Below are 55,457 nucleotides of genomic sequence, written 5' to 3'. Positions count from 1 at the left end.
CCTATGCCGATTTCCGCGGCAACCGGCAGTATCTCAGCACTGGGAATCTGCTGGGCAATGACCGCATCTCTCTGATCCTGATGGACTACCCCAATCAGAAGCGTCTCAAGATCTGGGGTCGGGCGATGATCATTGGTGCCGAGGACGATCCGGCCTTGATGCAGCGCCTGAGAGCGCCGGACTATCGCGCTGACCCGGAGCGGGCGGTTGTGATCAAGCTTGAAGCGATGGACTGGAACTGCCCGCAGCACATCCCCCAACGCCTGACCTTTGAAGAGTTTGAAGATTATCTGGCCCCGTTTCGCACTGAGCTGGCAGCGCTGAAAGCACGAAACGCAAGGCTCGAAGCGTCGCTCGGACAGCAAAACTGACCCGTGTCAATCCTGGCGTGTTCAGACGCGCCCCCCGTAACCCAATGAAAGGAAATACCCATGTCGCGCAATTTGAAATCCATCCTGAGCGCCAGCATTCTCGCGCTTTCAATCGCTGCACCAATTGCACCAGCTCCTGCAATCGCAGCAGGGACCGGAATTGAGGCCACGCGGGCCGTCTATTTCCGCACCGAACAAATCGACGAAGTCAGTATCGCTTATCGTGAGGCCGGAGATCCGAGCAGGCCCACCGTCCTGCTGCTTCATGGCTTTCCGACTTCCTCGCATATGTTCCGTAACCTTATCCCGGAACTTGCCAAGAACTACCACGTGATCGCGCCCGATTTCCCCGGATTTGGCGCGTCGGACATGCCGATGGCCGAAAACTTCGAGTATTCTTTCGCAAATATCTCTGGAATGATGACGGCGCTGCTCGACCGGAAAGGTATCGATCAATACGCGGTCTATCTGATGGATTACGGTGCCCCGGTTGGTTTCCGTATGTTTGCGGAACAACCCGAACGGGTCACTGGCTTTATCATTCAAAACGGGAATGCTTATGAAGAAGGGCTGCGCGAGTTCTGGGATCCCATCAAAGCCTATTGGGCCGAGCCATCGCAAGAGAATGGCGACCAGCTTCGTGGATTCCTCACTCTAGATGCCACCAAATGGCAGTTCACCCACGGAGTTCAAAAACCCGAGTTGATCAGCCCGGATAACTATTGGCACGTCCAATACCTGCTTGACCGCGATGGCAATCAAGAGGTGCAACTTGAACTCTTTCTGGATTACGGCACCAACGTTGCCGAGTACCCAAAATGGCAAGCGCTGTTTCGCGAACATCAACCCCCGACGCTGCTGATGTGGGGCAAAAATGATCACATCTTTCCGGTCGAAGGCGCCTATCCCTATCAACGCGATCTGAATGATCTCGAGTTTCATCTGCTCGATACGGGACACTTTGCACTCGAAGAGTATGGGCCCGAGATTGCAGCGCAGATGACCGCCTTTCTGAACGGCATCACCACCGCTAGCAACTGACGTGGAACTGGCCGCACCGCGCTCAAAGGTGCGACCTCACGCATGGAGTAAGTCAATGAATACGCAAACAAATACTGCCGTAGAGGTAACAGTGGAAATCGTACACGGCTTTGTCGACGGTGGCGCCGGAGGAAATCCCGCAGGCGTCGTCCTGGACGCTGATGAATTGAGCGAACAGGATATGCAAGCCGTTGCGGCAAGGGTTGGATTGTCCGAAACGGCCTTTGTCTCTCGGTCTGAGACTGAAGGCTTCAAACTTGATTTCTTCACACCAAACCGGCGCATTGCTCATTGCGGTCACGCAACAATCGCCGCCTTCTCGCGCCTTGATGCGCTAGGCCGGATTCCCAATCCCAACACCTCGAAGGAGACGGTTGATGGGCCGAGGCGCATACTCATGAAAGAAAGTGCCGCCTATATGGAACAACTGGCCCCAAAATACGCGATACCAGAGGAATGGGCGGAAAAGGGTGTAAGCATCGACGATGTACTGAACTCCCTTGGGATCAGCAGACATCAACTTGATCAGGAGATCCCACCGGTTTTGGTCAATACCGGCAACAGTTTCATTGTTATCGGCCTCGCTTATGCCGAAGGTCTTGCCAAGGTGAAACCAGATTTCGCCAAAATCACACAAATCAGCGAACAACTGGATCTGATCGGCTATTACGTCTTTACAACAGACCCATCAGCGACCAACCGAGACGCGACAACCCGCATGTTTGCGCCCAGATATGCGATTGAAGAAGAAGCCGCGACGGGGATGGCTGCGGGGCCTTTAGCGTGTGTATTGCACGACTTTGTCGGATCATCTCAACGATCATTTCAAATCGAACAAGGGGTGTTTATGAACCCGGCGAGTCCGAGCCTGATAAAAATCGATCTGGAAATCGATAATGGAACAATCTCTGGCCTCATGGCAGGTGGTTTCGGCAAAGTCATGTGCTCGCGTCGAATTGTTTTCTAGCGTGGCGCTCGCGGCGAATGGCGGGCTGCAACGCAGCAACGACGCCCATCGGGCGACGTCCGAATTGGGCCGTCCGCTGAATTTTGCAAAGTCCGCTGTCTGCGCATTGTAGTCATTGGGACATCACGCAGCACTCGATACTTTGGGCTCTCTCCCGCCGTTCTCTGCGGCTCGCACCGACTGGCGGTCAGAGCCCACTGCTGCCGTTCATCACGCTTTGATCCTTTGCTCGCGCAGCGGGTTGCGAACCGCGCCAAGCGGACATTCAGATCCAGATCTGTTAAAGGCGGCATCGCGGACTAAGCGGGCATTGCGCAAGGCGACTAGTGCCACGCATCAGTCAATTGTCGCTTGCAGCTAGTGATCTGAACGTTATGACCCTTTTCCGATAACGCGTTCGAGGAACTCGGCAATCCGACCTTCCACAGACATACTCACTGCATCGCTACCCAAACTGGCTGCGCCAGCGGGATAGAAATGGCCGAAGCCCGGCACCCATGCGAACTCGTGATCCACGCCAACTTTTTGGTAGTGATCGATGAGCATTGGAACGGAAGACAACGCGCCTGCCAAATCATACTGCCCCATAAACATTAGTATCGGTGGTCTGTTTGAAGAGGCCGTGACAGCCTTGTTCACGTCAAACCCGGCATCGGTTCCAGACAGGAGAAAAACGCCGGAGACGGAAACTCCCATACCATGCGCGACGTTCCAAGATGTTACTGCACCCGCGGAAAAGCCACCAAGCGCGATACGGTTCGGATCGATCTCGTATGTGTCCGCGAACTCGCGGATATGAAGCACCGCTTTGCGCAAGTCTTCGGCAGCCGAGATCACGCCATCAACCATTGTCTTCTCTTGTTCGGGGATGCTGAAATCAAGCGGCGGCAGGTCCATAGTCCCCCGAATATGGTTGGCTTGGGGCAACAGAGGCAACAGACTGTCGGGCGCGATCCAATCTGCTTGATACCCTTCCCCTGACGGCACAGGCCCTTCGGGTGTCAGCCGATAGTCGATTGCAAAGCACGTATAGCCCCTCGCGGCAAACCGACGGCAATAGTTGCCCATCGAGGTATCCTGAGCGCCACCCGATTGAAACGTAAGCCGCGGACTGCCGCGATGGAATGCGCCGCCAAAGGTGAGGACTACAGCGGGTCGCGGCGTGGTTGTGGCTTCGGTCGGATGATAGATGTCCATCCACAAGTCGCGCGAAACCTCCTCACCCTCTTTCGTCACGAACCCCTGTCCATAAACCACGCCTGCTTCAAGCGAATAGGTCACCGGAACGGCCTGCTGAGCTTCAAGAGGGGCAGCCATTAGTGTATTTGAAAGAACCAACGCTGTTACAGCACCAAAGTTTGTTTTTCTAGGCTTGTGCAATTTGGTGCCTCGCGGAAGTGTTGACGTGCTTATCGAATACGATCGTGCGATTGATTTGTAACCGATTTAGAGCGTAACCCTTTGGCTGTAGAAAGCTCAACACTCACGCGATGTGTGAAGTAATCGTCTGCCGCAAGCTGGCGAAGAGTAAGATTAGCAACTCTACTTTGAACTTGAAGCAGTTGTGCCGATCATTCCGTTCGACCGACCGCATTTCAGACAATGCCGACGACCGAAACCTATCCTTGGCTTGGCTCCAATCTAAACTCTGGAGGCCCATTCGGACACGACGGCCCACCCCAAAGCATTGGTCCCGCAACAGCTAACAGCAGAGATTTTTCCCGCTGCAGATGTCGTGCACGACTGAGATACGGGTGAAGCGCAACACGAGCATCCGGCAAGCATGCCTTTCTGGGCGATGCCCGATAAATCGGCAAGCGCATACAGCGGCTTTGTTGGTGGATTTATTGTATCCCGGTTTGGCGATAATGACGCGCGGTCGAGATCGAAGTCGTCTGACACTGGAAAAATGTCACCCTCAAGTACGGTCCCCCAGATACCGATGTCTTTAATCTTGTCGGCTTCCACCTCGAATGGGTCCTCTTCAAGGATGGTGAAGTTCGCCAACTTGCCGGGAGCGATAGAGCCAACCTCATCCTCCAATCGCAAGGATTGGGCCGCATCGATAGTCACAGCCCGCAAAGCGTCTTCGACCGACAGGCGGTGTTCTGGGCCTGCGACACGGCCTGAGAAGGTCGTTCGGTTTACGCCAGCCCATACTAGGAACAGCGGTTCACCGGGAGCCATTGGTACGTCGGAATGGAATGAGATCGGAATGCCGTTGGCCTTAATTGGCCCAAGGGGAACGATGTCATCCGCACGTTCCGGGCCCAGTCCAAGCTCGCTATATCGATCTGACAGCGCAGTTACGTAGTATGGATTGCCGCTGACGATGCAGCCCAGCTCAGCGATCCGCTTTGCTTGATCTTCTCTCGCATAACCGAAGTGAACCAATGTTGTACGGTGACCTGCCCGCGGCTTCCGGCGCATGTTTCGCTCAACAGCGTCCAAGATCAAGTCCACGGCAAGGTCGCCGGTCTGATGAACATGTATTTGGTAACCTGCATCCCAATATGCATCGAATACGGGATTGAACTCGTCCGGCTGCATGATCCACTCGCCGTGGAAATCGCCGCCCACATAAGGCTTCGATACCTGCATGGCCAAACTGTAAACAGCGCCATCGGCGAAGAGTTTCACCTGCTTCGGCATGAACGCCGTCTTACCTTCACCCCAGTCCAGCAGTTTTTCGGTCTCCTCAATCATCGAACCATTTTGAAAGTGCAAGGCAGCCAGGGATTTCCCGTCAGGTATGAAATAGGTCCTGAGTTGGGTATCGGATCCTGAAAAGACCGCGTTGGTTGCTTCTTGAAGAGGCCGGGACAGCACGCCACCCGGTTCCGCAGCAACTGTGACGCCTGCACGGTGCATATACTCGCGCGCCAGCCTCAAACCCGCGCCCAGGCGCTCTGGTGTAGCAAGCACCGGAGCGACTGCGGGAAGAACGGCGAACATGCCTGCCTCGAAGAAATACCCGTCCTCGAAACTCGATTGCTCAAGAGCGAGCCCCTCAAAGCCATTAACAAAATCCTCGGTGATACCCAGAAATTTCAATGCTGGAGTGTTAAGGACAAACTCGTGCGCAGATCGGTGGATTATGATGATTGGACGCGTGCTACTGATCTCGTCGAGTTGCGCACGCCTGATCTCGCCATGAAAGAAGTGATGGTACCCCCACGTCAGCAGCAAAGCGTCGGGATCATCCATAGCCGCTTCGGCCGCTTGCAAACGAGACTTATAATCTGCTTCATCGACGGCGGCCTTCGAAAGGCCAGTCGGAATGTTCCAATCCTCGATCGATATTATCTCGGAGGTCAGGGTCAATCCCGCGAGGAAAGGATGCACATGCTGGTCGATCAAACCCGTGATAATAACTTTTTCGGAGAACTGATCGTCCAGCCGAAACGGCTGCGAACCGATCCGGTCAACGAGTTTGTCGCGCGGGCCAGCGGCCAGAATACGGTCTCCGACCACGGCAACCGCGTTAATAGCCGGGTCGTTGTCTTCCATGGTGATGACACGCCGCGCTGTGTAGACAGTGATCTCAGGCAGTGTTTGGAGCTGGCCTCCAAGATCCTGCAATGTCGAGGCCGCATAAGAGGATGTGGCATTGGCAATCGCGATCATCGATGCGCAACCAAGACCGGTTATTGCTGTACGACGGGAGACATTCAGTTTGGTCATAGTTTTTCCATACTCAGCAAGGCGAATTATCCCGAGCCTAGCATCGAGGTGATCTAAGGCAGAAAGGAAAATCTCTGCCGGCTTTAAATTGCGCGCCAAGTTTCCCAATCAAAATGATGCTCTGAAATGGCAGCCACACTAGACCGCTTTGGGCTCAGAGCGGTCGTTCGCTGCGTTCCGTCTCAATGACCGCTCTGCGGACAAAGCGGCCGTTAGTTGCACCGATGCACAGGACCTTGGCAAGAGCACTTTAGAGCTGAAAGTCACGTTTCTCTATCGACTGTTGCGCCCGGTACTATTTCGTAGCTCGAAAAACTGACGGGCTTTGGCCAATATCTCAAGCGAACGCGCGTGAGAATTTGCAAACCCATCGCTAGAGAATTGAGCGTTCGAAGACAAACCGAATGACACGAGCCCTCAGCTGTAACAAGATGATGGTGGAGGTGTAAGTTATGGCGGATGTTTTCGACCGCATTGCAGATTGGCTGCAAAAGCTGGCCTTTTTTGATGCTGATCTTGGCGGACTAGTCGAGCAGTTAAGTCACAGGCTGATCGATGGTGGCGTGCCGGTCACGCGTGTTTCCTTGGGCCGCCTGATGATGCACCCTGTAATTGGATTGCTCGATGCAACGTGGGATGCGTCGAACCATCGTATTGAATGGACCGTTCTTCCACGCAGCTCAGTAACGGCTGATCTCTTCGACAAAGCACCCTTCGGAGAGAATTCGAAATTGGCCAATGAGATTGCGAAACAGCACTTTAATAAGGAAGTCTGGGACTTGGCGGACGGTCTTGCGAACGGCACAATCAAGTTTCCTTTCATGCGAGCAAATCTGACTGACCAAGCGACCCGTGACAAATTTCCGCTATTCCGAAAACTCGCTGAAGCAGGTGTCACCGACTATGTCGTATGCAGTGCACCATTCGGCAATCGCACTGTTGTCTTTGACGGAGAGATGGAGTGGGCTTTGGGCGCGTCTGTGTCTTTTGCTACAAAGCGTCGTACTGGCTTCACAGACCGTGAGGTAGATGGTCTGTCGCGGCTATCTTTACCTTTGCTTGGTGCAGCGCGTGTATTGTCGGAACAGTTCTTGGCAGCTGAGTTGATGGAGGTCTATCTAGGCAAGTTGTCCGGTCGATCCGTACTGAACGGTCAAATAGCCCGGGGAGATGTCAGCATAATTGACTGTGCTCTCTTGTTCAGCGATATGCGCGGCTCTACTGCTTTGAGCCAGCGCCTGTCATCGGAAAAATATGTCGCGACGGTTAACCAATTCTTCGATTGTGTCGGTGGGGCGGTACACGATCACGGCGGAGAGGTACTTAAATTCGTTGGCGATGGGTTGCTTGCGATCTTTCCTTTTGATGGTCAACGAAGACTACCCGAGGACATGTGCGAAGCTGCCCTGTCCGCAGCGCGTGAAGCGTTCCAAAGGAATGAAGAACTTGATCCATCAGACCGTGCTGAATTTGGGGTTGGTTTGCACACTGGGGCGGCTGTCTACGGGAATGTTGGCACTGAAAAGCGTTTGGATTTTACGGTAACTGGCCCATCAGTCGCGATAGCCAGCAGGTTAGAGGGCCTGACGCGAAAACTGGAGGCGCGGCTTTTAGCAACGGGCGATTTTGTGAACTTGGTATCTGAAGAGCCGAAAAAAATGGGGCGGCATTCTTTGCGGGGTTTTGAGGAAGACTTAGATGTCTTTTCTTACGAAATTTTCTCATAACGCTCAATTGCATTAGGCGATTGGCAATCATTCGTTTAGGCGCGGGTACTGAAATGAAACCGGTCAGCTTTGGGCTCAGAACAGTCATTTGCTGCACTTGGCGTGAGCGGCTGATTTTGAGCGCGAAGCAGACGTTGTTCTTTCTAAATGACGTAGCCGCTTTTGTTTTGTCCGCGCTACGCCGCCCGCTCCTTGAAGCTGACAGACTTAGCGATTACATACCAATCGTGGGCGGACAGCCCGCAATTCCCCCAAACATGATGACGCTCCTCTACCGAGCTTTGCCCGTAAGTCGCGGAAGACCGCCGGTGTATGGACCGCCCGAGACATGCTTGCGACCGGTGCCAATGGTCTGGGTCTAGCGCCGATCCACTGATGAGCCTAAGGCAGGGCGAAACCAACAGCATCCAGAGCGTCACGAAAATCGTGATCACCAACCCCGCCTTGGGGTGGTCGCCGGTGGCAACAGCCAACGGGATGCGCATCAACATAATGAATAGGAGACATCACATGGAGCAAGATATCCAACTTGAAGCTGCCGCAGCAAGGCACATCGTCCTGATCGCTATGGCCTACTGTGAAGCCCAAACAGCAACGAGCGGCGAGGAAAGCCCGATTGTGCATGACCGGCAGTGGCAGGCCTGCTGTGGTGTCGCTGCGCGCTTCCTGAGCGATCCTGAAGCTATGACACCGCAACTCTGCCACCATGAATGGCGGCTCAGCCAAATGCGGCACAGTCATCCGCAGATCTGGCCTGCTGCCGCATCTCGCACTTGGGATGAACTCGACCCGATGGACCAGTATGTCGAGCGGGCTGGTTTGGCAGCAATGCGTCAGGCGCTGGACGAAACACGGAGGTCCTCGCGGGGTCGCACCGCAGCGCTGCAATGAACGTCGGGCGTTAAAAAGCAGCATTATGCTTGATGTGAACAACAGAAAATATACAGACGGACGAGACACAAAACATCCCAACCTCCCAACCAAACGCCCGACAGGGAAGTTGGGAGGTTTTATTGCATGTCCACCCAAAACGAAATGGCCGGCCTAGTTCGTTTGGCCTCGTTACAAGCTGTCCCACTTTAAATCAGGCCGTCTTGAGGATAGCAATTTCGAACCGAGCGCCTTTGCTATTGGGTCCTGGAACTAGACGGGGCCCTACATGACGCAAGCGTCGAGCGAAGCTGTTGCGCGCAGGAATTCGGCTGTCCGATACACCTTCTGCGGCACACCACTGACGGAAATTCGAATACAGATCAGCAACAGTGACGACGTTGTTTGCCTTGATGGATAGTCTCTCTGCCGCCCACGCACGAACCCGGTCCGCATCCCTCATCCGCGCTTCCTTGGCTATGCGCGATGTCATGGGATCCGCCATGCGCCGCGTGGTCAAAAGTTCCGCAGCCGCAACCACGACAAGATGTAGTAGAAGATACGCTCTCTCTCTAGTTCGGTGTAGGGGCCAAGTTCATTTCTACGCGCCTTTGCTTTCTTTAGTACTTCCGTGAAGTGCTCATGCACCTTTGTGCGCAGTTCGCCGTGGTTCATGCCCGATATTTCTATGTGCTTTGTTATTGTGTCGCCGCACACTGCAAGACGCCGTGCCAGAGTGCCAGCCTCTTTAGGGCATCTCGTACGCAAAGACACCCGAATGGTCCTACGTGTGGTGCTTGGTCTGGTATGGGGTTTTGGTCTTGTGTCGGGCAATGGCCAACGAAAGTAGTAGATGTCATGTCTGGACATTGAGAGATACGCATGCAGCTTCATTTTGTGTCACACCTGTGTGTCACACCGCTCTAATGCTTGCTATCCAGTTGTATTGTTAGGTTTTGGTGGAGCCTAGGGGAGTCGAACCCCTGACCTCTTGCATGCCATGCAAGCGCTCTCCCAACTGAGCTAAGGCCCCATAAAGGTACCGTCGTAACGGTGGACGGACGTTTATGAGACGCCGTCGATGAGTGCAAGTCCTAAAATCGGAATCCGCAAAAAATTCAGACCGACCTCGCAGGCCGGGTCGAGGCGGCGGGGCCGCCTCGGGATCCATCAGTTTTCGTCTTCTGACGACATGTCCTTTATATCGTCTAGTGAAACGTTGTCGCCGTCGTCATCGTCGTCCAGCAGATCGTCATCCAATTCGACATCGACATTATCGTCATCATCCAAAACGATGTCTTCGTCCGACGACGCTTCGCGCGCCTTGACCGATGCGGCATCTTCAGCATCCGCGGCGATCATCCGGCTTTTTCCGGTATCCAGCTCCACGACCTCGCCCGTATAGGGGCTGACGATCGGGTCCTTGTTCAGGTCGTAAAACCGTTTGCCGGTTGTCGGGCAGACACGCTTTACGCCCCATTCTTCCTTGGGCATATCAAATCCCCTTGATATCAGGTGAATCTCATCAATGATTCAGGTCACCTGCCACATGCGGCAGGCACTGTCAAAGCCTTTGCGCAAAGGAGGCCCACCCATGGGGCGACACGCATTGCCCGGAACACCTCCGGTGCCGCTGACACTGCGCAGATCGGCGCGCGCACGGCGGATCAGTTTGCGAATTTCCCAATTGGATGGACGGGTTACGCTGACCTACCCGACAGGGGTGGCTGAAGCCGAAGCGCTGAATTTCGCACAGCAGAAAGAGGGCTGGATCCGCGGGCACCTGCAGGATCGACCCAGCATTGAAGCAGTTGGCGTAGGGCAGTTCATTCCGATCGAGGGTACGGCGCGGCGAATCGTTCCTGCATCGGGGCGGAGGGTCTTGCTGAGTGGCGATGCGATCGGGGTTCCGCCCGGTGCCGAAGCACGGCGACTAGCGCGGTTTCTAAAAGAGCTTGCCCGCGATCGTCTGACCGGTGCGTGCGATGATTACGCGGCGATGCTGGGGCGGTCGTACAGTAGCCTTACTTTGCGCGATACGCGTTCGCGCTGGGGGTCGTGCAGTTCTGCGGGCGGGTTGATGTTCTCGTGGCGGTTGATCCTCGCCCCGACAGAGGTTCTCCATTATGTGGCCGCGCATGAAGTGGCGCATCTTGCCGAAATGAACCACTCACCTGCGTTCTGGGCGCAGGTCGAGCGTATTTTTGGCCCTTACAAAGAACCACGCCGCTGGCTGCGAGACAACGGGGCTGAACTGCACAGATATCGCTTCGACTCCGTCGCTTGACCTCAGCGCGATTTGTGATCACATAAACTCATGTTAACCTCACGCCCCGCCGAGTCTCATACGGCAACCCATGATCGCGTTTATCGCGCCCTCAGATCCCGCATCATGCATGGAGAGATTGCCCCGGGGCAGGCGTTGACGCTGCGCGGGATTGGCAAGGAATTCGGTGTGTCGATGACTCCCGCGCGCGAGGCGGTGCGACGTCTGGCGGCAGAAGGTGCTTTGTTCCTGTCCACCTCCGGTCGGGTATCAACGCCGGAACTCACGCGCGATCGGATCGAAGAGCTGGCGGCGCTGCGCGCGCTGCTTGAGGTTGAACTGGCCAGCCGGGCCCTGCCGCGCGCGCATATGGCGCTGATTGACCGGTTGCAAAGCATCAACATGGCAGTAGCCGAGATGGTCACGAAACGCGATGCAGTGGGATATATCCGTGCAAATCTGGAATTTCACCGCACGCTGTATCTACGCGCGCAGGCCCCCGCGATGCTTGCCATGGCCGAAACCGTCTGGCTGCAACTGGGTCCAACGATGCGTGCGCTATATGGTCGGTTGCGGAGGACCGAGCCACCGCACTACCATCGCCTGATCATCGCTGCGCTCAAGGCCGGGGATGAGCCCGGTTTGCGACTTGCTGTACGTTCGGATGTGACACAGGGGTTGCGGCTGCTTGTGACCTGAGCGGCTTGTTGCCTATCTCTCTGTTCAGGTGATTTCGAATGTCGCTTTGCTGGCCTGAGCGACAGGGCTGCGCTATCCTGAGCGCAAATCACAACAAGAGCAGATTTAATCATGATTAATCGACGAATGTTCTCCTTCGGGCTTGGGTCAACCCTGTTGGCGGCCTGTTCCACAGGCACCGCACCCAACACTGCTCCGGCTTCGCGGATGCGTGCTGTTCCGAACGCCGGATGGGATGCCTGGGTGGCCAGTTTCAAAAACCGGGCAGCGTCTCAGGGCATTTCGCAGACGACCCTTAACCGCGCGTTTCAAGGCGCAGGATATCTGCCCGAAGTGATCGAACGCGATCGCAATCAGGTCGAATTCAAACGCTCGCTTGAGGATTATCTGGCCATTGCCGCGTCGGACGAGCGGATCAGCACCGGCAAACAAATGCTTGTGCGGCATGCAGGAACCCTGTCGCAGATCGAAGCCCAATACGGTGTCGACAAAGAGGTCGTCGTGGCTGTTTGGGGCCTAGAAAGCCGCTATGGCGCACGGCGGGGCGATGTGCCGGTGATCTCGGCAACGTCGACTCTGGCCTATGACGGGCGGCGCGGAGCGTTTTTTGAGAAGCAACTGGTGGCGGCGCTGAAGATCATTCAAGAGGGCGATACGACCCCGGCTAACATGACCGGCAGCTGGGCCGGAGCGATGGGCCACACACAGTTCATTCCGACGTCCTACCTTGCTTATGCAGTCGATTTCACTGGCGACGGGCGGCGCGATATCTGGTCCGATGACCCAGCAGATTCACTTGCGTCAACGGCGGCTTATCTGGCACGCGCCGGTTGGGTGCGAGGGCAGCCTTGGGGCGGTGAAGTCGGCACGGTTTCGGGCACGCCGGCGGCAGTGCTGCAACCGCAGACGCCTGGCCCACGTATTGCTGTGTTCCGCAATTTTCAGGTGATCAAGCGCTACAACAATTCGGACAGCTACGCGATCGGCGTAGGTCATCTTTCTGATCGCATTACTGGCGGCGCGCCGTTCCAAGCGTCATTCGGGCCGGATGCGACCGGTTTGACACTGGAGGATCGTAAAGAACTGCAGCGCCGCCTGACATCCGCGGGCTATGACACACAAGGCGCAGATGGTGTTGTCGGCAAGAATACTGAGGCGGCAATTAGCGCCTACCAGCGCGCCAACGGGTTGTCCGTGACTGGCCAGCCTTCAGTGGCTCTGTTGCAGCGGTTGGGTGGTTGACGGGTTAAGCCGCCAGCCCTTTCGAACCGATATCCAGGAACTTCTGACGGCGGTCCTTGATCAGGGCTGCCGCGTCTTTCCCATCAAGCTCTTCCAGCATCGAGGCAATTGCAGACCGCACGGCTTCGACCGCCGCCGGGCGGTTGCGATGTGCACCGCCCTTGGGCTCGGTGATGATGTGGTCACAAACGCCCAGCTTGTGCAGATCCTGAGCGGTAAGGCGCAACGCTTCGGCGGCCTCGCGCATTTTTTCGGCATCTTTCCAAAGAATCGACGCGCAGCCTTCGGGCGAAATCACCGAGTAGACCGAATGCTCCAGCATCGCTACGCGGTTCGCAGTCGCAAAGGCGACCGCGCCACCCGAACCACCTTCGCCGATGATTACGGACACCAAAGGAACGCCAATCTTCAGGCACATCTCGGTTGAGCGCGCGATGGCCTCGGATTGGCCACGTTCTTCCGCCCCCTTGCCGGGATAGGCACCCGCAGTGTCGATCAGAGTGATCACCGGCAAGCCAAAGCGGCCCGCCATCTCCATCAGGCGCACAGCTTTACGATACCCTTCGGGCCGAGCCATGCCGAAATTGCGCTCAATCCGCGATTTGGTATCGCTGCCTTTTTCGTGGCCAATCACCATGACGGGTTGATCGTTGAACCGCGCCAGACCGCCAATTACCGCCAGATCGTCGGCAAAGTTCCGGTCACCGGCCAGTGGGGTGAATTCGGTAAACAGCGCATCCACGTAATCGTTGCAGTGTGGACGTTCAGGATGACGCGCCACCTGACATTTCCGCCATGGGGTCAGATCGGCATACAGCTCGTCCAGAAGCTTGGCGGCCTTGGCATCCAGCGCGGCGGCCTCTTCGGTCACATCCATTTCTTCATTGGCACGGGCCAGCGCGCGCAGCTCTTCAGCTTTGCCTTCGATCTCGGCCAGCGGTTTTTCGAAATCCAGATACTGGGTCATGACGCCTCTCAACGCGGAAGTTCCCTGCTATATGACTAATGCTTGTCCGGGATGCAACTCAGCAAGATTTGTGGTTGTGGAATATGCGATCACCGATGGGCAAAGTGAAGGAAGGATACTGATGGCTGCCAGCTATGAAGATCGCGTGCTGCGTGTGTTGACCTACATTCATGACAACCCCGCCAGAGACTTGTCTCTGGACGCCCTGGCCGAGGTTGCGGCCATGTCGCGGTTTCACTGGCATCGCGTGTTTCGCGCCATTACTGACGAGACCTGCGCGCAGGCCACCCGTCGGATACGCCTGCACCGTGCCGCCTGCTGGCTGGTGCAAACAGACAGACCGGTTACGCGGATCGCGACCGACATTGGCTATCCGAACCAAAAATCCTTTGCGCGGGCCTTTTCCGAGGCCTACGGCAGCAGCCCCACCGCGTTTCGACGTGCGGGGCAAATACTGCCGGCCCATCCAATGTTCAAAACCGGAGGACATCCGATGCATCCCGTAACAACCCGAACCGAACCGTCCCGCCGAGTCATAGCGCTGCCACATAAAGGGGCGTATGCCGAGATTGGCCGCAGCTTTGAGGCCTTTGGTGCCCTGTGCGAATCCCGCAAACTGTGGCCGCAAGTCGGCCCGATGATCGGGCTGTATCTCGACAGTCCGGACGATGTGCCCGAGGATGAATTGCGCAGTTTTGCAGGTGCTGAATTCTGCGGTGATGATACGCCCGAGGGGATGGAAGACCTTGAAATTCCGGGTGGCAAAACAGCGGTGCTGACCTTCAAGGGCCCTTATTCCGGCCTTCACGGCGCGTATCAGACATTATTTGGCAATTGGTTGCCCGAGTCTGGCGAAGAACCTGCGGACCATCCGTGTTATGAGATCTATCTCAACGATCCACGAGAAACGGCCCCCGAGAATCTGTTGACCGAAATTTACCTGCCGCTCAGGTAACCTAATTCGGCCACAGCACCGGATAGAGCGAGGCCACAAGCAGGGCCGCCATCGTCCAGTTGAAAACCAGCAATCGGTGCGGGTTCGTCAGGATTCGCGCCATTTGCTGTCCAAGAACCGTCCAGGTGCTGACCGAGGGCAGGTTAATGGCGCCGAACACCAGCGCGACCAGCAGAATGGCGTTCAGCGATTGTTCAGGCGCATAGGCGGCTGTCGCGGTTAACGCCATCGCCCAGGCTTTTGGGTTCACCCATTGGAAGGCTGCAGCTTGCAGGAACGTCATCGGGGTGCCCGCAGTATCGGCACCTTTAGCGGGCGCTGCATGGGCGATTTTCCATGCCAGATACAGCAGATACAGAACCGAAAGAACTTTCAACACGGTATGACTAATCGGATACCGGTCAAAGACCTGAACCAGCCCCGCCCCCACCAGAAGCACCATAAAGGTGAAGCCCAAACCGATACCCAGCATATGCGGGATCGTGCGGCGAAAGCCGAAATTCGCACCTGATGCCATCAGCATAAGGTTGTTGGGGCCTGGAGTGATTGACGAGACAAAAGCAAACGCGATCAGGGCCATCAGGATATCGTAGGTCATGGCTGCATTTTCTCGCTGAACCCGGCAAATGAAATTGCGTATTCGTGCGTTCTTAGGCTAATGTCGCAATAAATGGCGAAGATTGATCAGATCAACCAACAAATATTGCACGAACTTTCGCGCGATGGCCGCGTCAGCAATCTCGATCTCGCGGATCGCGTGGGCCTGTCCCCATCCGCTTGCTTGCGCCGGGTGCAGGAGCTTGAGCGGGCAGGGATCATTTCCGGCTACCGAGCAGTGCTGAACCCGGCGGCGCTGGGGGTGGGTTTCGTTGCCTATATCGGCGTTGGTCTGGGCGAGCACACAAAAGCGGCGCAGGAAGGTTTCGAAAGGGCCTTGCAACAAGCGCCCGAAGTGGTGGAATGTCACAACATCACCGGCACGATCGAATACCTGTTACGGGTCGAATGTGCCGATCTGCCTTCCTACAAAACCTTCCACACCGAGGTGCTGGGTACACTGCCGCATGTGACCTCGATCACCTCATATGTTGTGATGGGATCGCCTAAGGATATGCGTGCGTGACCATTAAAAAGTGATTTTTAACCATCTTGCGAGGTCAAAGTTCAGCGCCTAGTGTCATCTCAACAGGATCGTCGGCAGGGATTAACCCCGAAGCAGGCGCAAATTCAGGGAGTAGACCATGACATTTTTCCGCACCGGAGCGCTGGTGGCTGCCTTGGCAATGTTTGCCGGCGCTGCGACAGCAGCACCTTTGAAGTTACAGCCAGCTAGCCCTCAGCCCAGCCCAAAAGCCGGTTTGAACGTAAAATACAGTTGGGAAGGTAACCCGCCCCGCAAAATCCAGAACCTCTCGAAGGTCAATCATCTGCTGAAAAAGGCAAAGCCGGGTCAGCCCCTCAGAGGTTTGGACTACAGAGACACGAACGAAGGTGATCCTGTCCTGACCTACAATCAGGCGTTCAATGTTGCCGCGGAAATCAGCGGATATATCCGGTTTGATTCACCCGGAGTTTACGAGCTTGAGACCTGGTCGAACGATGGGATTGACGCCTGGGTCGGCGGTCAGCAGATCGGTTATGTCAACGGCCGTCAGGGCTGCGAAGCCAACCAACGCACCGAGGTCGAGGTGCCGCAGGCGGGTTGGTATCCAATCAAAATCAAGTATTTTCAGAAATACGGTACCTCGTGCCTGATGATGAAATCAGGAAAGAAGGGTGAACGTTTCACATGGACACCAAACAATGTATTTGGACGCTGATCAGATCGATTGGGCGCTCAGCTGAGCGCCCTTTTTTCTTAGTTACCCGCCGCGATTAATTCCGCCTGCGCCACAATAACCTCGGCTTGTTTGATCGAAGCAATATCGACCAAACGCCCTTTGTAGACCGTCGCGCCTTCGCCATTGGCTTTTGCCTGTTCCATGGCGGCCAGAATCTCGCGCGCTTCGGACACTGCTTCATCCGACGGTGTGAAGACCTGATTGGCCAATGCGATTTGCTTGGGGTGGATGGCCCATTTGCCGACCATCCCCAGCGTGGCAGACCGTTTGGCCTGTGCGATATAGCCCTCATCGTCTGAGAAATCGCCGAACGGACCATCCACCGGCAGCACGCCATGGGTGCGGCAGGCGGCGACAATTGCGGCCTGCGCCCAGTGCCACGGATCGGACCAGTGCTTCTCACCCTCGCGCAGCATATAGTAGTTTTCCTGCGTACCCCCGATGCCGGTTGTTTGCATGCCCATTGAGGCTGCAAAATCTGCGGCACCAAGGCTCATGGCCTGCAGGCGCGGGGATGAGGCTGCGATTTCTTCGACATGCGCCAGTCCGGCGGCAGATTCGATGATCACTTCGAATGAAATTGGCTTGGTTCGGCCCTTGGCGCGCTCGATCGCGGTGACCAGCGCGTCAACTGCATAGACATCCGCCGCGCAGCCTACCTTGGGGATCATGATCTGATCCAGACGGTCGCCTGCTTGTTCCAGCACATCAACCACGTCACGGTACCAATAGGGTGTATCCAGCCCATTGATCCGAACCGACATGTATTTATTGCCCCAATCAACTGTGTTCAGCGCCTCGATTACGTTAGCGCGAGCGGTATCCTTGTCGGAAGGAGCCACCGAATCTTCTAGATCCAGATTAATGACGTCTGCAGCTGATGCAGCCATCTTGGGAAATAGCTTGGTGTTCGAGCCCGGGCCAAACAGTTGGCAGCGATTGGGCCGGGCCGGAGCGGCAGGTTGGATGCGGAAGCTCATTTGGACCTCATGAGAGTAAGGAAATTGCGTTTAGGGTTGGTCATGGGATATTAAATTGCGCAATGCTGCGCAAGCGTGATTGTGCATATGCGGCAATGCGTATGCAGCATGATTGAAGATACTGGCAAAATGGGGTGCTTAAAGTTTGATCAGTTTAAAAACTTCGAACAATCTTGTGCAAGAAAGCCAAAATACGCAAAACCTTCCCGCTGTGGGCGGGCAGGCAAGAAGAATTTGAGAAACCCTCGTCAAAACGGTTCTCTAGCTTAAGCCAGAATCAAAGGAGTGCACCGCAATGATCGAGACACCGTACCTGTTGTTTTTGGGCGATGCGCCCGACTTGTTGGCGGCCAAAGTGGCCATTGGTATCCGGGACTGGCGTCCTGAGAATGCCGTGGGTCAAATAAGGCTGGATGGTTGCAAGACTGATTTGGGTCTTACCGAAATGACACTTGCCGAAGGTAAAGCTGCTGGTGCCAAGACTCTTGTCATTGGTGTTGCCAACCGGGGTGGGGTCATCAGTGAGGCCTGGAAAGAGGTTCTGATCGCAGCGTTGGAAATGGGTTATGATCTGGCGTCGGGCCTACACAACCTGCTGCGCGACGAAGGCGATCTGGTTGCTGCGGCGCAGACTCACGGCTGCACATTGCACGACGTCCGTGTACCGACCGTAGGATATCCTATCGCAAACGGCCGCAAGCGTACCGGTAAGCGGTGCCTGGCCGTTGGAACCGACTGCTCTGCCGGCAAGATGTACACTGCGATGTCCATGGACGCTGAAATGCGCAAACGCGGCATGAAATCCACCTTCCGGGCCACCGGTCAGACCGGAATTCTGGTCACGGGTCAGGGCGTCCCGCTGGATGCGGTTATCGCCGATTTCATGGCGGGATCCGTTGAGTATTTGACACCAGACAATGATCCGGATCACTGGGATCACATCGAAGGGCAGGGCTCGTTGTTCCATGTGTCCTATTCTGGCGTCACCATGGCGCTGATTCATGGCGGTCAGCCCGACGCGCTGATCTTGTGCCACGAGCCGACCCGGACCCATATGCGAGGATTGCCTGAGTATTCGCTGCCGACGCTGGAACAGTTGCGCGACACAGCACTGCCGCTGGCGCGCGTGGCAAACCCAGAGTGTCAGGTTGCAGGAGTGTCGATCAACACCCAGCATCTGAGCGAAGACGACGCACACGCATACATCGCCAAGGTTGAGACCGAGATGGGTATCCCAGCAACCGATCCTTACCGGTTTGGTGCCGGTAAACTGGTGGATGCGCTGGCCGCACTGTGATCTAAGCAGGTTGCCGATCGCCCCTTGCTGTCGGCAACAGACACCACTTTCGATGAAAGGTTGAACGCGTGCAGATTGACGTTTCCCGCGATGTATTTCGGCTGGCGCAGGTATTCACTATCTCGCGCGGCTCACGGACCGAGGCAAAGGTCCTGACGGTTCGGATCTCGGATGGTGTGCATCATGGTTGGGGCGAATGCGTGCCCTATGCGCGCTATGACGAAACGCTGGATTCAGTCGAGGCCGAGATTGCCGGCCTGCCCGACGTATTCTCTCGCTATTCCCTGATGGATCTGCTGCCTGCCGGCGCGGCTCGGAATGCATTGGATTGTGCGCTTTGGGACCTTGAGGCGAAACGCTCCGGCAAACGGGCGTGGGAGCTGGCGGAACTTGCCGCACCGGGGCCTGAAGTTACGGCCTATACTCTTTCCCTGGACACTCCCGAGGCAATGCAGGCACAGGCGGCAGAAAATGCGTTCCGACCCTTGTTGAAGATCAAACTTGGTACACCGGACGACATGCCCCGGCTTGAGGCTGTGCGGGCTGGTGCGCCGGACTCCAAAATCATTATCGACGCCAATGAAGGTTGGTCTGCTGAAGTGTACGCCGATCTTGCGCCGCATCTTGTGCGACTGGGCGTTGCTCTGGTTGAACAACCTCTGCCAGCCGGTGAGGATGATGCACTGATCGGCATGGATCGTCCGGTGCCGGTATGTGCCGACGAATCCTGTCACGATCGGGCCAGCTTGCCTGCGCTAAAAGGCAAATATGATGTGGTGAACATCAAACTCGACAAGACCGGCGGTCTGACCGAGGCGCTGGAGCTGCGCAAGGCCGCGCTGGCCGAGGGCTATGGCATCATGGTCGGATGCATGGTTGGAAGTTCGCTGGCCATGGCACCTGCAACGCTGGTGGCGCAGGGCGCGATGGTGACGGACCTTGACGGACCGCTTTTGTTGGCAGAAGACCGCGACACACCCCTGATTTTTGATGACGCCGGAGTGCATCCGCCCAAAGCGGCACTTTGGGGCTGAGGAGAAGAACATGACCCGCACCGTTTATGTGAATGGCGAATACCTGCCTGAAACCGAGGCAAGCGTCTCGATCTTTGATCGAGGTTTCCTGTTTGCAGACGCCGTCTACGAAGTGACCAGTGTGCTGGATGGTAAGCTGGTCGATTTCGAAGGCCACGCGGTGCGGCTGAAACGCTCGCTGGACGAGTTACAGATGGCTAAACCCTGCAGCAAAGAAGAACTTCTGGAAATCCATCGCAAACTGGTCGAGCTGAACGACATCGAAGAAGGTCTGATCTATCTACAGGTTTCGCGCGGCAGTGACGGCGACCGGGATTTTGTGTTTCCGTCAGCGGATACCAAGCCTACGCTTGTTCTGTTCACGCAGAATAAGCCAGGTCTGGCCGACAGCCCCGCGTCGAAGAAAGGGGCCAAGGTTATTTCGATCGACGACATCCGATGGGGCCGACGCGATATCAAAACCGTACAGTTGCTGTATCCGTCCATGGGCAAGATGATGGCGAAAGCGGCTGGCTGTGACGATGCCTGGTTGGTTGAAGACGGCTATGTCACCGAAGGCACCAGCAACAACGCCTATTTCGTCAAGAACGGCAAGATCGTCACCCGCCCGCTGTCCAACGACATTCTGCACGGCATCACCCGCAAGGCGGTTCTGCGCATGGCAGCCGAGGCGCAGATGGAGATTGAGGAGCGCCTGTTCACCATCGACGAGGCGAAAGAGGCGGATGAGGCCTTCACCACTTCGGCCAGCGCTTTTGTCATGCCGGTGGTTGAGATTGATGGCGTGGCACTGGGTGATGGTACGCCGGGCCCGATTGCCAAACGCCTTCGCGAGATCTATCTGGACGAAAGCCGAAAGGCTGCAATCTAAACCAAATGCCCGCCAGTATGGCGGGCATTTTTCGTTTTCGGGGCGTCAGCCTTTTTTTGTGACGTTCTCTTCAAACGCGACCTTGAAGGCGGCTTGTTTCTCGGCGTTCGCTTCGGTCTGGTAGTTGGCCTTCCACTCATCCATGGTCATGCCATAGAAAATCTCGCGCGCTTCGTTTTTGTCCATGTTGATGCCCTTGGCATTGGCTGCTTCCTGATACCAGCGCGACAGGCAATTGCGGCAGAACCCGGTCAGATTCATCATATCGATGTTCTGTACGTCGGTGCGATCCTGCATCAGATGCTGCTGCAAACGGCGAAACGCTGCGGCCTGAAGTTCGATTTCAGTTTGCTTGTCCATTGTCGGGCTCCGAATGATTGTCTTGCGATCTGGACCTGACCTAGCAATCCGTGAGCCATGTTACAACGAACAGGAGGGGCCCTAAGGTCCCTTGGAACGTCAGGTTTGGATGCTCTATGCCAGTTTGAGGGCCAGCCACGGCACAAGGCAAAAAATGATTGTCAGGATCTTGTAGTTCGCAAGATATCTGAAATAGGCCCTCTTTACGTCGGCCCGCTCCATTTGGAAGATTCTGCCATGCACGCCTGCAATCCAGTCCTGCATGATGAGGATCATAAGTGTGCTGAACAACAAAACAGCGATGTTAAGGGCGGTCATCCAGCCGAAGACAGTTGTCAGGAATTCCTGAGTCATGGTCGTCTCCTTTCCCTTAATATATGGGTGTCAGTACATTGGCTCACAATATTTCGAGGATCGGAAGCGGCATGAAGTGACCTTACGTCATAGTCCGCTATCGTTCAGTGCATCCTGCAGAATAACGGCCAATCGTTCGGCCCAGCTGCGTTGCCCGTCATGATCCGCAATCAGATCATTACGCAGCTCGATCAGTGCATTAGGACGGCCGAAACTGCTGCAATGCTTGTCGATCGCATCGCCGGGTAGCACACCTGTATAGGGTTCATTTACCCCAACGCACAGATCATCCTCGGCGTTCAACCGGTTGATCAGCGGGCGCGAGAACCGCTCATCCGGTGTGTGCAAGACGCCGATGTGCCACGGCCGAGGATCGCGGCCACGGAGCTGGCGCGTAAAGGAATGCATCGAGATGATGACCGCATGCGGCAGGGCTGCAAGCTCTGCCAGCGCATCGTGATAGGGCCGGTAGCACATGGTCAGACGACGCTCACGCTCGGTCGCATCTGCGTGTCGGTTACCGGGGATGATCGAGCCGTCATAGAGCTTCATCAACAGCGTCGGATCGTCCTCGCCCCGGTTGGGGTCAATCACGAGGCGCGAGAAGTTGGCTGCGATTACGGGGGCGTTCAGAACCTCACCCAGATGCTTTGAGACCTCGTAGGCGCCCACGTCATAAGCGATATGGCGTTCCATATCTTCGCGCGGCAGGCCCAGGTCTCCGCCGCTGATTTCGGGCGGCACCATGTTGGTTGCATGGTCGCAAGTAATCAGCCAACGCGACGGGCGATCCGCGCCGTGAACAAAAAACGGAGAGTATGTCATGAGCCTGTCATCTTGTTTGTCGCAGGTGTAGGACAGTTGCGTTGGAAAGGGAATTGCGCAATAAGCAGCCTGAGCAATGTTTGCGGTAACATTTACGCGTTTGAGGAGAGCCTGATCAATGCGACGCCTGAGAAATGTGAAAATCGTGGCGACGCTGGGACCGGCGTCCAATGACTATGACACCATCCGTGCGCTGCATGAGGCCGGGGCCGATGTATTCCGGCTGAACATGAGCCATGGCAGCCACGATGAGATTCGCGAGAGGCACCGTATAATCCGGCAGATCGAAAAGGATCTGGAAAGCCCGATCGCGATTCTGGCTGATCTGCAGGGGCCAAAGCTGCGCGTTGGCGTGTTTGCAAATGATGCGGAAGAACTGGAGGAGGGCGCCGCATTCCGTCTGGATCTTGATCCGGCAGCCGGGGATATCACCCGGGTCTGCCTGCCACATCCCGAAATTTTTGCCGCATTGGAGCCAGGTGCGCGCCTACTGGTCAATGACGGAAAGATTCGTCTGATCGTGCAGGATTGCGGTCAGGATTTTGCACATTGCACGGTCGAAGTCGGTGGCACGATTTCGAACCGCAAGGGTGTGAACGTGCCTGACGTGGTGCTGCCATTGGCAGCGCTGTCGGCCAAGGATCGCGACGATCTAGAATTTGTCTGCCAACTGGGTGTGGACTGGTTGGCGCTGAGCTTCGTTCAGCGTGCCAAGGATGTGTTCGAGGCGCGCGCACTGGCGGATGGCCGAGCATCGATCTTGTCCAAGATCGAAAAACCTGCTGCGGTCGAAGCTTTTGACGATATCCTTGACGCCTCAGACGGGATCATGGTTGCGCGGGGTGATCTGGGCGTCGAACTGCCTGTTTCGGCAGTCCCCCCGATCCAAAAACGTCTGGTGCGTAAATGCCGTACAGCCGCGAAGCCTGTGATTGTCGCAACCCAGATGCTGGAAAGCATGATCGAAAGCCCAATGCCCACACGGGCCGAGGTTTCGGACGTGGCCACCGCGATCTACGAGGGTACCGATGCAATCATGCTGAGTGCTGAATCGGCTGCTGGTTCTTATCCCATCGAGGCGGTTCAGACGATGAACAAGGTTGCCATCGAAGTTGAAGCTGACCCAACCTACACTCAGATTATTGCCGCGTCGCGTACCGCCAAGGGTACGACCATCGCTGATGGTATCGTGGCTGCGGCACGCGAGATTGCCGAAAAGACTGACATCAAAGCCATCTGCTGCTTCACTCAAAGCGGGACCACCGCCTTGCTCACCGCCCGTGAGCGTCCCGGTGTGCCTATCATCGCAATGACCCCCGCCACTGGCACCGCCCGCAGGCTTTGCCTGAGCTGGGGTTGTCATTGCGTCTTAACCCCTGAACAAGAGCGGTTCAAAGGTGCGGTCGTCAGCGCCGCTCGCGCCGCCCGTTCGGGTGGTTTCGCCGCTGAGACTGATCAGATTGTGGTCACCGCCGGCGTCCCTTTCAATGTTCCTGGCACCACCAACATCTTACGTATCGCCCCTTGTGATGAACGGCTGATCTACAACACTGATCCGGGCTAAGCCCGGATCACCACTACTAATTTCAGTTTGATACCAAGCGTATGCCTAATATTTGGGCATATAATAATATTTATTTACAGTGTCTTAGAAGTTTGAGGGTTGTATCCAGCAATAATCTCTCTGTTTTTGCGTGTTTTTTCGGGATACTTGCCCTTAGGGCGGTCTACTCAAGCAAGTTCCAGGTTCCGGCTGCCCTGCCGGGGGCGAGGGCCCCGGCCAAAGCAACAATAACGGAGGAACGGCATGACAACGAAAATTGTCATAGGACTGGACGGGACAGAAACCGGAGAACGCGCGATCGCCTTTGCCAAAGACTTGGCCGGGCGTATCGGTTCATGCGAGCTTCTGGCGGTTTACGTCATCGAATGGTCTCCTTTCACATTCCAGACACCAGAAGAGAACGCCCTGCGGCACAAACGGCGCGAAGAAGAGGTTGCGTTAGCTACGTCACGGATCATCGAGCCAGCGGTCGAAGCGTTGAAGGCTGCAGGATTCGAGGCGCGCGGCATCGTCCGTCACGGAGATGTGGCGGAAACGCTGAATGCAATCACGGTTGAAAACGGTGGCTCCCAGATCGTTGTGGGTCGGGCCTCGGCAGATGGGTTTAAAAAACGCCTGTTTGGCAGTTCGACCCAGAACCTTGTCATGCACGCCGATGTTCCGGTTACGGTCGTGAACTGAGGGGAGAGATTATGATGAATATTCAGAACAAACTGAGTCTGGCAGCACTTGCCGCTCTGGTTGCGAGCCCCGCTGCCGCACAGGAGGCGGTCGGGTTGGACGATAAAATCAACCAGGCCTTTGCTGATTTCACCGGGCCTTTCGTCAGCTTTATTTTTGCCCCGTTTCCGGGCACCGGGTTCCCTTGGATCGTGGGTTGGCTGGTGATCGCCGCGACCGTCTTCACGCTTTATTTTGCCTTTGTACAATTGCGTTTCTTCGGTCATGCGATCAGCCTTGTGAAAGGTGACTATTCTGATCCCAATGATGCGGGTGAAGTTAGCCACTTTCAGGCACTGGCAACGGCGCTGTCCGGTACCGTTGGCCTCGGTAATATTGCTGGTGTTGCGGTCGCCGTCGGTATCGGCGGGCCAGGTGCAACTTTCTGGATGATTGTCGCAGGCCTGTTGGGCATGGCGTCGAAATTCACCGAATGTACGCTGGGTGTAAAGTACCGCAACGAATATGATGACGGCACCGTTTCTGGTGGCCCAATGTATTATATGTCGAAAGGGTTCAACGAACTGGGCCTGCCGGGCGGCAAAATTCTGGCCGTTCTGTTCTCGATCTTCTGCATCCTTGGCGCGCTTGGTGGGGGCAATATGTTCCAGGCCAATCAGGCGCATCAGCAGATCGCAGGCATCGTCGGAGATTACCCGGGCTGGATCACTGGCCTGGTCTTTGCAGGCATCGTCTTTGCAGTGATCGTGGGCGGCCTAAAATCCATCGCGCGCGTGACTGAGAAAGTCGTTCCTTTCATGGGCGTGATGTATGTGGCCGCGGCTCTGGTGATCATCCTGATGAACGCGGATCAGATCGGTTGGGCCTTTGGCCAAATCTTCGCGGGAGCGTTCACCGGTCTTGGTGTCGCTGGCGGTATGGTCGGCGCATTGATCCAGGGCTTCCGGCGTGCGGCGTTCTCGAACGAAGCGGGCGTTGGTTCTGCGGCGATTGCCCACTCGGCGGTTCGCACCAAAGAACCGATCACCGAAGGGTTCGTGTCGCTGCTGGAGCCGTTCATTGATACGGTCGTAATCTGTACCATGACCGCGTTGGTGATCATCATCACCCAGCAGCTGATCGTCGATCCGGAGACCGGAAACTATATGCTGAACGAAGCCGGTAATGCCATCGCAACGGTTGACGGAAACTCGGGTGTCAGCCTGACTTCAGCCGCCTTTGGCAGCGCGTTCAGTTGGTTCCCTTACGTTTTGGCAATCGCAGTAGTTCTGTTTGCCTTCTCGACCATGATCAGCTGGTCCTACTACGGCCTCAAGGCCTGGACCTACCTGTTCGGTGAGGGTCACACCAAGGAACTGGTGTTCAAGGTCATCTTCTGCATCTTCGTAGTCATCGGTGCAGCGGCTAACCTTGGCCCCGTTATCGACTTCTCGGATGCGGCGATCTTTGCCATGGCGGTTGTGAACGTCTTCGCGCTCTACTTCCTGATGAAAGTGGTACGTCAGGAACTGGCATCTTATGCAGAGCGTTTGAAGAGCGGTGAAATCCGCAAATTCGAACATTAATCCAAACCTCCGGGGCGGCGCGCGTCGCCCCGGTGCCTAGCCAGTCTGCAAAAACGCAGATTCTGGCCCAAACCCCCTTGCCAGTATGACCGAACTTGCGTAAACGGCGCTTCTGATCGCGTGACCGGCCGAGATGGCATGCCGAGTCGCGTCTGAAACCGAACCCCGAAAGGAGACGGAAATGCCTAAGATGAAGACAAAGTCGAGCGCCAAAAAGCGCTTTAAGGTGACTGCGACCGGTAAGGTCCTTGCTGGCCAGGCCGGCAAACGGCACGGCATGATCAAGCGGACCAAGAAATTCATCCGCGACGCCCGTGGCAACACCACCCTGTCCGCCCCCGACGCCAAGATCGTCAAGGGCTACATGCCCTACGACCGCTAAGAGGAGATTAAGAGATGTCCCGCGTTAAAGGTGGAACCGTAACTCACGCCCGTCACAAGAAGGTCATCAAGGCTGCCAAAGGTTACTATGGCCGCCGCAAGAGCACCTTCAAGGTTGCCCGTCAGGCCGTAGACAAGGCCAACCAGTACGCAACCCGCGACCGCAAGAACCGCAAGCGCAACTTCCGCGCGCTGTGGATCCAGCGTATCAACGCCGCTGTCCGTTCGCATGACGAGGCACTGACATATTCCCGCTTCATTAACGGCCTGAACCTGGCCGGTATCGAAGTGGACCGCAAAGTTCTGGCCGACTTGGCTGTGCACGAACCGGAAGCGTTCGGCGCGATCGTCGCCAAAGCACAGGCCGCGCTGGCTGCCTGAACCTCTTTCGAGAGACAGTGAATGAAAGGCTGTCCCAGTTGGGACGGTCTTTTCTTGTTTTCAGAATGGGTGTCAAGTTCGTTAGCATGCGAGGTTTAGCTTTCCAGGGCGACGATATAGATACCCCAAATGGCTGATCGCTGACCCCGCCTACAATGGCAACGGCGGTAGGATGCGATACCTTCGTTAGGTTCCAATTAGGCGCTGTGACTACTTGACTGCTTCGCTCCCAAAATCAGATGAGATGCGAAAATGTGCAGTGAAGAAAGAACAACCTGGCCGTAATCGATTTGTATATGACCGGCTTCAATTGAGGCGATAAGGCACTTCTGATGATGGCATTCCATCCGTGATTTGTGCAGTCAGGGCTGATAGAAGGCGAACTTCAATGGAACAGCGCTGAGAAGTTCGCGGGTTTCTGAGTAGAAGCTGCTTCGCATCCCAAGGGTTCAGCCCCGACAGGCAAATCAAATCATCGAATGTTTCCGGCGCAACTGCGGGCGCGGTTGTCCACGATCAATTGGGACAACAAAGGTTTACAACACACTCACTATGCTGAATGACCGAGTACGCTGGCAGATCGTCTTCGGGGCGTTTCAATGGCTCGCATAGCGGATAAGAAGGCGTTGAAAGGGCTCTCTGCCAAACTTGGAACGTTCACAGCACCGAAGTATAACCAGACCTTGATTTAGAAATGGCGATGCTGCGTTGTAGCAGGTTGGAATGGCATAAATTGCTATCGAATCGTTCTCGGTCGATCAATATCGAGCAACGCGGACGCCAGCGTTAAAGCCGCTGACAGCGATACCTCAAAACCAGACTTATTGAAAATCAGCAGCACTTTAGCGCAGAATCTGTGACTAACTTGCTAGCAGTAACCGCAAGTGTAACCCCCCAGCCCGCATTGGACATACACTACGGCCAGTTAATTCCCCTGATTACGAGCTTCCAGCCGTTCAAGGTTTACAACCGTCGAAAGCATAAGACGATCATGGCTCCAATCCTGAGTTTGACGAACCGAGGCCGAACCAATTGCAAGCACAACAACAAGGGAAAGCGCCGACCCAACGAAAATAGCCGACAATTGGGTCGTCGTCACTGGTGCATCGGTCAGGGCGATCACACGCTGTCGCAGAACATGCTTTGCTTTCGGCCCGTTAACCAAGGCCACATGAAGAATGCGAGGGCTTTTTAGCTTAACCGATCGTGTGCAGTAGTCCAGTAAACAGGCGGTATAGTCGGTCGCGTCAATCCCTTTACGCGAGACGACAGACTGATCGCAGGCCAATTCGCGAAGCCGGTCAAACTGATGCTTCATAGCCAGATAGGCCGGGTTCCAGAACAGCAACGGGCGTAAAAGCTCGAAACCCAGTTCCCATTCCACGTCCAATGCGCGGATGTGCTGAAACTCGTGCGCCAGAGCAAAGCGCAGATCGCGTGGCGAGTTCAGTAGATGGCTGGGCAAAACAACGTGGCGGCGACGAAGGCCGCGTACTGCAAAGGGTACGGTCACGCGATCCGAAAGACGAATGTCCACTTTGGCCGATTGTCGCCATAGAAAGCTGGAGCTTACAGCGTTGCGAATTGCAAGCGCGTTGAGGGCAACCCGAATTGCCAGAACAGCCGCCACCAAAACCAGTGTAATCAACGCACAAGTCACAAAAACAGAGCCGCCTGACATGACATGATCAACCCAGCGTTCGCGCGTGTTCAGAAGGGTTTCGAACTGCGCAGCCGGCATTGCGATTTCGCCGCGCAAATAGGCTGCCACTGCGATATCCCCCAGCGCAACAACCCGTCCGGGCCATACCTGAGCAACAAAACCCGAAACACCCATCGCCAGAACCGGGCTGAGCATAACGCCGATGCAGAGTATCTTGAGCGAACGAAGCTGAGCAACAAAGCCGTACCGCATGGGCGTCAGCGCAAGGCCTCCGCGCACGGCCAGCCAGATCAGCGCCGACAATCCAAGCACTATGTTGAACTCGAGAAACGCATCGAGAACCGGTTTAACCGCTGTCATTTTGCAGTCTCCTCTCTACCAGTGCTCGAATCTCCTCTAGATCATCTTCTGTCAGCCCCTCATCATCGACCAGCCTTGCCACCAGAGTTGCGGGCGTGTCGTCAAACAGGGTCCGGGACAAATTCTGCAACGACCGCGACTGATACCTGTCCTTCTCCAGAAGGGGTCTGTAGATCAGCGACTTGCCGTTCTTCTCGCTTTCGACAAAGCCCTTTTCATCAAGAATACGCAAAATTGTGGCTCCGGAAGTGTAGGCCAGATTGCGATCAGGTGGCAGGCGATCAAGGACTTCACGGACCGAGCCCTGACCAAGCGCCCAGAGTTCGTTCATGAACTCAAGTTCCACGTCGGTCAGAAGATTTGTTGTCTTTTTCTTTCGCATCGATCTCGGTGTCGCCATTATTTAGTATGCCTGACAGACAAGCATCCTTTCGCTGTTTCTCAAAGCTTAAACTTTCCAGAAGACGAAGACGCCCCAACCGATGGACAGGAAAAGAGGCGTCCATACAGGTTGGCCTACCAGCCCAAGCCAGGCAAGGAAGATATAGGTCGAGCCGAGCAGTGTTATGAACAACCGATCGCCCAACGTGGTTGTCAGACCAAGTACACCGCGACGTTCAAGGCCGTCGCGGAATTTGAACCCTTCCAATAGTCCAATTAGTGCGATGGCCGCGAAGATACCCACGAACACCGCCAGCGTCGCCGGGGTCCAGGCCATCCAGAAATCAGGCCAAAGAGGGGCGGTCCACGAGAATCCCTTTTCCTCTTGCTGGCCAACATTGCCCCATCCGGCTTGCTGGGCGAATGCCATCGAAGGCAGGAAGGGGAGGGTGAGAAGAAGTCTACGCATATCGAACCTCACACACGGCCCATCGCGAAACCGCGCGCGATGTAGTTGCGGACAAACCAGATGACAATGGCACCAGGGATAATGGTCAGTGTTCCCGCGGCTGCCAGCAGACCCAACTCATACCCCGCGCTGGAGGCGGTGCGGGTCATCACGGCGGCGATGGGCTTGGCCTCGACCGCGGTGAGGGTCTTGGCCAGCAGCATCTCGACCCATGAAAACATGAAGCAGAAGAAGGCCGCGACGCCGACACCCGCTTTGATGTTGGGCAGGAAGATCGTCACGAAGAAGCGTGGGAAAGAATAGCCGTCGACATAGGCTGTCTCATCCAATTCTTTCGGGATGCCGCGCATGAAGCCTTCGAGAATCCAGACCGCCAGCGGCACGTTGAACAGCGTGTGCGCGAGCGCCACGGCCAGATAGGTGTCGAACAGGTGGATTGACGAATAGAGCTGGAAGAAGGGCAGCGCGAACACCGCCGCTGGCGCCATCCGGTTGGTCAGCAGCCAGAAGAATAACTGCTTGTCGCCCAGAAACCGATAGCGCGAGAACGCATAGGCCGCTGGCAGCGCTACACAGACCGACAGCACCGTGTTGATCGTCACGTAGATTATCGAGTTGATATAGCCCCAATACCACGTCGGATCGGTGAAGATGGTAATGTAGTTCTCCAGCGTGAAGGTCTGGGGGAACAGGGAAAAGCCCGACAGGATCTCGTTCGTGGTCTTGAAGGACATCGCCACCAGCCAATAGATCGGCAGCATCAGGAACGCGATATAGAGGATCGGGATAAGGGACCGCTTTTTCATTGCGCGTCATCCTTTGTCATCAGAGTGTAGAAGACCCAGCTGACCAGCAGCGTGATGGCGAAGTAGATCAGGCTCATCGCGGCCGCAGGGCCAAGGTCGAACTGTCCCAGCGCGATCTTCACAAGGTCGATCGACAGTAAAGTGGTTGAGTTGCCGGGGCCACCGCCGGTCAGAACGAAAGGCTCGGTATAGATGTTGAAACTGTCCATAAAGCGCAGCAGAACGGCGATGGTTAGGACAGTCTTCATCTTGGGCAGCTGGATATAGCGAAACACTGACCACGGGCTGGCACCGTCGATCTTAGCGGCCTGATAATAGGCATCCGGGATCGACACGAGGCCCGCATAACACAGCAGCACAACCAGCGACGTCCAGTGCCAGACATCCATGACGATCACGGTGATCCAGGCCGACAGTGGCTGTTGTGTCATGTCATAGTTGATGCCCAGGACGTCATTCAGGAAGTAGCCCAGCAGGCCGATCTTGGGCAGAGTAAAGATATTCCACATCGAGCCGACCACATTCCACGGGATCAGCATCGGCAGGGCCATCAGGACCAGACAGACCGGCACCCAGAACCCTTTGCGCGGCATGGAAAGCGCCACGATGATACCAAGCGGCACCTCGATCAGCAGGATCAGAAAGGTGAACAGGAACTGCCGTCCCAGAGCTGCCTGAAACCGGTCGGAACGCAGGATCTGTTCGAACCAGCCCAGTCCTTCCCAGAAGAACTGGTTGTTACCGAAGGTCTCCTGCACCGAATAGTTGACCACCGTCATCATCGGCACCAGCGCATTAAACGCGACCAGCGCCAGCACCGGCAGGACAAAGAACCACGCTTTTGGGTTTTCCGTTCTCATTGCGTCCGCTCCTCGGTTGCGATCCAGCCGTCGCGGTAGACGCGAGATTGTTCGGGTTTGAATTGCAGGTACACATGTGAGCCAGGGTTGGGCGCATTGTGTTCTGCTACGGCTTTCACCGGCGTATCACCGACCATGGCACTGACCACATAGTGTCGCCCGATATCTGCGACCTTGGTGACATGGGCAGGGATGCCGGTTTCGCCAAAGCTTATATATTCAGGCCGGATACCCAGATCGGTGCGGCCTCCGTCACCGTGGGTCTGGCCTTCCAGCATCACTTCATGGCCTTCGAACAGGGCCCGATCGCCCTTTGCTTCGCACGGCAGCACATTCATGCCGGGTGAGCCGATGAAATGGCCGACAAATGTGTGCTGAGGGCGTTCGAACAGTTCCACAGGGGTGCCGATCTGCACGACTTCGCCTTCCTGCATCACGACTACTTCGTCCGCGAAGGTCAGCGCCTCGGTCTGGTCGTGCGTGACGTAGATCATCGTGGCTTTGACGCGCTGGTGCAGCTCTTTCAGCTTGGACCGCAGTTTCCATTTCAGATGTGGGTCGATAACAGTCAGCGGCTCATCGAACATCACCGCGTTCACGTCGTCGCGCACCAACCCACGACCCATCGAGATTTTCTGTTTGTTGTCCGGGCTCAGACCTGAGGCCCGGGTATTCAACATATCCGTAACGTCCAGCATTTCTGCAATCTCATCGACGCGACGTTTGATCGTTGCCGGGTCAACCCCCCGGTTCTTCAACGGGAAGGCCAGATTTTCGCCCACAGTCATCGTGTCGTAGATCACCGGGAACTGGAACACCTGCGCAATGTTGCGTTGATCTGGGGGCAAGGCAGTAACGTTCTGACCATCGAACAGAATCTGTCCCTCGGAAGGCGTCAGCAACCCCGAGATGATGTTCAGCAGCGTTGACTTGCCGCATCCTGATGGTCCCAGCAGCGCATAGGCCCCGCCGTCGCGCCAGGTGACGTCGATTTCCTTCAGGGCGTAATCCTGTGGCCCCTTGGGATTGGGGAAATAGCTGTGTCGCAGGTTTGCAAGCTTGATCTGTGCCATGTCAGGCTATCCTTTTGCCGTCTTGGCCGAAATACCGGCAATGGGCCGGGTTCATGTAGAAGCTGTGGTCTTCACCCACCTGATAGGGATGGACACCCGAGGCCAGGGATACCCACGCCTCATCCCCATGTTGGAAGTGCGCGCTGGAATCCGAGCCCGAAAGCTCGGTCACGATGACCCGCCCGGTCAGCTCCACGTCGGCGTCGGAAGAGCGGAACGGGGTCACCCGGTGAGGACGCACGGCGACCAAGTAGTCACCATCGGCTATATCGGTGACTTTCCAGCCTCCACCGCCGACCAATTGCGCCTGCGCATCAGACACAGTGATGCGCGCCACGTTGATGGGCGGGTCAGAGAACACACGAGCTGCAGAGATGTTCTCGGGGTTGCGATAGATATCTGAGGTGGGGCCAAATTGGGTGACGCGCCCGTCCTCCATCAAAGCGGTGTAGCCGCCAAGCATCAACGCCTCTTCCGGTTCCGAGGTGGCATAGACGACTACGGCCCCGCGCCCGGCGAACAAGTCGGGCAGTTGTTCACGCAGTTCTTCACGCAGCTTGTAATCGAGGTTGGCCAGAGGTTCGTCAAGAAACACTGCACGGCTTTCCTTTGCAATCGCGCGGGCCAGCGCGGTACGCTGCTGCTGGCCACCTGACAACTCATGCGGACGGCGCTGTAGCATTGGGCGCAACTGCAGCAAGTCGGCGGCCTCTTCGACGCGGCCTTCGATTTCGGATTTTGCCATCCCCGCCACGCGTAAGGGCGAAGCGATGTTGTCGAAAACGGTCATATGCGGGTAGTTCACGAAGAACTGGTGTACCAAACTGATCTGCCGCTTTTGCGTGTTCAGCTTGGTGACGTCCTGCCCGTCCATCAGAACTTTGCCTGAGGCGATCGGGTCCAGCCCGGCCATCATCTTGATCAGCGAGGTTTTGCCCGACCCCGTCGCGCCCAGCAACACGTTGAAATGGCCAGTCTTGAGCGTCAGGTTCGTAGGCTTGATATGGATGACATTGCCAACCCGTTTGGTGGCGTCTTTAAGTTCGATCATGTCCGTGGGTTCCGGTCCTTCAGTGCGTCGCACTGGCCTTGGGGTGGGGATGCCGCACACGGCACCCCCGGTTTCGTTTGCTTACTGAGACTGCCAGCGCTGAACCAATTCGTCATAGTTGACGGTCTGGCCCTGCGGCTTTTCGTTCTCAAGCTTGGCCTTGGGCGAGCCCGGCTTTTCCAACCAGAAGGCGGCATCCTGCGGCTCGTTCAGACGCGGACCACAGCCACCGTAGACACCGGCGCTTTCGTCAGCGGCCTGCATTCGGGCCATAGTGATGTCCATCTCTTCTGCCAGACGGTCCATCGCCTCTTGCGGGGTGAAGGCGCCCGAGTTCACGTCACCGATCTGCTGCCACCAGATCTGGGCCAGCTTCGGATAGTCCGGCACGTTGATGCCGGTCGGTGACCATGCCACACGGTCGGGTGAGCGGTAGAACTCGACCAGACCACCCAGCTTGGGTGCGCGCTCGGTGAACGACTCGTGGTTGACCGAGCTGTCGCGGATGAAGGTTAGGCCCACATGGGATTTCTTCACGTCGACAGTCTTGGAGGTCACGAATTGGGCATAGAGCCAAGCCGCCTGAGCACGATCTGCAGGCGTCGACTTCAGGAAGGTCCACGACCCCACGTCCTGATAACCAACCTTCTGGCCTTCTTCCCAATAGGGGCCGTGCGGGCTGGGCGCCATCCGCCACAGCGGCGTGCCTTCGTCATCCACGGTGTTGTTGCCTTCGGATTTCGGCTTCACCATGTCTGCGGTGAAGGCGGTGTACCAGAAGATCTGCTGAGCCACGTTGCCTTGGCTTAGCGCTGGCAACGACTGGTAGAAGTCATAAGACGCCGCACCCGGAGGCGCATAAGCCCGCAGCCATTCATCCCACTTGCGGATCGCATAGACCGCAGCCGGGCCGTTCGCAGCACCACCACGCGAAACGGATGCGCCAACAGGGTTACAAGTGCCCGCTTCCATGCGGATGCCCCATTCGTCGACGGGAACGCCGTTCGGTTCACCCACGTCACCGGCGCCGGCCATCGACAGCCAGGCGTCAGTCATGCGCCAGCCGAGGTCAGGCGCGCGCTTACCATAATCCATGTGGCCATAGATCGTGGTGCCATCGACTTCTTTCACGTCATTGGTGAAGAACTCGGCGATGTCTTCGTAGGCCGACCAATTGACCGGAACGCCTAGATCATAGCCGTATTTCTCTTTGAACGCGGCCTTGTTGGCTTCGTCATCGAACCAGTCCTTGCGGAACCAATATAGGTTCGCAAACTGCTGGTCAGGCAATTGATACAGCTTGCCATCAGGGCCGGTGGTGAACTGAATACCCATGAAGTCATCCAGATCCAGCGTTGGCGAGGTTGTCGCCGCCCAATCACCTTCCATCATATCGGTCAGCGGATAGGCCAACTGCAGGCGCGAATGTGTCCCGATCAGGTCGCTGTCGTTGACATAGCCATCATACAGATTCCGTCCGGTTTGTAGCTGAGTCTGTACGGCCTGAACCACTTCGCCTTCGCCGAGAATCTGGTGATTGACCTTGATCCCGGTTATTTCCTCGAACGCCTTGGTCAGAACCTCGGATTCATAGGAATGCGTCGGGATACCCTCGGACAGGACATTGATTTCCATGCCCGAGTACGGTTGTGCAGCTTCGATGAACCACTTCATTTCGGACAACTGTTCATCCTTCGACAAGGTCGATGGCTGGAATTCGTCGTCGATCCAACGTTGTGCTGCGGCTTCGTCGGCCCAAGCAGGACCATGCCCCGCAATGACGGCCGCTGCCGCCACGGCGGAAAGTAGATGTCTCCGCATCTGTCTCCTCCCAAAGATTATGTGATCCGGTGCAGACCGGATGGCAAACAGCATCGGTGATATTCGGCGCTGCTGTCAAACTAAAATTTTAGTAATAAGAGATATCAAATTTAAGCACTTGATAAATAAAAATAATATCTGCTTGCGGCGTGTTGGAAGTAGAAGATACGTTCAAACAAATGGTGTCCGTAGGTGCTGAAAGCATCGCGAAACACCCAATTCTGAAGTGGGCTTAGCGCTTGCTGTTCCAATGCAAATTGGGTGGAACCCAACGCTGAACCAACCATAGCAGCGCTATACCGGATGCACCGGAAAGGCGTGGAAATGAAACTACATCTTGGCGATGAGCCGCCCCAGATTGATCAAATACCTGTTCACAGTGTCATCAAAGTGCGTCAGTGGCTGGTGATGATCGTCGATGGCCAACGTTTTCTGAGATTGTAGAAAAAGAAGGCACCTCCAAACGCCGGGTGCAGGATGTGGTCGATCTGGCCATGCTGGCGCCTGATGCTCTGGATGCCATCGCTTCAGGCGAACAAACTGATGGTCTGACAATGGACTACCAGATCAAGTCGGGATTCCCAGTGATCTGGTCAGATCAACACAAGCGCTTCTCTGCCCTCTGATCTGCCGCCTCTCCGAAACCCACCAAACTCGTACCGTCGGAGTCGCGACCTGGGACTGTGGTCGGAAATCGACCACTGTTGCGCACACGCTCGGGTCTCAGTTGAAATTGCTGGATCTTAAGTCGCTGAAAACACGCTATAATCGGCGTGCAACTTCTCGGTATGTGATTTCCGGGAAAATCATGGCTGGGATGGTAGGATTCGAACCTACGATACACGGTACCAAAACATCAGATAGTCCAACTGATAAAATACAGTAAACCACAACATATTGATTTTCAATGAAGTTACGTGATTCGTTTTGTCAGTATTTGTGACATTGGACAGATTGGACGATGAGATCGGCTAAAATGAAAGAGAATGTGACACGCCTACCCAAATTTGGGCATTTGCCCCGAGCCTGTGCCGTCAGGGTAGTTTAGGTGACCTGAGTTCAAGAATATTTACTTGAAGTGAAGGGGTTGAATTAAGGATATACTCGCCATGCACCTTCGCCAGTTCTGAAAGTAACTGTTTGCGAGCGCGTAGATCGTGTGCATCGGAACGAACAGGCCAAATTTTAAGGGGGTGTTCGCAAATCGCGTTGGTCAGCTATGCGGACAAAACAGTCTTTCGCAGCGACTAAAGCAATGTCCGCTCATAGTTTAGTGATCGTGGTGACACAGTTTATGATCGGCAAGAGACGCGAGTACATAGCAGTTCTCTGACACACCCTCGTCATCACAGCCCTTCGAAATCCGAACCAGCTCTTTTTCAAGAGCCCGTAGTCGTTTGATCTTTGCTCTTACTTCGGAAAGTTGTGAGACGGCGATGTCCGTTGCGGCTTGGCATGAACGATCCGGGTGGCCTTGAAGCACAATCAATTCGGAGATCGCTTCAATTGAGAAACCAAGATCGCGTGCATGCTTGATGAAACTGAGACGCTCCAGCCCTGCCGTATCGTAGCGCCGTTGGTTGCCTTCGGTGCGTTCTGGTGCGGCAAGCAGGCCCATTTCCTCATAGTAGCGGATAGTCGGAACTTTGACCTTCGTGCGCTTGGAAAGCTCCCCGATAGAAAACATGAAAATACCTCTTGAACCTCTAGTAACTAGAGACACTACACTGTGGTCACGACAGACACAAAAGGGCTTCCCAATGTCAGCATGTTGCGGACACAACACCAAATTCGACGGCGTATCAGATGACTACAAAAGGAGGCTGTGGATTGTCATTGCTCTGAACGCGGCGATGTTCGTCGTCGAGATGACTGCCGGTCACTATGCAAAGTCTCAGGCACTTCAGGCCGACGCTCTAGACTTCCTTGGGGATGCTTTGACCTACGGTATCTCGTTGGCAGTGATCGGGGCTTCAATCCGTGCACGCACCAATGCCGCTCTGGCCAAAGGGGTGAGCTTGCTGCTGATGGGTCTTTGGGTGTTTGGATCGACCGTGTACCGGGTGTTCTATGTCGGAGTGCCGGAGGCCGAGATTATGGGCATCGTTGGCTTTTTCGCTCTTTTGACCAATCTCGCAAGTGTGCTCTTGCTCGTCCGTTACAAGGACGGCGATGCAAATGTGCGCTCTGTCTGGCTATGTTCGCGCAATGACGCCATTGGCAATGTGGCCGTTATGTTCGCGGCATTGGGCGTCTGGGGTACAGCTAGCGGTTGGCCTGACCTGATTGTTGCGGCGGTCATGGCAACGCTGTTTCTTTCCTCGGCTTTCCAGATCGTGAGTCAAGCGCTCGCCGAGCGCCGGGAAGTTGGCGAACATCAGCATGTTTGATGTGGATCATGACCTTTGATCTCGAATGATGCGAAATTGACTCAATTGAGTTGGAAATACAAAAGACTCTCACTATGGACCTGAAACGCCGCCAAGTACTGACTTACGCCGCTGGCATTGCCAGCACAGTACCATTTGCCGTGTTTGCGCAAGACACGCCTTCCATCCATGTTCTCAAGGATCCGAACTGCGGCTGTTGCCAGGTTTGGATCGACATCCTACGGCAGGAAGGCTTTCGCGTTACCGAGGAGCGCAGCTTTGGAACACAGCTTGTCCGCCACAAATTGGACAACGGCATTCCCGAAGAAATGATGTCCTGCCACACAGGCGAGATCGATGGCTATATGATCGAGGGGCATGTGCCTGTTGCCGACATTCGTCGTCTGCTGGAGGAGCAACCCAATGCTGTTGGACTTGCTGTTCCTGACATGCCCTACGGTACCCCTGGGATGGGGCCGGAAGATCGTCGTGAGGCCTACGACGTGTTTTTGATCCTCAAGGACGGTAGCACCGAGGTGTTCAAGAGTTACGAAGCGGCCTGAGGCGACGTTCATCGAGCGGAAACAGTAAGGAGGAGAAGATGACGAAGCTTGGATTACGCACTCTTGCCTTGAGCGTTCTGTCTATCACCATTGCTACAGTGGGTTGCGCACAACAACAACGAGGAGATTGGTGGGGTCACGGGCCAATGGGATCTAACCACATGAGGTCTGAGCACATGCGTGGTTGGGGGCACGGCAATATGGGGCCTGGCCAGCAGCAGCGCATGCAACGACATTGGACGTATATGAACGAGGACGTGCCCGTAGCCTACCGCGGGGCTCGGAGCACCATTCGTGCAACGCCCGAGAATGTTTCGGAGGGCAAGACGCTATACACGGAAAACTGCGCAAGCTGTCATGGAGCTGAGGGCTTGGGCGATGGTGAAGCCGGACGTTCGCTCGCGCCCTCTCCCGCTCTCCTACGATGGTTCGTTCAGATGCCGATGTCGGGGGACGAGTACCTTCTTTGGGCAATTTCCGAGGGCGGCGAACGCTTCGGGACAGACATGCCAGCCTTTAAGGAAGCGCTGAGCGAAGAAGACATTTGGAAGATCATCGCTTATATGCGAGCGGGGTTCCCTTGATCTGTCGTCAATCTGCTCGTTTTTGATGAGTGATTTTTCTGTAGACACTATGACAACAATTCTCAACAGGCATAAAGCTGACAATGCGCCATTCTAATAAGTTTCACGGAAGCGGACACTTATCTAACTCTCAGCACAGACGGGTTAGGGCTCAGAGCGGACATCGGCCGACGTGAGCGCGCGTGTCATGATGCTAGCATGACATCGGCTGGCTGCATCCCAGACATCCGAACGGCTGCGGTCACCCAAACAGCTTGAAGGTATCTGTGAACAAGATGGCGGCACACATTGAGATGTTGCTGCAAAATGTGTTCGAGAGGTTTTGGCGATTCAATGCCAAGGTCAAAGTGCGAACTGGCCAACAGAGGCTAGCGCTAGCTAGTAGTCAAGGTTGCGGGAGAGGTCATACACTGCCGACGTCTTTTGGCTCAACTGGCACAGCGTCCAATAGTGGTTTCCCTCCCTCGCAATCGTTAGCATGAAAACTCCCCCCTAACCTTTGCTTTCGCCGTCGTCAGATGACTGATCGGTTTCATCAGAGATTAACCTTCCGTCGGCTGACGCCTTCGGCCCGCTATCGTTAGGTTCATCTTTAGGAGGTGGCATGAACGTCTCTGCTACCATGTTAGCTATGGCCTGCATTTTCGTTCTCTCGTCACTGATTAGATGGCCGTACTGTGACATGGTGAATGACGCGTTATGGTGGCCGAGTAATTTTTGAGCCTCCAAGTACTTTCCGCGAAGCATCAACTCGGATGCAAACATGTGCCGCAGTGTGTGGAGGCCGCGCTGCCTAACCCCTGCAATGCGCTGGACTCGATACCAACCGTAGTTGTTGACTTGAGAATGGTGCATTGGGAGCCCAGCTTTGGTGCAAAAAACAAAATCGTGGTCGTGGGTGGCAAGGTGATCAATTAGCCAGTGTCGCGCTAGCGAACCGATAGGGACAGTGCGGTAAGCATTGGCGGATTTCATTTTCCCAACCCTGTCGCTGTCCGGTCTGCCGCGCCTGCTTTGATCGACTTTCCGGCGCAAAGTAATTGTTGTGAAATCCTCAGAAATATCGGTTCGCTTGATGCCAAGAGCTTCCGAGATTCGAACCCCAGTTGACGCAATCAATGCAATTAGTGCGCTGTACTTTATCCAACTGCGCCTGACCTGCTTATTGGGATGTTCACGAAGCTCTGAGAGCGTTTCGAAGATGATCCTGACTTCTGCCCGAGTATGCAATGACCGTGAGGCGGGTTCGCCCCTGCCGTCGTTCAATTGCACTGCTAGCTTGTAGGCGGGGCTTTTGACGATGAGGTCCCTAGCTACAGCCCAGTTCAAGATCGACTTGGAAAGGTCAAATGCATGCTTGGCAGTTTGTCGGGAGGTGAACTTCTCGGTGAGCTGTCCCATGAACATGCTCATCTTGTCTCTGGTCAGCACGTTCAAACGCACGTTCCCGATGTACGGGAGTATGTGCTCGTCCAAATAGTGTTGGTAGCCCTTTAGCGTGGAGTACTCGAGCGGCAATTTTCCATCCCTGCCGCGCTTTGAAGCTTCCATATATTGCTCGGCGAGCTGAGAGAACTTCATTTCCCGCATGCCCGGTCCGACTTGAGAGGCGTTCATGGCCTCGATTTCTCGTTTGCGTTGCTTTGCTTCAGCCAGCGATTTGAAAGTCTCCTCCTTATAATTTTCACTCCAATCACAGTACCAACGCACTCTGTACCGTCTGGAATCGCCAATGATTCTGTCACTTATACGAACGCTTTTATTGCGCATGTCGTTGTCTCCCGATGTTTTTTGGGGGACGCAGCCGGCCGGAACCGCGACCATGCACTATCTGTGGGGGAGGTGTGGGGCAGAAATCAAGGTAAGTATAACTTACATCTTGAGTGTTTTTAAGTATTTGATTTTTATGATTTTTTGTGGCTGGGGTGGTAGGATTCGAACCTACGATACACGGTACCAAAAACCGCTGCCTTACCACTTGGCTACACCCCAACGGTGAGCGGCTATCTACGACTGTTGCTTTGAGGGTTCAAGGGCTTTTTTGGACAATTTTGATGTGGATATGCAATTTAGTCTGATGGCGGTTGGATCGTCGGGATGGTCGAGTATTGGTCAGGCGATTGTTTGAGGCGAAGCTAGATCTCTAAAACGAAAATCCAACTGGCAATCCTTGGTTTTGCGGTCGCGAGATACAATCCGCGATGCGCCACATCGCTCGTTCCTGCGACTGCGTTTCAATAGCACAGGAATTGGATTAAATTATTGATTAATATCGATAAAAATTACCTTTATCAGTTGAATGTCTTTGGCTTTGGACCTAGCTAGATAAAGTCCGCTAACCAGCACGAAAAAGGAGCGAGCAATGAAATTGAACCCGCAAGTTGCAGAAGCATTGAATAAGCAGATCAACAATGAGCTCCACGCTTCGTACACCTACTTGGCGATGTCGGCTTATTTTGAGGCGCAGGATCTGCCTGGATTCGCCAGTTGGTTTCGGGGGCATTCTGCCGAAGAGGAAACCCATGCAATGCGTATATTCGACTTTATCGCCAAGCGGGGTGGGAGGGTAAATCTCGACGGCATCGCAAAACCGCAAACGGACTATGAATCACCCGTTGATGTACTGGAGCAGGCGTTGGCGCAGGAGCAAACCGTGACGGGCCAGATCAACGCGTTGTTTGAGCTGGCGCATGAGGTCAAAGAATACAGCACACAGAATATGCTGAACTGGTTCCTGGCCGAACAGATAGAGGAAGAAGACCTGTTCACATCGATCCTGGATAAGGCCAAGGCGGCCAGCGGGGACCGATGGAACCTGCTGTTGTTGGATCAGGAACTGGCCAAACGCGGCAGCGCTGCAGGCGCGGAGTAGCTCAGTCGGCGCTGTCGCGCACGCACGTCATTCCCGAATCTCGGCGGGGTCGACCCCCCAAAGATTGCTTTTCAGGGTCCAGCCCCGATAGCCGCCTGCCGAGATGCGGCACCAATCGGGTGAACATTTTTCAAGCCGGGCGACGACGCCGGTTTCAAAATGCGCGTTCACCTGCGATTTGGGATCGGGCATCGCGTAAACCGGCAGCAAGTCGGCTTCGATAAGGACTGTCCGCACACCTGAAAGCAGCGCGTAATGCACCCAACCCCCGGCACCGTCTCGATCCTGAACCTTGCGCCAGTTTCCATATTCGGCCGTGATCTGCAGCGGCATGCCACGGCGTTTGAACACCCAATCGATTCGGTGAGTCAGCGAAGGGCCGCGACGGACATTACCCTCGGCGGCTTTCATCGAGACATATCGTGGAAGCGGTAGATTCGTCACTGGACCGCGTTTTTCCTGCGCGGACACGGCCACTGCGCCGAGCACGAGCAGGAAAACCGATATCAACACCACAAAATGGCGGTTCACTGAAAAACTAGCACTCACTGCCTGTCTGCTCTTATGCCTGTGGATCGTATGCAAAAAAGGTTGAGACGATGCCCAAGGGGTTCTTGTGCCCCGTGTAATCCTGCGCCACGATGCCATGGCGCGCGGCAGTTTGCAAAGCGGTAGGAGGGTCAAGGTGCCAAGAGAACGTCTGAGTGTTGTCGTTACGCGACGGTTGCCCGAAGCGGTGGAAACACGGCTAAGCGAGCTTTTCGATGTAAAACTGCGTGACACCGACGATCCCATGACTCGCGAAGAGCTGGTGGCGGCAGTGAACACAGCAGATGTGCTGGTTCCGACGATAACCGATACAATTGATGGCGGTATCCTGGGGCAGGCTGGTGAGAAATTGCGACTGATCGCCAATTATGGTGCCGGTGTCGACAATATTGATGTGGCGACGGCGAGGCAGCGCGGGATCCTTGTCTCGAACACACCAGGAGTACTGACTGACGATACTGCAGATATGACTATGGCTCTGATCCTGGCGGTTACACGACGTATCCCCGAGGGGTTAGGTGTGATGCAAAAGGGCGATTGGGCCGGTTGGGCCCCGACGGCCTTGCTGGGTGGCCGGGTCGGTGGTCGCCGCTTGGGTGTTCTTGGGATGGGCCGGATAGGGCAGGCTGTTGCGCGACGTGCCAGCGCGTTTGGAATGCAGGTCCACTATCACAACCGCCGCCGGTTGCGCCCCGAGATTGAACAGGAACTGGAGGCGACCTACTGGGATAGTCTTGATCAGATGGTGGCGCGGATGGACGTCATTTCGATCAACTGCCCGTCGACCCCTTCGACCTTTCATTTGATGAATGCGCGGCGTTTGAAATTGATGAAACCCACGGCGGTGATCGTGAATACATCACGCGGTGAAGTCGTTGATGAGAACGCCCTGACACGCATGATCCGCGCCGGTGAGATCGCGGGCGCTGGTCTGGATGTTTATGAACAGGGCACGGATGTGAACCCACGCCTCCGGCAATTGCCGAATGTGGTGCTGCTGCCCCATATGGGCTCGGCGACGCTTGAGGGTCGGATCGAGATGGGTGAGAAAGTCATTATCAACATCAAGACCTTCGAAGACGGTCATCGCCCGCCAGATCAGGTTGTGCCTGCAATGCTTTAGGCGGTGGCCTGAGAAAAGGGGAACGCAATGGTGCAGGCAACTGCTTTGCCGCGAAACGAGGCCGGGATCGACACGGCGCTGGGAATTTTGAAGCAGAGGTTCTCAGACCGGCTGCAATCTGGTGCTGCGATCTGCGAGCAGCACGGGCACACAACAACGTGGATTGAAAACCAGAGACCGGATGCGGTGGTTTTCCCGCATTCAACCGAAGAAGTGGCCGATATCGTCAGGACCTGTGCCGAGCACAAGGTGCCAGTCATCCCATTCGGAACAGGCACCTCGCTCGAAGGTCATGTGAACGCTCCTGCTGGTGGCATATCCGTCGATCTGAGTCAGATGAACAAGATATTGGCGGTCAATGTCGGTGATCTAGATTGCGTTGTCCAACCGGGTGTCACCCGAGCCGAATTGAACACCCATCTGCGGGATCAGGGGTTGTTCTTCCCGATTGATCCGGGCGCGAATGCGTCGCTGGGTGGAATGGCCGCGACACGCGCGTCTGGCACCAATGCTGTGCGTTATGGGACAATGAAAGATAATGTGCTTAGCCTTGAGGCCGTGATGCCGGACGGGCAAGTGATCCGCACGGGGCATCGTGCGCGAAAATCTTCGGCGGGTTTTGATCTGACCCGCTTGCTAATCGGTGCCGAAGGCACACTGGGAATAATCACCGAAATCACATTGCGATTGCAGGGTATCCCCGAGGCCATCAGTTCAGCTCGCTGTTCGTTTCCATCGGTGGATGCAGCCTGTCAGGCTGTGATGATGACTATTCAGTATGGTATCCCGGTTGCGCGGATCGAATTGCTGGATCAGATGTCGGTCAAAGCGGCAAACGCTTATTCGGGACTGGATTTGCCAGAAACGCCACTGCTGCTGCTGGAATTTCACGGTTCGGACAGCGGTGCAGCGGAACAGGCAGAGACCTTTGGCCAAATCGCGGAAGAATTTGGTGGCAGCGATATCACCACCACTACGACAACCGAAGAGCGCAACAAGCTGTGGCAGGCCCGGCACGATATGTATTGGGCCAGCCTACAACTGCGCCCAGGCGCGCGGGGCATTTCTACGGATGTATGTGTTCCGATCTCGCGTTTGGCCGAATGTGTGACCTCCGCACAGGATAAGGCCGCTGAATTGGGTTTGCTGGCCCCAATCGTGGGTCATGTTGGTGACGGTAACTTCCATACACTTCTGTTAATCGACATGGATGACGCAAAAGAGGTCGCAAGTGCAGAGGAATTCGTCGGTTGGCTAAATGATCTTGCAATTGCGATGGAGGGCACCTGTACCGGAGAACACGGAATCGGGCAGGGTAAGCGCCCCTATCTGGTGAAAGAACTAGGCGCGGCGACAAATTATATGGCGGCGATCAAAGCAGCGCTGGATCCCGATAACATCATGAATCCGGGAAAGATTCTGTAGCCATCAGATCGATTGCCAAATGACGGAATTTTCCAAGCATCAGACACACCTGCGCCTCAATGTTGTGGGACAGATTCTTCACAGAAGAGTATCTGATTCTGAGGTTTTTTATGGGCGCGCTGCGTTTCATTGGTTTTTTGCTGATTGCGGCGATTTTTATCGCGGGTCTCGATTATTACCAGCAAGACAAAAAGCACGATGGATCACTATCGTTCAGTGGATATCTTGAGACGATCAATGACCGTTTCGGTGTGTTTAAGGCAGAACAGGTTGCCAAGCAGGCCGAGCGTGACCGTAAGAAGCGATGGGATGCGGGTGCAAAGCCCTATCTGCCATCGCCGCCAGAGGGTTGGGCCCGGTTTGATCTGGCGGATAGCGAGAGCAAAGCTGTTCAGACGGTGTTGTCCTGGTTCGAGCTTTCGCCCTTGGTCAGCTCGATTTCCAGCCAGGTGGAATTGCAGCGTCTAACGAATGAAGGGCGGGACAGTTTGATACGCAAACTGGCTCAGTCAGGTTATGTGTATGAAAAAGATGGCGACATTGTCTGGTTCGATATCACTTTGAAGCCCAAGAAAGCGCGCAACACGCTTATTGGGTTGGCGCTGGGACGACAGGCCGATTTCATGAACGCGATGGAGCAGTCCAGCGGGTTCGCGGTTATTGATGGCGTGGCCTTTGCAGAGGTGACCGGTGATATCTCTGGCAGGAACGAAGAAAGCGATATCCGCAAGATCAAAGGTCGCATCGGATTTGATGAAGAAATTGTCCTGCGGTTGCACTCCAATACTAATGACGCGACGATTATTCAGTTTCTGGAAACGGTTGATCTGGCCAGTCTGAACGATCTGCTGGAATTCCCCTCGGTCGCGACGGGGGAGGGCATAGTCATACCGGTCGAAGAGCAGCCCGAGAAGGCGGATAAAATGTTGCATCTCTATGACAAGATGCTGGTCATGCAAGACAAGGTAACGCAGCAGAAAATCGAAAACATGGATATGGGTGCGATGATGCTGAACACGTTGACGGCGACAGAGTTCAATGCCGAAGGATTGGCGGACATCACAGGCGGCAAGGTTTTTGAGAATCAGGACAATCTGCAGATGGCATATGGAAAGGCGCTTGAGATGATTTTGCTCTCGGATCAGCGTCACGTCGATTCTGGTCCGGCGAAATCTGGTGGTGGTTTCCTCAAGGGTCTAATTCAAAAGCTTCCCGGACTCGGAGCATTGAGCGGAGGTAGTGAAGTTGCTGCGGCAACCAAATCAATGCCATCCGAAGTCCGTGTGCGAAAAGGTAACGAAGGTTCCTCTTGCGCGATGAGCGGGAATACCAAGCGTTGTTCGTTCGGTAAGAACTGATCTGCCAAATTGTTGCAAACGACGACTCGCGGCATTAGCGGGTCGTTTTTCTATTATCACTGGTCGGATGAATGTCGCGTCGAGCCCCTCAAATGCGCCATATGGTGTCAACTGAATTCAAGGGGAGACACCCGGCTATGAAAACCCAAGTCAAAGCACTGGTCGTTGGCGGCGGCGCCGTCGGGACCTCGATTGCCTATCATCTGGCCAAAGCGGGCTGGGATGATGTGATGCTGATCGAGCGGGACGAACTGACATCCGGTTCCACCTGGCACGCAGCGGGCCTGTTGCCGTTGTTTAACATGTCGTATGCCACGACCCACATCCACAAGTACTCAGTCGATTTCTACAAGACACTAGAGGAAGAAACCGGCTTGAATGCAGGCTTCGCCGTAGTCGGAAACCTGCGTATGGCACAGACACAAGAGCGTATGGATGAATACATGCTCTATGCATCCACAGCGGAAACTTGTGATGTTGCATATGAGTGGCTGACGCCCGAGCAAATCAAGGAACGTTGGCCTCTGATCGAAACTTCCGACTTGAAAGGCGCGATCTACCACACCGAGGATGGCTATATTAACCCCGCCGACGTCACTCAGGCGATGGCCAAGGGGGCTCGTCAACGTGGTGTCGACATCGTGCGCAAGATGCAGGCCGATGCGTTCCACTGGAACGGCACCCACTGGGAAGTCACCTGCACCAAGATGGTCGAGAAGGGCGGTAACCTCGTTCCGTCAGACGAACAGGTGGTTATCACCGCCGAACATGTCGTGACTGCATCGGGCAACCACGCACAGCGCACCGCCAAAATGCTGGGTATCAAGATGCCCGCGATCCCGGTTGAACACACCTTCATCGTCATGGACAAAGACCCTGAGTTGGTCAAATGGCGCGAAGCGGGCAACCCCGAGCATCCGGTTGTGCGAGATGCCGACAACGAATCCTATGCGCGTGAGGAACGCGGCGGCTGGATTCTGGGTATCTACGAACATGGCGCTCCTGCGCAGTTCGAACACGGCGTGCCGGACAGCTTCCGCGCTGACTTGTTCCCGCTGGATCTGGACCGGATTGCTGATCAGTACATGGCGATGGCCGAACGCGTGCCGTCATGCGCTGAATCCGGTCTGAAGGACGATTTCAACGGCCCGATCTGCTATACCCCGGACGGCAACCCGCTGGTTGGTCCGGCTCCGGGCCTGCGTAACATGTGGCTGGCCGAGGGCTTCAGCTTCGGGATCACCGCTGCAGGCGGCACCGGCTACTATCTGGCACAGATGATGGTCGATGGCGAAGCCGAGATCGACATGGCCTCGCTGGACCCCAAACGCTACAGCAGCAGCTGGATGACCACCGAGTTCGCGGCGCGCAAGAACGAAGAGTGCTATGAGCACGTCTACATCCTGCACCATCCCGACGAAGAGCGTGAGGCCTGCCGTCCGCTGCGGACCGTTCCTGCCTACGACCGTCAGAAGGCCCGCGGTGCTCAGTTCGGCTGGGTCAACGGCTGGGAACGTCCGAACTATTTCGGCCCGCTGGATGCGTCGGACAACTTCGACAAAGAAAGCCGTTCGTTCCGCCGCGGTGGCTGGTGGCAGTACGCTGTCGAAGAAGCCAAAGCGATCCGCGAGGGCGTTGGCCTCATCGACGCATCGGCCTTCACCAAGCATGTCGTCAAAGGCCCCGGTGCAACCCAGTTCCTGGATTGGTTCACCTGCAACAAGCTGCCCAAGGTCGGTCGCATCAATCTGACCTACGCATTGACCTCGCACGGCACCACCCGCACTGAATACACCATCGTCCGCAATGGCGAGAACAATTACTACATCGTCTCTGCCGGTGCTTGGACCGAGTACGACGCCGACTACCTTTGCAAGGCGGCCGAGGTCAAGATGGAGGAGTTCGGCTACATCGAAATCCAGGACGTGACCACCCAGTGGGGCGTCTTCGCGATCGCCGGACCCAAGTCGCGTGACGTTCTGAAAGAGGTCATCAAGGACGCCGACCCGGAAACCGCGCTGTCCAACAAGCGTTTCCCGTGGCTGTCCGCCCGTCAGATCGAACTGGGCATGTGCCCGGTCAATGCGATCCGCGTGGCCTATACGGGTGAGCTGGGCTGGGAACTGCACCACCCGATCGAGATGCAGAACTATCTGTTCGACCTGCTGGAGAAGGCCGGTGAAAAGCACGGCATGAAACTGGTTGGTGCCCGCGCCCAAAACTGGCTGCGCCAGGAGAAATCCTATCGCGCCTTCGGCACCGAACTGGGCCGCGACGCGACCCCGCTGGAAGCTGACCTGCCGCGCTTTGTTGATCTGTCGAAAGACTTTTACGGCAAAGCCAAGCTGGAAGAGACCGGCGTGCGCGTGAAGTGCTGCACTCTGCTGATCGACGGACCGGACGATGCCGACCCCTGGGGCCGCGAGGCGCTGTACACGCCGGAAGGTGAGCGCGTGGGTCGTTTGACCTCGGGCGGGTACTCGGTGGCGTTCGAGAAATCCATCGGCATGGGGTATGTGAAGCCTGAGCTGGCGGTCGAAGGCACCAAGCTGCAGGTCAAAATGCAGGACAAGCTGTGGGATGCGGTCGTGACTTGTGACAGCCCCTACGATCCGAAGAACGAAACAATCCGCAAAGACGGCTGACGCTTCCAAGAAATAAGGCGGTACTCACGTAGCACCGCCTACTAAAAGCCCGCTCTCGGTGGGCTTTTTTCATGCGCTCAATTCATCAAAGCAGTCTAGTGCCTTGGCGGCGTACATCATGGACGGCCCACCGCCCATCTGGATGGCCATTGCCAGAACGTCCGAAACCTCATCGCGGGTGGCTCCCGCCTTGGCCAACGCCTCGGAATGCAGGGTAATGCAAGGCTCACACCGTACTGCGATTGACATGCCTAACGCGATGAACTCTTTGGTTTTGTAGTCCAGCGTCCCGCCTTCCTTGACAGATTTTCCCAGCGCCCCGAAGGCACGCGCCGTATCAGGAATGGCTCCGTTAAGGTTACGCAAGCTTTTGCGCGTTTCGTTCAGTGAATCCTGCCAGCTCATTATCACGTCCTTCTTGATACATATGATAATCTGCATATGAATGATGAAGAGCAAAGCAGACTTTGATCCTGATCAGATTCCAGTTTTTTGGGCGACAAATGCCAAGTTGTTCGCAGGCATCTTTACGATTTCGACCAGTTCGAGGGCGTTGTCCTTTAACATAGACAATATATGTGTGTCGTCTTTGTACCCGATCTCAGGGTCTTGTTGGACCAGTGCGTCGTGAAATCGCTGGTCGCCATCGCTTGTCAGGTGTCCGTCACGTTTGAAAGGGCCATAAAGCACCAAACGCCCATCCGTTTTCAGAGCGCACGCTGCTTCGGCAACGAGGGTTTCAGCCTCGGGCAAACTGATCAGGTGCAAGAGGTTGACCAGTAAAACCAAATCTTGCTGCGCCATTGTTTTGTGCCAACCCTCCGCAGTTGCATCCAGATGAACGGCTGCGGCGGTATTTGGTAAACCCTTGGTGTACGCATCGATGCTGGCGCGCCGTTCAGAGGTGACTTCGCTGGGTTGCCAATGCAACCCGGGCATCCGCTGGGCAAAGGCCGAAATGTGTTGTCCGGTTCCACTGGCCAGTTCCAGGGCCTGTCCTGATGACGGGGCGACCCGTGCCAGAAGATCGCACAGCACAACCGTGTTTCGGCTGGCGGCTGGGGCGACGAGTTTGCTGCCGTCGCCCTCGGTGGCGACGCTGGCATTTGGGGGCAGTTTGCGTTTTGACATCGTTACAGCCTACCGGGTGTCAGCGCTTTCACAATCGCCGCGTTAAGGCGCGGCGACGCGCCAGTCACAAGATCCGCCACAAGTTGCGAGGCAGCAGGGGCGGTCTGAAACCCATACCCTCCCTGTGCTGCCGACCAGATAAACGATGGATCGGTTGGATCAGGTCCGAGCACCAGCGTGCCATCGGCAACAAAACTGCGTAACCCCGCCCAATTGGTTTCTACCCGAGTTACAGTTTCGGTAACCATCGCTTCGTATCGTGCCAGTCCTTCTGCGAGAACCATGTCATCGGCGTAAGCGTCATGGGGTGTGGTTGGGTCCGCCTCGCAAGGCGAGACCAGTAGCTTGCCCGCATCAGGTTTGGCGTACCAGCTCTCGCCTGCGCCCAGCATCATTGGCCAGTTTCGCAGGTCATGTCCGCCCGGTGCGGGGATGCGCGCAATCGATCGACGGTAAGGTGTGATCCCGATGGGGGAGATTCCTGCCATCTGCGCCACCTCATCGACCCAGGCTCCGGCGGCGTTTACCAGATTGCGTGCCTCAAAGGATTCTGAGGATTCGACGGTCCAATGAACCGATTTGCGGATGCTGCTGACCCTCTGACGGGTCAGGACTGAACCGCCATTCTTGCGGACGGTTCGCGCAAAGTCCTGCAGGACGCGATCTGTATCGATATCATATGCGCTATTACTTATGGCTGCATAACCGACAGTTTCAGCATTCAGGACAGGAATGTGTCCGATGGCATCTTCCGGCGAAATCTCTTGCACACCAAGATCTTGGGCGTCTTTTTGAAACAGCGCCTGTTGATCCCTTCCGCCAATCAGCATCAGGCCGCGTGGTGTTAGGTACGCATTTGTTTCAAAAAACGCAGCACTTGCCTCGTTCAATGCCTTGACCGAGTTTGGACCGTAACCCTTTTCGAACAGGGCGGCTGAACGACCCGAAGTATGATATCCCAATCCGTCCTCGGCCTCTAACACCGTAACTGTGCCGTGCTCTGACAGGCGCGCACCTGCGCTTAGCCCGGCGACACCGCCACCGATTATGAGAAAATCAATCATGCGTTTTGTTCCGTTTCCGGCCGCCAAGTGATCGAGCCGGTGGTAGGTTGACTGGCGACATTGGCGGACCATGGCACGCGTACTGCCAAACGAAAAGACACAAGCCCACCGCAATGGAAACTTGATCGTAGGCGGCCAGCCTGCTTTTAGTGCAAACAACATAAGATTCGGAGGCGGACGTGAACGCGGCAGATATTCACCCGATGGCAACGGGGCACATTCCGTCATATGTGACACAGGCAGATGGTAGCGACTTCCTCTTCACTTTCATGTTGTTTTTTACCGTCGGGATGGTCGTGCTGATCGGGGTTGCCTACTTCACGTTGCATTCGATCCCGGAAAAAATGGCGCATGAAACCAATCACCCGCAATTCCAATTGGTTGGGATTCTGGCGCTTTTGGCTTTGTTTACGCATAACGGCCTTTTCTGGGTTGCCGCCATCCTTGTGGCTGGGTTCCAGTTCCCTGATTTCGCGGCACCGCTGCGCTCGATTGCCGATGCCATCCGATCTTTGGCGCCTGGGCAGGACAAAGAACACGCTTCACCCCCTCCTGAGCCGGAAACTGAGCCCGAACAATCCAAACCCTCCGAACCGGCAGCACAGGGGCACTGAACAATGATCGAGACGATGCTGTGCGCCCTGATTACCGTGCTTCCTGACTATCTGTTTCGCCGCTTTGTGCAGGGCAAACGGATCGGACACGAGATCACGCTGTTCACCATGTGGTACGAGTTGCGCTGGGGGCTGACGACTTGCGCTATTTTGGCGCTAACCGTTATCACAACGCTGTTCTATTTTCACCCGTCCAGCAAAACAGCGGCTTCCTATTTCCGGACGGTAACGATCCTTCCGCAGCTAGGGGGGCGCGTTTCCGAAGTCTACGTGCGCAACAATGAACAGGTGACAGCTGGACAGCCGATTTTCCGGATCGAAGACTTCACGCAAACCGCACAGGTCGAAGCGGCGCATGCCCAGATTGCTCAGGTTCAAGCCTCGTTGAAGGTGGCGGAAACCGATCTGGCCGAGGCTGAGGCCGGGATTGCAGGCGCGCGCGCAGCTCTGGATCAATCGCTCGAGGATCTGGAACGCAATACCACCCTACGTGACGAGGGATCCAGCGCGGTGCGCTTGGCCGAGATTGATCGGTTGGAAAATCTGGTTGCCGAGCGTGAAGCGCAGGTCAAAGCAGCCGTCTCAAAACGCGCAGCGGTTGTACAACAGATCGAAGAGCTGATCCCGGCCCAACTTGCCAGTGCCAATGCGCAGCTGGATGCGGCATTGACCGAGTTGGACAAGACTGTGGTAAATGCTGGAGTGACGGGCAGGGTTGAACAATTCGGGCTTCAGGTCGGCGACTATGTCAGCCCTTTGCTGCGCCCGGCGGGTATTCTGGTGCCATCCTCCTCCGGACATGACAGATTCCAGGCGGCGTTCAGTCAGCTTTCGGCCCAGGTGGTCAAACCGGGTATGATTGGCGAATTAGGCTGCATGACCAAGCCCTTTACCGTTATCCCGGTGGTTGTCGTCGAGGTGCAGGATGTGATCCCATCGGGGCAGATCAGGCCATCTGATGAGTTGCGGGACGTGCAGAGCAACACCAATCCGGGTTCGATCCTTGTCTACCTTGAACCGCTCTACAAAAGCATGGCCGATGATGTGCCTCCGGGCAGCAACTGTCTGGCGAATATCTATACGGACAATCACGCAAAGCTGGAGGATGAGAGCCTCGGCTTCTGGGAAAAATCGTTCCTGCATGTGGTAGACACGATTGGCGTCGTTCATGCGGCAGGCCTGCGCCTGCGACTGATCCTGATGCCAGTGAACACTCTGGTGCTGGGCGGACACTAATTTCACGCCCTAGAACCTAACCATTGCGGCGATTCAATCGCTTGAAGTCCTGACCCGACGACAGCTGGGTATCGAAACGCTCGTGGTTAATATTGCCCACGGGCCGATGGTGTTGGGTCGCCAATAAGACTGGCCACCAAGTAGACCTTCGCCGCGCGTGCAGCATTTGCTTTCTTGGAATGCAGCTATGCAGACTTAGCGGCTGTCTAGCGATTTGCTCATGCTTTTGAGAACTCGTTGATGGAGTTCGGTTGGTGCATCTTCAACTGCAGGTCTTTCGATCCATTCCAAATCCAAGTTCAGTGATCCCGCAGGTACGATTTTTCTTGCGATTTCGGGCGGCGTGGTATCGTCAATGGTTCCATTCTTCCAGTCGTGAAAGGCTGATGAGTAACGAACGACCGCTCCGCTGGTCGACAATTCGAGCAATCCGCCCTCGGCAAAGAACGTCAGCCTATCTCCCATTTCCTCACCAATAAGTTTGAGCCTGTTTCCCAATCGATGTTTGAGGATGGCTACAAACACTATCGCAGCGGAAAACGTGAATTTATCGACAAGCATAACAACCTGCTTGTTTGCACTTTCTGAGATCGCGTCGATCAAGGGCATCGTTAGAAGAAAGTCGCCACCAGTGTTTCCGCGAACATCAATTAGTAGTGTTTTGTTCGAGGATGCGCGCACACATTCCACCGCGGCTGAGATGGCTTTAGGCAGCGCATTTTCGTTCGGATCAAAGAAGCTTGGTAACGCTATTGATAGCCCTAGCTCTTGCCAGTCCTTTATCTCAACAAATATCTCGGGTTCCCAGGCTGGATCAGCCTTGCCGTGCTCGTTTCTCGGGTAGAGCATCGATCCAGGAACTGTATGTTCATTGGCCACTTTCAGATTGGCTATCCGCCCACTTTCGTCCTGCACACGGTACTCGGTCATGCCGCCGTTTGACGAAAAACCCAAACGTGCCAAAGCGTACGGCCAAGCCAGTAGAATCGGGCCGATGACCCGTTTCCTTTGGTACGTTCCCGCCAGAAATTTCTCTGCAGTGGCTTCAATCTGGCTCAAAGCTGAGCCGTTGACCGCTATCAACTCTCCTCGCGGTGCGGCTATCTCTGGCGCCGCGTCGATGAATTGAACGGAACGTCCAACGCTCACGAATCTCAGCGGTAGCACCGAGATCGCATCATTCGGGATCAGCCGTGTGTGCCCATTGCCGGGAAGTGCAAATAAACGCATCGCTGACAACAGGAAGGCTTCGACAGAGCCCTCTGAAGCATATTGCCGGGTTTCACCAATACAGTCGTCAATCACGGCCTTTTCGATCTGTCGAAAACTGGGATCGGTCGGCAGGGCAGTTTCTAAAATTTGGTTCAGGTCTTCCGTGAGCGACATGTTTCACGATGCGCATAGCCACTCGTCAATGTCCAGATTGGGCTCAGGGCGACTAAAAAGGCCCGCAAAAACATGCGGGCCTTGTTGTTAGTTTCCGGATCAGATTCTACTGCGGAATTTCGCCTTCCAGCCCCTCAACGTAGAAATTCATGCCCGCCAGCGTACCGTCATCGGCGGTCTCGCCTTCGGCCAGCCAGTCACTGCCGTCCTGCTTTTTCAGCGGGCCAGTAAAGGGGTGGTATTCACCGGCTGCCATCGCGGCTTTCAGCGCCAGTGCTTCTTCTTTAACATCAGCCGGAACGGCGTCCGAAATCTCACCAATTGCTACCATGCCTTCCCGGATGCCATCCCACGTGTTGGCACTTTCCCATGTTCCGTCCATCACAGCTTGGGTCCGCGCGATGTAGTAGGGAGCCCAATCGTCGATGATTGAAGACACACGCGGGAAGGGTGCGTATTCGCTCATGTCGGAGGCCTGGCCAAAGGTGACAACGTTTCCTGCCTCTTGCGCGGCTGCCTGCGGTGCAGTCGAGTCAGTGTGCTGCAGGATCACGTCCGCGCCCTGTTCGATCAGAACTGTGGCGGCGTCAGCTTCTTTCGCAGGATCGAACCAAGTGTAGGCCCAGACGATCTTGAACTCGACATCCGGATTCACCTTCTTGGCGTGGATATAGGCTGAGTTGATACCACGGATCACTTCAGGGATCGGGTAGGACCCGATGTAGCCGATGATATTCGATTCCGTCATTTTACCGGCGATGTGGCCTTGGACTGCGCGACCTTCATAAAAACGGGCCGAGTAGACCGAGACGTTGTCGGCGGTCTTGTAGCCGGTTGCGTGCTCGAATTTCACATCCGGGAATTTCTTCGCGACATTGATGGTCGGATCCATGTAGCCGAACGAGGTGGTGAAGATCAGGTCCGCGCCTTCCAGTGCCATCTGGGTCATCACGCGTTCTGCATCTGGGCCCTCAGGCACCGACTCGACGAACACGGTTTCAACCTTGTCGCCAAAGTGCTCTTCCACGGCCAGACGGCCCTTGTTGTGCTCATAGGTCCAGCCGCCATCGCCCACTGGGCCGACATAGACGAAGCCGACTTTGGTCTTGTCTTGGGCCATGGCCCCCGAGG

55 protein-coding genes and 2 tRNA genes (2 of these 57 only partly in view) are annotated in these 55,457 nt (G+C 55.6%); 30 read left to right on the top strand and 27 right to left on the bottom strand.

The features are described from left to right. The 3 genes in view from ACR0MJ_RS13750 to ACR0MJ_RS13740 are tightly spaced (at most 60 nt apart) and all read left to right on the top strand, a layout consistent with a single transcriptional unit that may run on beyond the window. On the top strand, positions 1–371 hold the 3' portion of the coding sequence (locus ACR0MJ_RS13750; protein ID WP_170684123.1) for a pyridoxamine 5'-phosphate oxidase family protein. 256 nt of this gene lie to the left of the window's left edge; only the last 371 of its 627 coding nucleotides appear in the window; its start codon lies beyond the left edge, outside the window; it ends in the stop codon at positions 369–371. Positions 372–431: 60 nt separating this feature from the next. After that, positions 432–1,412 (top strand): alpha/beta hydrolase, encoded by a 981-nt coding sequence (locus ACR0MJ_RS13745; protein WP_170684125.1) that lies wholly within the window; start codon positions 432–434, stop codon positions 1,410–1,412. A gap of 1 nt (position 1,413) precedes the next feature. Next, positions 1,414–2,379, top strand: a complete 966-nt coding sequence (locus ACR0MJ_RS13740; RefSeq protein WP_480761340.1) for a PhzF family phenazine biosynthesis protein — start codon at positions 1,414–1,416, stop codon at positions 2,377–2,379. 372 nt (positions 2,380–2,751) lie between these two features. Here the strand turns inward: ACR0MJ_RS13740 and ACR0MJ_RS13735 are convergent, their stop codons facing one another. Both ACR0MJ_RS13735 and ACR0MJ_RS13730 read right to left on the bottom strand, forming a co-directional pair. Continuing rightward, entirely contained in the window at positions 2,752–3,696 is a 945-nt protein-coding gene (locus ACR0MJ_RS13735; protein ID WP_170403767.1) for an alpha/beta hydrolase, read from the bottom strand. 324 nt (positions 3,697–4,020) lie between these two features. Continuing rightward, complete coding sequence (locus ACR0MJ_RS13730) at positions 4,021–6,063, bottom strand: amidohydrolase (RefSeq protein WP_480761338.1); 2,043 nt, start codon at positions 6,061–6,063, stop codon at positions 4,021–4,023. 452 nt (positions 6,064–6,515) lie between these two features. Between ACR0MJ_RS13730 and ACR0MJ_RS13725 the strand changes: the two genes are divergently transcribed. Both ACR0MJ_RS13725 and ACR0MJ_RS13720 read left to right on the top strand, forming a co-directional pair. Further along, positions 6,516–7,790, top strand: a complete 1,275-nt coding sequence (locus tag ACR0MJ_RS13725) for an adenylate/guanylate cyclase domain-containing protein (RefSeq protein ID WP_170402013.1) — start codon at positions 6,516–6,518, stop codon at positions 7,788–7,790. Positions 7,791–8,300: 510 nt separating this feature from the next. Next, a complete protein-coding gene (locus tag ACR0MJ_RS13720; protein WP_170402011.1) occupies positions 8,301–8,681 on the top strand; it encodes a hypothetical protein in 381 nt (126 codons plus the stop codon). Positions 8,682–9,617: 936 nt separating this feature from the next. Here the strand turns inward: ACR0MJ_RS13720 and ACR0MJ_RS13715 are convergent. Together ACR0MJ_RS13715 and ACR0MJ_RS13710 are read right to left on the bottom strand one after the other, a co-directional pair. Beyond that, a tRNA-Ala gene (locus tag ACR0MJ_RS13715) sits at positions 9,618–9,693 on the bottom strand. 137 nt (positions 9,694–9,830) lie between these two features. Then, positions 9,831–10,154, bottom strand: a complete 324-nt coding sequence (locus tag ACR0MJ_RS13710; RefSeq protein WP_170402007.1) for a TIGR02300 family protein — start codon at positions 10,152–10,154, stop codon at positions 9,831–9,833. Positions 10,155–10,254: 100 nt separating this feature from the next. Here ACR0MJ_RS13710 and ACR0MJ_RS13705 point away from each other — a divergent pair, with 100 nt between their 5' ends. From ACR0MJ_RS13705 to ACR0MJ_RS13695, 3 genes are all read left to right on the top strand, one after another. Then, positions 10,255–10,947, top strand: coding sequence for a M48 family metallopeptidase (locus tag ACR0MJ_RS13705; RefSeq protein ID WP_480615325.1), 693 nt, complete (start codon positions 10,255–10,257; stop codon positions 10,945–10,947). A gap of 30 nt (positions 10,948–10,977) precedes the next feature. After that, positions 10,978–11,625 carry a GntR family transcriptional regulator gene (locus tag ACR0MJ_RS13700; RefSeq protein WP_170395556.1) on the top strand — a complete coding sequence of 216 codons (648 nt, stop codon included), beginning with the start codon at positions 10,978–10,980 and terminating at the stop codon, positions 11,623–11,625. Positions 11,626–11,736: 111 nt separating this feature from the next. Beyond that, positions 11,737–12,867: a lytic murein transglycosylase gene (locus tag ACR0MJ_RS13695; protein ID WP_480761337.1), complete on the top strand. Its 1,131-nt coding sequence runs from the start codon at positions 11,737–11,739 to the stop codon at positions 12,865–12,867. Between the two features lie 4 nt (positions 12,868–12,871). On the opposite strand, the gene ACR0MJ_RS13690 is transcribed toward ACR0MJ_RS13695, so the two are convergent. Further along, positions 12,872–13,834, bottom strand: coding sequence for an acetyl-CoA carboxylase carboxyltransferase subunit alpha (locus ACR0MJ_RS13690; protein WP_170395560.1), 963 nt, complete (start codon positions 13,832–13,834; stop codon positions 12,872–12,874). A 121-nt stretch (positions 13,835–13,955) separates the two neighbouring features. Between ACR0MJ_RS13690 and ACR0MJ_RS13685 the strand changes: the two genes are divergently transcribed. Next, on the top strand, positions 13,956–14,789 hold the full coding sequence (locus ACR0MJ_RS13685; protein ID WP_480761335.1) for an AraC family transcriptional regulator: 834 nt from the start codon (positions 13,956–13,958) through the stop codon (positions 14,787–14,789). 1 nt (position 14,790) lies between these two features. On the opposite strand, the gene ACR0MJ_RS13680 is transcribed toward ACR0MJ_RS13685, so the two are convergent. Next, positions 14,791–15,387, bottom strand: a complete 597-nt coding sequence (locus ACR0MJ_RS13680; protein ID WP_170566138.1) for a LysE family translocator — start codon at positions 15,385–15,387, stop codon at positions 14,791–14,793. A gap of 72 nt (positions 15,388–15,459) precedes the next feature. Between ACR0MJ_RS13680 and ACR0MJ_RS13675 the strand changes: the two genes are divergently transcribed. Further along, the gene (locus tag ACR0MJ_RS13675) at positions 15,460–15,912 is read left to right on the top strand and encodes an Lrp/AsnC family transcriptional regulator (protein WP_480761334.1); all 453 of its coding nucleotides are present in this window, start codon (positions 15,460–15,462) and stop codon (positions 15,910–15,912) included. A 118-nt stretch (positions 15,913–16,030) separates the two neighbouring features. Then, positions 16,031–16,609 (top strand): PA14 domain-containing protein, encoded by a 579-nt coding sequence (locus tag ACR0MJ_RS13670; protein ID WP_170395568.1) that lies wholly within the window; start codon positions 16,031–16,033, stop codon positions 16,607–16,609. 38 nt (positions 16,610–16,647) lie between these two features. On the opposite strand, the gene ACR0MJ_RS13665 is transcribed toward ACR0MJ_RS13670, so the two are convergent. Continuing rightward, positions 16,648–17,610: an L-malyl-CoA/beta-methylmalyl-CoA lyase gene (locus ACR0MJ_RS13665; protein ID WP_480761332.1), complete on the bottom strand. Its 963-nt coding sequence runs from the start codon at positions 17,608–17,610 to the stop codon at positions 16,648–16,650. A 295-nt stretch (positions 17,611–17,905) separates the two neighbouring features. Between ACR0MJ_RS13665 and dgcN the strand changes: the two genes are divergently transcribed. The 3 genes from dgcN to ACR0MJ_RS13650 all read left to right on the top strand — a co-directional run bounded on the left by dgcN (position 17,906) and on the right by ACR0MJ_RS13650 (position 20,812). Continuing rightward, the gene (gene dgcN / locus ACR0MJ_RS13660) at positions 17,906–18,907 is read left to right on the top strand and encodes an N-acetyltransferase DgcN (RefSeq protein WP_170395572.1); all 1,002 of its coding nucleotides are present in this window, start codon (positions 17,906–17,908) and stop codon (positions 18,905–18,907) included. A 68-nt stretch (positions 18,908–18,975) separates the two neighbouring features. Next, positions 18,976–19,941, top strand: coding sequence for an N-acetyl-D-Glu racemase DgcA (gene dgcA / locus ACR0MJ_RS13655; protein ID WP_170626221.1), 966 nt, complete (start codon positions 18,976–18,978; stop codon positions 19,939–19,941). A 10-nt stretch (positions 19,942–19,951) separates the two neighbouring features. After that, positions 19,952–20,812, top strand: a complete 861-nt coding sequence (locus tag ACR0MJ_RS13650) for a D-amino-acid transaminase (protein WP_480761331.1) — start codon at positions 19,952–19,954, stop codon at positions 20,810–20,812. A 45-nt stretch (positions 20,813–20,857) separates the two neighbouring features. Here ACR0MJ_RS13650 and ACR0MJ_RS13645 read toward each other — a convergent pair whose 3' ends face one another. The 3 genes from ACR0MJ_RS13645 to ACR0MJ_RS13635 form a co-directional block, all read right to left on the bottom strand. After that, positions 20,858–21,172 carry a DUF1244 domain-containing protein gene (locus tag ACR0MJ_RS13645; protein WP_170401979.1) on the bottom strand — a complete coding sequence of 105 codons (315 nt, stop codon included), beginning with the start codon at positions 21,170–21,172 and terminating at the stop codon, positions 20,858–20,860. A 114-nt stretch (positions 21,173–21,286) separates the two neighbouring features. Beyond that, positions 21,287–21,526 (bottom strand): DUF6868 family protein, encoded by a 240-nt coding sequence (locus ACR0MJ_RS13640; protein ID WP_480761330.1) that lies wholly within the window; start codon positions 21,524–21,526, stop codon positions 21,287–21,289. An 87-nt stretch (positions 21,527–21,613) separates the two neighbouring features. Continuing rightward, positions 21,614–22,351: an N-formylglutamate amidohydrolase gene (locus ACR0MJ_RS13635; RefSeq protein ID WP_170512699.1), complete on the bottom strand. Its 738-nt coding sequence runs from the start codon at positions 22,349–22,351 to the stop codon at positions 21,614–21,616. Between the two features lie 118 nt (positions 22,352–22,469). Between ACR0MJ_RS13635 and pyk the strand changes: the two genes are divergently transcribed. The 5 genes from pyk to rplT all read left to right on the top strand — a co-directional run bounded on the left by pyk (position 22,470) and on the right by rplT (position 26,923). Beyond that, positions 22,470–23,915, top strand: coding sequence for a pyruvate kinase (gene pyk / locus ACR0MJ_RS13630; RefSeq protein WP_170395584.1), 1,446 nt, complete (start codon positions 22,470–22,472; stop codon positions 23,913–23,915). A gap of 243 nt (positions 23,916–24,158) precedes the next feature. After that, positions 24,159–24,596: a universal stress protein gene (locus tag ACR0MJ_RS13625; protein WP_170395586.1), complete on the top strand. Its 438-nt coding sequence runs from the start codon at positions 24,159–24,161 to the stop codon at positions 24,594–24,596. A gap of 14 nt (positions 24,597–24,610) precedes the next feature. Then, the gene (locus tag ACR0MJ_RS13620) at positions 24,611–26,161 is read left to right on the top strand and encodes an alanine/glycine:cation symporter family protein (protein ID WP_170395588.1); all 1,551 of its coding nucleotides are present in this window, start codon (positions 24,611–24,613) and stop codon (positions 26,159–26,161) included. Positions 26,162–26,342: 181 nt separating this feature from the next. Next, positions 26,343–26,543: a 50S ribosomal protein L35 gene (rpmI, locus tag ACR0MJ_RS13615; protein WP_010443552.1), complete on the top strand. Its 201-nt coding sequence runs from the start codon at positions 26,343–26,345 to the stop codon at positions 26,541–26,543. A 14-nt stretch (positions 26,544–26,557) separates the two neighbouring features. Continuing rightward, the gene (gene rplT / locus ACR0MJ_RS13610; RefSeq protein WP_008756009.1) at positions 26,558–26,923 is read left to right on the top strand and encodes a 50S ribosomal protein L20; all 366 of its coding nucleotides are present in this window, start codon (positions 26,558–26,560) and stop codon (positions 26,921–26,923) included. A 925-nt stretch (positions 26,924–27,848) separates the two neighbouring features. On the opposite strand, the gene ACR0MJ_RS13605 is transcribed toward rplT, so the two are convergent. From ACR0MJ_RS13605 to ACR0MJ_RS13570, 8 genes are all read right to left on the bottom strand, one after another. Then, positions 27,849–28,946: a M56 family metallopeptidase gene (locus ACR0MJ_RS13605; protein WP_170401969.1), complete on the bottom strand. Its 1,098-nt coding sequence runs from the start codon at positions 28,944–28,946 to the stop codon at positions 27,849–27,851. Then, on the bottom strand, positions 28,933–29,328 hold the full coding sequence (locus tag ACR0MJ_RS13600; RefSeq protein WP_008759241.1) for a BlaI/MecI/CopY family transcriptional regulator: 396 nt from the start codon (positions 29,326–29,328) through the stop codon (positions 28,933–28,935). Before ACR0MJ_RS13600 ends, ACR0MJ_RS13605 begins: the two co-directional genes overlap by 14 nt. Before the next feature lie 66 nt (positions 29,329–29,394). Further along, complete coding sequence (locus tag ACR0MJ_RS13595; protein ID WP_170401966.1) at positions 29,395–29,796, bottom strand: DUF2160 domain-containing protein; 402 nt, start codon at positions 29,794–29,796, stop codon at positions 29,395–29,397. Positions 29,797–29,804: 8 nt separating this feature from the next. Further along, positions 29,805–30,602 carry a carbohydrate ABC transporter permease gene (locus ACR0MJ_RS13590; protein ID WP_058280831.1) on the bottom strand — a complete coding sequence of 266 codons (798 nt, stop codon included), beginning with the start codon at positions 30,600–30,602 and terminating at the stop codon, positions 29,805–29,807. Continuing rightward, a complete protein-coding gene (locus ACR0MJ_RS13585; RefSeq protein ID WP_480761328.1) occupies positions 30,599–31,462 on the bottom strand; it encodes a carbohydrate ABC transporter permease in 864 nt (287 codons plus the stop codon). The genes ACR0MJ_RS13590 and ACR0MJ_RS13585 overlap by 4 nt, the downstream gene beginning before the upstream one ends. Continuing rightward, positions 31,459–32,535, bottom strand: a complete 1,077-nt coding sequence (locus ACR0MJ_RS13580) for an ABC transporter ATP-binding protein (protein ID WP_170401961.1) — start codon at positions 32,533–32,535, stop codon at positions 31,459–31,461. The genes ACR0MJ_RS13585 and ACR0MJ_RS13580 overlap by 4 nt, the downstream gene beginning before the upstream one ends. Before the next feature lies 1 nt (position 32,536). Continuing rightward, positions 32,537–33,586 carry an ABC transporter ATP-binding protein gene (locus ACR0MJ_RS13575; RefSeq protein ID WP_170512585.1) on the bottom strand — a complete coding sequence of 350 codons (1,050 nt, stop codon included), beginning with the start codon at positions 33,584–33,586 and terminating at the stop codon, positions 32,537–32,539. Positions 33,587–33,667: 81 nt separating this feature from the next. Continuing rightward, the gene (locus ACR0MJ_RS13570; RefSeq protein ID WP_170392843.1) at positions 33,668–35,407 is read right to left on the bottom strand and encodes an ABC transporter substrate-binding protein; all 1,740 of its coding nucleotides are present in this window, start codon (positions 35,405–35,407) and stop codon (positions 33,668–33,670) included. Positions 35,408–35,805: 398 nt separating this feature from the next. Here ACR0MJ_RS13570 and ACR0MJ_RS13565 point away from each other — a divergent pair, with 398 nt between their 5' ends. After that, a complete protein-coding gene (locus tag ACR0MJ_RS13565) occupies positions 35,806–36,033 on the top strand; it encodes a hypothetical protein (RefSeq protein WP_170401955.1) in 228 nt (75 codons plus the stop codon). 644 nt (positions 36,034–36,677) lie between these two features. On the opposite strand, the gene ACR0MJ_RS13560 is transcribed toward ACR0MJ_RS13565, so the two are convergent. Then, positions 36,678–37,094, bottom strand: a complete 417-nt coding sequence (locus tag ACR0MJ_RS13560; protein WP_480761326.1) for a MerR family transcriptional regulator — start codon at positions 37,092–37,094, stop codon at positions 36,678–36,680. A 73-nt stretch (positions 37,095–37,167) separates the two neighbouring features. Here ACR0MJ_RS13560 and ACR0MJ_RS13555 point away from each other — a divergent pair, with 73 nt between their 5' ends. The 3 genes from ACR0MJ_RS13555 (at position 37,168) to ACR0MJ_RS13545 (ending at position 38,923) form a co-directional block, all read left to right on the top strand. Beyond that, positions 37,168–37,797, top strand: a complete 630-nt coding sequence (locus tag ACR0MJ_RS13555) for a cation efflux transmembrane domain-containing protein (protein ID WP_480761325.1) — start codon at positions 37,168–37,170, stop codon at positions 37,795–37,797. A gap of 74 nt (positions 37,798–37,871) precedes the next feature. Continuing rightward, positions 37,872–38,339 (top strand): DUF411 domain-containing protein, encoded by a 468-nt coding sequence (locus ACR0MJ_RS13550; RefSeq protein ID WP_480761323.1) that lies wholly within the window; start codon positions 37,872–37,874, stop codon positions 38,337–38,339. Positions 38,340–38,500: 161 nt separating this feature from the next. Then, the gene (locus ACR0MJ_RS13545) at positions 38,501–38,923 is read left to right on the top strand and encodes a c-type cytochrome (RefSeq protein WP_480761321.1); all 423 of its coding nucleotides are present in this window, start codon (positions 38,501–38,503) and stop codon (positions 38,921–38,923) included. A gap of 492 nt (positions 38,924–39,415) precedes the next feature. On the opposite strand, the gene ACR0MJ_RS13540 is transcribed toward ACR0MJ_RS13545, so the two are convergent. Both ACR0MJ_RS13540 and ACR0MJ_RS13535 read right to left on the bottom strand, forming a co-directional pair. Further along, positions 39,416–40,693, bottom strand: coding sequence for a tyrosine-type recombinase/integrase (locus ACR0MJ_RS13540; protein WP_480761320.1), 1,278 nt, complete (start codon positions 40,691–40,693; stop codon positions 39,416–39,418). Between the two features lie 147 nt (positions 40,694–40,840). Further along, positions 40,841–40,915, bottom strand: a tRNA-Gln gene (locus tag ACR0MJ_RS13535). A 370-nt stretch (positions 40,916–41,285) separates the two neighbouring features. Between ACR0MJ_RS13535 and ACR0MJ_RS13530 the strand changes: the two genes are divergently transcribed. Continuing rightward, the gene (locus ACR0MJ_RS13530) at positions 41,286–41,795 is read left to right on the top strand and encodes a ferritin (RefSeq protein ID WP_170401952.1); all 510 of its coding nucleotides are present in this window, start codon (positions 41,286–41,288) and stop codon (positions 41,793–41,795) included. A 27-nt stretch (positions 41,796–41,822) separates the two neighbouring features. On the opposite strand, the gene ACR0MJ_RS13525 is transcribed toward ACR0MJ_RS13530, so the two are convergent. Continuing rightward, positions 41,823–42,311, bottom strand: coding sequence for an SH3 domain-containing protein (locus tag ACR0MJ_RS13525; RefSeq protein WP_480706986.1), 489 nt, complete (start codon positions 42,309–42,311; stop codon positions 41,823–41,825). Between the two features lie 169 nt (positions 42,312–42,480). Between ACR0MJ_RS13525 and ACR0MJ_RS13520 the strand changes: the two genes are divergently transcribed. The 4 genes from ACR0MJ_RS13520 to ACR0MJ_RS13505 all read left to right on the top strand — a co-directional run bounded on the left by ACR0MJ_RS13520 (position 42,481) and on the right by ACR0MJ_RS13505 (position 48,895). Further along, positions 42,481–43,467: a 2-hydroxyacid dehydrogenase gene (locus ACR0MJ_RS13520; RefSeq protein ID WP_170392503.1), complete on the top strand. Its 987-nt coding sequence runs from the start codon at positions 42,481–42,483 to the stop codon at positions 43,465–43,467. A gap of 27 nt (positions 43,468–43,494) precedes the next feature. Further along, entirely contained in the window at positions 43,495–44,892 is a 1,398-nt protein-coding gene (locus tag ACR0MJ_RS13515; protein ID WP_480761318.1) for an FAD-binding oxidoreductase, read from the top strand. Positions 44,893–45,002: 110 nt separating this feature from the next. Then, positions 45,003–46,250, top strand: a complete 1,248-nt coding sequence (locus tag ACR0MJ_RS13510) for a hypothetical protein (RefSeq protein WP_480761316.1) — start codon at positions 45,003–45,005, stop codon at positions 46,248–46,250. 137 nt (positions 46,251–46,387) lie between these two features. Next, the gene (locus ACR0MJ_RS13505) at positions 46,388–48,895 is read left to right on the top strand and encodes a GcvT family protein (RefSeq protein WP_480761313.1); all 2,508 of its coding nucleotides are present in this window, start codon (positions 46,388–46,390) and stop codon (positions 48,893–48,895) included. 69 nt (positions 48,896–48,964) lie between these two features. Here ACR0MJ_RS13505 and ACR0MJ_RS13500 read toward each other — a convergent pair whose 3' ends face one another. The 3 genes from ACR0MJ_RS13500 to ACR0MJ_RS13490 form a co-directional block, all read right to left on the bottom strand. Then, positions 48,965–49,300, bottom strand: a complete 336-nt coding sequence (locus ACR0MJ_RS13500) for a carboxymuconolactone decarboxylase family protein (RefSeq protein ID WP_170401940.1) — start codon at positions 49,298–49,300, stop codon at positions 48,965–48,967. A gap of 72 nt (positions 49,301–49,372) precedes the next feature. Then, a complete protein-coding gene (locus ACR0MJ_RS13495; protein WP_480761311.1) occupies positions 49,373–50,026 on the bottom strand; it encodes a DUF938 domain-containing protein in 654 nt (217 codons plus the stop codon). Positions 50,027–50,028: 2 nt separating this feature from the next. Beyond that, entirely contained in the window at positions 50,029–51,090 is a 1,062-nt protein-coding gene (locus ACR0MJ_RS13490; RefSeq protein WP_480761310.1) for an NAD(P)/FAD-dependent oxidoreductase, read from the bottom strand. 203 nt (positions 51,091–51,293) lie between these two features. On the opposite strand from ACR0MJ_RS13490, the gene ACR0MJ_RS13485 reads away from it, so the two are divergent. Both ACR0MJ_RS13485 and ACR0MJ_RS13480 read left to right on the top strand, forming a co-directional pair. Next, positions 51,294–51,704, top strand: a complete 411-nt coding sequence (locus tag ACR0MJ_RS13485; RefSeq protein WP_170392922.1) for a hypothetical protein — start codon at positions 51,294–51,296, stop codon at positions 51,702–51,704. Between the two features lie 3 nt (positions 51,705–51,707). Next, positions 51,708–52,940: an HlyD family secretion protein gene (locus ACR0MJ_RS13480; protein ID WP_170392496.1), complete on the top strand. Its 1,233-nt coding sequence runs from the start codon at positions 51,708–51,710 to the stop codon at positions 52,938–52,940. 195 nt (positions 52,941–53,135) lie between these two features. Here ACR0MJ_RS13480 and ACR0MJ_RS13475 read toward each other — a convergent pair whose 3' ends face one another. Continuing rightward, a complete protein-coding gene (locus ACR0MJ_RS13475; protein WP_480761309.1) occupies positions 53,136–54,326 on the bottom strand; it encodes a S41 family peptidase in 1,191 nt (396 codons plus the stop codon). 106 nt (positions 54,327–54,432) lie between these two features. Further along, positions 54,433–55,457 carry the 3' portion of a BMP family ABC transporter substrate-binding protein gene (locus tag ACR0MJ_RS13470; protein WP_170392494.1) on the bottom strand. It continues 49 nt past the right edge of the window, so the window shows 1,025 of its 1,074 coding nt (coding positions 50–1,074); the start codon falls outside the window, past its right edge — the gene reads right to left on this strand; it ends in the stop codon at positions 54,433–54,435.

Source organism: Ruegeria sp. C6 (genome assembly GCF_056537625.1).
The sequence above is the reverse complement of the archived record's forward strand: the minus strand, read 5'-3'. Positions and strand labels throughout refer to the sequence as shown.

Excerpts from the sequence above, each read along its gene's own strand:
- ACR0MJ_RS13710 (WP_170402007.1), bottom strand. The coding sequence starts at position 10,154 with ATGCCCAAGGAAGAATGGGGCGTAAAGCGTGTCTGCCCGACAACCGGC.
- ACR0MJ_RS13695 (WP_480761337.1), top strand. The coding sequence starts at position 11,737 with ATGATTAATCGACGAATGTTCTCCTTCGGGCTTGGGTCAACCCTGTTG.
- ACR0MJ_RS13530 (WP_170401952.1), top strand. The coding sequence starts at position 41,286 with ATGAAATTGAACCCGCAAGTTGCAGAAGCATTGAATAAGCAGATCAAC.
- ACR0MJ_RS13735 (WP_170403767.1), bottom strand. The coding sequence starts at position 3,696 with ATGGCTGCCCCTCTTGAAGCTCAGCAGGCCGTTCCGGTGACCTATTCG.
- ACR0MJ_RS13475 (WP_480761309.1), bottom strand. The coding sequence starts at position 54,326 with ATGTCGCTCACGGAAGACCTGAACCAAATTTTAGAAACTGCCCTGCCG.
- dgcN (WP_170395572.1), top strand. The coding sequence starts at position 17,906 with ATGATCGAGACACCGTACCTGTTGTTTTTGGGCGATGCGCCCGACTTG.
- ACR0MJ_RS13680 (WP_170566138.1), bottom strand. The coding sequence starts at position 15,387 with ATGACCTACGATATCCTGATGGCCCTGATCGCGTTTGCTTTTGTCTCG.
- ACR0MJ_RS13580 (WP_170401961.1), bottom strand. The coding sequence starts at position 32,535 with ATGGCACAGATCAAGCTTGCAAACCTGCGACACAGCTATTTCCCCAAT.
- ACR0MJ_RS13555 (WP_480761325.1), top strand. The coding sequence starts at position 37,168 with ATGTCAGCATGTTGCGGACACAACACCAAATTCGACGGCGTATCAGAT.
- rplT (WP_008756009.1), top strand. The coding sequence starts at position 26,558 with ATGTCCCGCGTTAAAGGTGGAACCGTAACTCACGCCCGTCACAAGAAG.
- ACR0MJ_RS13650 (WP_480761331.1), top strand. The coding sequence starts at position 19,952 with ATGACCCGCACCGTTTATGTGAATGGCGAATACCTGCCTGAAACCGAG.
- ACR0MJ_RS13495 (WP_480761311.1), bottom strand. The coding sequence starts at position 50,026 with ATGTCAAAACGCAAACTGCCCCCAAATGCCAGCGTCGCCACCGAGGGC.
- ACR0MJ_RS13645 (WP_170401979.1), bottom strand. The coding sequence starts at position 21,172 with ATGGACAAGCAAACTGAAATCGAACTTCAGGCCGCAGCGTTTCGCCGT.
- ACR0MJ_RS13640 (WP_480761330.1), bottom strand. The coding sequence starts at position 21,526 with ATGACTCAGGAATTCCTGACAACTGTCTTCGGCTGGATGACCGCCCTT.
- ACR0MJ_RS13550 (WP_480761323.1), top strand. The coding sequence starts at position 37,872 with ATGGACCTGAAACGCCGCCAAGTACTGACTTACGCCGCTGGCATTGCC.
- ACR0MJ_RS13540 (WP_480761320.1), bottom strand. The coding sequence starts at position 40,693 with ATGCGCAATAAAAGCGTTCGTATAAGTGACAGAATCATTGGCGATTCC.
- ACR0MJ_RS13575 (WP_170512585.1), bottom strand. The coding sequence starts at position 33,586 with ATGATCGAACTTAAAGACGCCACCAAACGGGTTGGCAATGTCATCCAT.
- ACR0MJ_RS13600 (WP_008759241.1), bottom strand. The coding sequence starts at position 29,328 with ATGCGAAAGAAAAAGACAACAAATCTTCTGACCGACGTGGAACTTGAG.
- ACR0MJ_RS13685 (WP_480761335.1), top strand. The coding sequence starts at position 13,956 with ATGGCTGCCAGCTATGAAGATCGCGTGCTGCGTGTGTTGACCTACATT.
- rpmI (WP_010443552.1), top strand. The coding sequence starts at position 26,343 with ATGCCTAAGATGAAGACAAAGTCGAGCGCCAAAAAGCGCTTTAAGGTG.
- ACR0MJ_RS13625 (WP_170395586.1), top strand. The coding sequence starts at position 24,159 with ATGACAACGAAAATTGTCATAGGACTGGACGGGACAGAAACCGGAGAA.
- ACR0MJ_RS13675 (WP_480761334.1), top strand. The coding sequence starts at position 15,460 with ATGGCGAAGATTGATCAGATCAACCAACAAATATTGCACGAACTTTCG.
- ACR0MJ_RS13490 (WP_480761310.1), bottom strand. The coding sequence starts at position 51,090 with ATGATTGATTTTCTCATAATCGGTGGCGGTGTCGCCGGGCTAAGCGCA.
- ACR0MJ_RS13670 (WP_170395568.1), top strand. The coding sequence starts at position 16,031 with ATGACATTTTTCCGCACCGGAGCGCTGGTGGCTGCCTTGGCAATGTTT.
- ACR0MJ_RS13480 (WP_170392496.1), top strand. The coding sequence starts at position 51,708 with ATGATCGAGACGATGCTGTGCGCCCTGATTACCGTGCTTCCTGACTAT.
- ACR0MJ_RS13745 (WP_170684125.1), top strand. The coding sequence starts at position 432 with ATGTCGCGCAATTTGAAATCCATCCTGAGCGCCAGCATTCTCGCGCTT.
- ACR0MJ_RS13635 (WP_170512699.1), bottom strand. The coding sequence starts at position 22,351 with ATGACATACTCTCCGTTTTTTGTTCACGGCGCGGATCGCCCGTCGCGT.
- ACR0MJ_RS13725 (WP_170402013.1), top strand. The coding sequence starts at position 6,516 with ATGGCGGATGTTTTCGACCGCATTGCAGATTGGCTGCAAAAGCTGGCC.
- ACR0MJ_RS13620 (WP_170395588.1), top strand. The coding sequence starts at position 24,611 with ATGAATATTCAGAACAAACTGAGTCTGGCAGCACTTGCCGCTCTGGTT.
- ACR0MJ_RS13515 (WP_480761318.1), top strand. The coding sequence starts at position 43,495 with ATGGTGCAGGCAACTGCTTTGCCGCGAAACGAGGCCGGGATCGACACG.
- ACR0MJ_RS13560 (WP_480761326.1), bottom strand. The coding sequence starts at position 37,094 with ATGTTTTCTATCGGGGAGCTTTCCAAGCGCACGAAGGTCAAAGTTCCG.
- ACR0MJ_RS13485 (WP_170392922.1), top strand. The coding sequence starts at position 51,294 with ATGGCAACGGGGCACATTCCGTCATATGTGACACAGGCAGATGGTAGC.
- ACR0MJ_RS13510 (WP_480761316.1), top strand. The coding sequence starts at position 45,003 with ATGGGCGCGCTGCGTTTCATTGGTTTTTTGCTGATTGCGGCGATTTTT.
- ACR0MJ_RS13730 (WP_480761338.1), bottom strand. The coding sequence starts at position 6,063 with ATGACCAAACTGAATGTCTCCCGTCGTACAGCAATAACCGGTCTTGGT.
- ACR0MJ_RS13570 (WP_170392843.1), bottom strand. The coding sequence starts at position 35,407 with ATGCGGAGACATCTACTTTCCGCCGTGGCGGCAGCGGCCGTCATTGCG.
- ACR0MJ_RS13700 (WP_170395556.1), top strand. The coding sequence starts at position 10,978 with ATGTTAACCTCACGCCCCGCCGAGTCTCATACGGCAACCCATGATCGC.
- ACR0MJ_RS13665 (WP_480761332.1), bottom strand. The coding sequence starts at position 17,610 with ATGAGCTTCCGCATCCAACCTGCCGCTCCGGCCCGGCCCAATCGCTGC.
- ACR0MJ_RS13595 (WP_170401966.1), bottom strand. The coding sequence starts at position 29,796 with ATGCGTAGACTTCTTCTCACCCTCCCCTTCCTGCCTTCGATGGCATTC.
- ACR0MJ_RS13500 (WP_170401940.1), bottom strand. The coding sequence starts at position 49,300 with ATGAGCTGGCAGGATTCACTGAACGAAACGCGCAAAAGCTTGCGTAAC.
- ACR0MJ_RS13505 (WP_480761313.1), top strand. The coding sequence starts at position 46,388 with ATGAAAACCCAAGTCAAAGCACTGGTCGTTGGCGGCGGCGCCGTCGGG.
- ACR0MJ_RS13705 (WP_480615325.1), top strand. The coding sequence starts at position 10,255 with ATGGGGCGACACGCATTGCCCGGAACACCTCCGGTGCCGCTGACACTG.
- ACR0MJ_RS13720 (WP_170402011.1), top strand. The coding sequence starts at position 8,301 with ATGGAGCAAGATATCCAACTTGAAGCTGCCGCAGCAAGGCACATCGTC.
- ACR0MJ_RS13690 (WP_170395560.1), bottom strand. The coding sequence starts at position 13,834 with ATGACCCAGTATCTGGATTTCGAAAAACCGCTGGCCGAGATCGAAGGC.
- pyk (WP_170395584.1), top strand. The coding sequence starts at position 22,470 with ATGCGACGCCTGAGAAATGTGAAAATCGTGGCGACGCTGGGACCGGCG.
- ACR0MJ_RS13545 (WP_480761321.1), top strand. The coding sequence starts at position 38,501 with ATGAGGTCTGAGCACATGCGTGGTTGGGGGCACGGCAATATGGGGCCT.
- ACR0MJ_RS13585 (WP_480761328.1), bottom strand. The coding sequence starts at position 31,462 with ATGAGAACGGAAAACCCAAAAGCGTGGTTCTTTGTCCTGCCGGTGCTG.
- ACR0MJ_RS13590 (WP_058280831.1), bottom strand. The coding sequence starts at position 30,602 with ATGAAAAAGCGGTCCCTTATCCCGATCCTCTATATCGCGTTCCTGATG.
- ACR0MJ_RS13605 (WP_170401969.1), bottom strand. The coding sequence starts at position 28,946 with ATGACAGCGGTTAAACCGGTTCTCGATGCGTTTCTCGAGTTCAACATA.